Below are 55422 nucleotides of genomic sequence, written 5' to 3'. Positions count from 1 at the left end.
TGGCGGCGATGCGCCATGGCGTGCTCAACGGCGGCAAGCGGCTCCGACCTTTTCTGGTGATGGAAAGCGCGGCGCTGTTTTCGGCAGATGACGAGGCGGCGCTGCGCGTCGCCGCCGCGCTCGAATGCGTGCATTGCTATTCGCTGATCCATGACGATCTTCCTGCCATGGACGACGACGATCTGCGCCGCGGCCAGCCGACGGTGCACAAAGCTTTCGACGAGGCAACCGCGATCCTTGCCGGCGACGCGCTCTTGACTTTGGCCTTCGACATCATCGCCGACGAGGCGACCGCGTTGCCGGCCGAGCGACGGGCGGCGCTGGTGCTGGCACTCGCCCGCGCCGCCGGAGCCGGCGGCATGGTCGGCGGCCAGACGCTCGACCTCGAGGCCGAGCGCAAGCGGCCGGACGAGGCCGGCATCATCCGTCTGCAGGCGATGAAGACAGGCGCGCTGATCCGTTTCGCCTGCGAAGCAGGCGCCATCATCGCCGGCGCATCCGCCGTCGACCGTGAAAGGCTGGCGGAGTTCGGCTCGGCGATCGGTCTTGCCTTCCAGCTAGCCGACGACCTGCTCGATCTCACCGCCGACGCAAAGCAGATGGGCAAGGCGACCAAGAAGGACGCCGCCGCCGGCAAGGCGACACTTGCCGCGCTGCACGGAGCCGATTGGGCGCGCGAGCAACTGCACGGCCTCATCGAGCAGGCGCATGCGCTGCTGGAGCCCTATGGCGAGCAGGCGGATTTGCTGAAGGCGGCGGCAACGTTTGTCGCCACGCGGAGCAGCTGAGACCGCAGCTGACGCCGCGGACCTCAGGTCGCGGTTTTCACCCCCGCCCCGCGGCGTTCGCCACCACGAAAGCCGCGTAAAGCGACTGCCGCGCCGTGATGAACAAGCGATTGCGCTTGGGACCGCCGAAAGTCAGGTTGGCTACCGTCTCCGGGATGCGGATCTTGCCGATCAGCGTGCCGTCTGGATCGAAGCAATGGACGCCGTCGCCGGCCCCTGCCCAGACGCGGCCGGTCGTGTCCACCCTGAACCCGTCGAACAGACCGGCCGTGCAGGTGGTGAAAACGCCGAGTTCGCGCAGATTGTTGCCTTCGACAGCGAACTTGCGGATGTGCCTTGGCCCGTCCTTCTGATGCGTGACGCCTGTGTCGCCGACATAGAGGATCGTCTCGTCCGGGGAGAAGGCGAGGCCGTTGGGTTTTGCCATCGTGGAGACAACTCGCGTTACCTCACCGGTGCCAGGATCCGCGCGATAGACATGACATCCCTCGATCTCTTGCTCGCCGCGGTCGCCCTCGTAGTCGGTGGCGATGCCGTAGGGCGGGTCGGAAAACCACACCGTGCCATCCGAGCGCACCACCACATCGTTGGGCGAGTTCAAGCGCCTGGCTTCGAAGCGGTCGGCGATCACCGTGATCGAGCCGTCATGCTCGGTGCGGGTGACGCGCCGCGCGCGATGCTCGCAGGTGACCAGCCGCCCTTGGAAATCGACCGTGTTGCCGTTGGCGTTGTTGGACGGCGAGCGGAAGACCGAGACCGCGCCGCTGGTGTCGTCGTAGCGCATGATGCGGTCATTCGGGATGTCGGAGAAAAGGAGATACCGGCCGGCGGCAAACCACGCCGGGCCCTCGAGCCAGCGCCCGCCGGTCCACAGCCGCTCGACCGCAACGTGACCGACGAAACACCGCTCGAACCGCTCGTCGAGAACTTCGAACCCAGCGCCTTCAATGTCTCCGAACATGGTACTTCTCCGCGAAAACCGCCTCATCGATAGCCGGCGCGTTGATCCATTTTCAAGACTTGACCTGCATAAATGTTAGCGATAACATCGGTCGCAATTCAGTCATTTGCTTGGCTTGGGAGGAGGCCAAATAATGCGGCCCAGGCTCATCGAATTCATCGACATCTCCAAGCGCTTCGGCGGCACCCTGGCGCTCAAGTCGGTCTCGCTCGACATCCATGAGGGCGAGATCGTCGCGCTGCTCGGCGAGAACGGCGCCGGCAAATCCACGCTGATCAAGACGCTCGCCGGCATCCACAAGCGCGACCAGGGCACGATCCGCTTTCGCGGCGAGGATTATCACCATCGCCCGCCCCGCCCCAATCAGCCGCAGAAGGTCGCCTTTATCCATCAGGACCTCGGCTTGATCGAATGGATGACCGTGGCCGAGAATGTCGGCATGGCGCAGGGCTTTTCGCGCCGCATCAGCCTGATCGACTGGCAAGACACCGAGCGCCGCGCCGAGCGCGCGCTGGCGCTCGTCGGCTGTGCCTTCGATCCGGCGACGCGAGTGCAGGACCTCTCGCGCACCGAAAAGTCTCTGGTGGCGATTGCCCGGGCTTTGGCCACCGAGGCCGACGTCTTGGTTCTCGACGAGCCGACGGCGAGCCTGCCGGCGGACGAGGTCGAGCGCCTGTTCGAGGCGCTGCGGCCGCTGCGCGAGCGCGGCGTCGGCATGATCTATGTCTCGCACCGGCTGGACGAGGTGTTCCGCATCGCCGACCGCGTCGCCGTCATGCGCGACGGCCGCATGGTCGCCGTCAAGCCGGTGGCCGAGACCACGCCGCAGGAACTGGTCGATCTCATCGTCGGCCGGCCGGCGCACCAGATGTTTGCCAAGTCGCATTGGCAGGACGGGCCGGAGCGGCTCAGGGTGGAAAACCTCACCTGCGGCAGTGTCGGTCCGGTTCGCTTCGAGGCACGGTCCGGCGAGTTGCTTGGCCTGGTCGGCCTGCGGGGCGCCGGGCAGGAAGCTGTCGGCCGCGCGCTGTTTGGGGCCGAAGCTTTCGACGGCTTGGCCTGGCTCGACGGCAAGCGCCTCGACATGTCCTCGGTCGGCGCCGCTCTTGCCGCCGGCGTCGGACTGATTGCGCGCGACCGCACCGAGGAATCCGTGGCGCTGTCGCTCTCGGTGCGCGAGAACATGTATCTCAACCCCTCGGCCGTCGGCCGCGGGCTCTTCTCCTTTATGAAGCCGGCCCGGGAAAGCGAGCTGACGCGGGAGCTCGGCGCGCGGCTGGGGCTGCGGCCCAATGACCCGCACCTGCCGATCGAGGCGCTCTCTGGCGGCAACCAGCAGAAGGTGGTCGTCGGCCGCTGGCTGGCGACGGGCCGTAAGCTTCTGATCGCCGAGGATCCGACGGCGGGCGTCGATGTCGGCGCCAAGGCCGAGATCTATCGGCTGATCGCCGCCGCGGTCGAAGCCGGGCTGGCAGTGATCGTCGTCTCCACCGATTTCGAGGAAGTCGCCCACATCTGTCACCGCGCGCTCGTCTTCTCGCACAATCGCATCGTGCGCGAGCTCGCCGGCGATGCCTTGACGACGGCGGCGCTCATCAGCGCCGCTTCCGTGTCCGAAGCCGCCTGAGGAGGATCCATGAACTCGACCAAATCGACGGCGCTGGAGCCGACCCGTTCGGAGCTCGCCGGACTGAGCTACGGCCAGAAGGCGGCGCGCTATCTGCCGGTCTACGGCCTGCCGATCCTGACGCTGCTCCTGATCCTGCTCTTCTCGCTGCTCTTGCCGCGGACGTTCCCGACGCTGCTCAATTTGCGCTCGATCGTTTCCGACAAGGCGATCATCGCGCTCTTGTCGCTGGCGGCGATGATTCCGATGGCTTCGGGCCGCATCGACCTCACCGTCGGCTACGGCATCGTGCTCTGGCATATCCTTGCCATCAGCCTGCAAACCGCATTCGGCGTGCCCTGGCCGCTCGCGGTGCTCATCGTCATCCTGCTCGGCGTGCTCACCGGCTTCATCAACGGCCTGCTGGTCGAGGTGGCGCGCATCGATTCCTTCATCGCCACACTCGGCACCGGCACGGTGCTCTACGCTTTGGCAATGTGGTACACGGGCGGCCGCCAGGTCGTCGGCGTGCTTCCCGACGGTTTCCTTTCCCTCAACGGCACCATGCTGTTCGACCTGCCGATCACCGGCTACTACGTCGTCGTGCTGGCGCTGGTGATGTGGCTGGTGCTCGAATATATGCCGCTCGGCCGCTACCTCTACGCCATCGGCGCCAATCCGAAGGCGGCCGCGCTCAACGGCATTCCGGTGCAGAAATTCGTCATGGGGGCCTTCGTCGCCTCCGGCGCGCTCACCGCCTTGGGCGGCGTGCTGCTGGCCTCGAAGCTCAGGATCGGCCAGGCCAGTGTTGGCCTCGAATACCTGCTGCCGGCCCTGGTCGGCGCATTCCTCGGATCGACCACCATCAAGCCGGGCCGCGTCAACGTCTGGGGCACGATCGTCGGCGTCGTCATCCTCGCCGTAGGCATTTCCGGCATCCAGCAGTTCGGCGGGTCGTTCTGGGTAGAGCCGTTGTTCAACGGCGTCACCCTGCTCGTCGCGATCGGCATTGCCGGCTACGCGCAGCGGCGCCGCGGCGCGGTGGTGCCGGCATCCGCGCCCACCAGCCGACCAGCCACCAGCCAATCAACAAATACAACCGACAATGCTTAATGGGAGAAACGATATGCAGCGCAGAACAGTCCTACAGCTCGGAATTGCCTGCCTGGCGCTTGGCATCGCCTCGCCGACGCTGGCCGACCCGATGGCCGACGCCAAAGCGGTGGTGGATAAATATGCCAGCAAGGTCGAGAAGTGGGACGGACCGACCACGGGACCGAAAGGGGCTGCCGGCAAGACCATCGTCGTGCTTGGCGCCGACATGAAGAACGGCGGCATCCTCGGCGTCACCAAGGGTGTCGAGGAAGCCGCTGCCGCCCTGGGCTGGACGGTCAAGACGCTTGACGGCGCCGGCTCCATCGGCGGCCGCACCGCTGCCTTCGGCCAGGCGCTGGCGCTCAATCCCGATGGCATCATCATCAACGGCTTCGACGCCGTCGAGCAGAAGCCGGCGATGGAGCAGGCCAAGGCGGCCAAGATCCCGATGGCGGCATGGCATGCAGGGCCGACGGTCGGCCCGATCGACGATCTCGGCATCGTCGCCAACGTCTCGACCGACCCGATGGAAGTGTCGAAGGCGGCCGCCGACTGGGCCTTCGTCGATGCCAAGGGCAAGCCCGGCGTCATCATCTTCACCGATTCCACCTACCAGATCGCCATCGCCAAGGCGGACCGGATGAAGAAGGAGATCGAGGATCTCGGCGGCAAGGTGCTCGAATATGTCGACACGCCGATCGCCGAGACCTCGCAGCGCATGCCGCAGCTCACCACCTCGCTGCTGCAGAAATACGGCGACGCCTGGACCCATTCGCTGGCGATCAACGATCTCTATTTCGACTTCATGGGCCCGTCGCTGGCGGCGGCCGGTAAGTCCGGCACCGACGCGCCGATCAACGTCGCGGCGGGCGACGGTTCGGAATCGGCCTACCAGCGCATCCGCTCCGGCCAGTTCCAGAAGGTGACGGTGGCCGAGCCGCTGAACCTGCAGGGCTGGCAGCTTGTCGACGAGCTCAACCGCGCCATGGCCGGCGAGAAATGGTCGGGCTACATCTCGCCGCTGCATGTGGTGACTTCCGACAATGTCGAGTTCGACGGCGGCCCGGACAACCGTTTCGACCCGGGCAACGGCTACCGCGACCAATACAAGAAGATCTGGGGCAAATAGACGTCATCCAGAACGATCAGCGAGCGGTCGGCGATCATCCCGCCGGCCGTTCGTTTTTTCCGACGCTTCAGGCCGTGTGTCGCACAACAACCTTGGGCGTCATGCCGACTACGACGCGGTCATCGAGCGCTCGCCGCCCGTTGAGCAGGTCGAGCACCAGCTCGGCGACGCGGATGCCGATCTCATGCGCGCCGACGTCGATCGTGGTGATCGAAGGCACCGACTGCTCGGCGAGATCATAGGCGCCGAAGCCGGCAATCGCCACGTCGTCCGGCACGCGGATGCCGCGTCGAACGCATTCCATCAGGGCGCCGAAGGCGGAGAGGTCGGACACGCACATCACCGCTTGTGTATCCGGCCAGCGCGAGATCATCTCGACCATGGCGGTCGCGCCCTCGCGCATCGAGATCGGCGGCACGCCGGAGGCAATCACGCGCGAAGCGTCGAGGCCGCGGTCCTCCAGCGCCGCGACGAAGCCGCGCCGGCGGTCCAGGCCGCGGGTGTCCCGCGAGGTGTCGCCACCGATAAAGCCCAGCCTCGAATAGCCGCGCTGGACGAGATGATCGACCATCAGCCGCCCGGCATCGGCATTGGAAAAGCCGACGACGTGGCCGATGGGATCGGCTGGCAAATCCCAGGTCTCCACCACCGGAACGCCGGCATTTGCCAGCAGCTTGCGGCAGCGCGGCGTGTGCCGGCCGCCGGTGACGATGATCGCCTCCGGGCGACGCTGCAGCAATTGCCCGACCAGGCGTTCCTCCTCCTCGACATTATAGTCGGTGAAGCCGAGCAGGATCTCCAGCCCGCTGTCGCGCAGGCCCTCGGTCATGCCGCGCACCGTGTCGGCGAAGTTGGCGTTGTTGATCGAGGGGATCGTCGCGGCGACGAAGCCCGAGCGCCGCGACGACAGATTGGCGGCGATGCTGTCGAAGACATAGCCGAGCTCTTCAGCCGCCTTGAGGATGCGGTCGCGCGTATCGGCGCTGACCGAAGCGTCGCGCTTGAAAGCGCGCGACACGGTCATCGTCGAGACGTTGGCGCGATGCGCGACATCGGCCATGGTCGGCCTTTTGGGCGAAGATTGCATGGCAGTACGTTATCGATATCACGGCGGAATGCAACGCGCCGTTGCAGCTCACGCAAACGCGATCTGGACCTTCATCGCCTGGCTGCGGTCGTTGGCGAGCTCGAAGCCGGAAAGCGCCTCGTCGACCGGCACCGAGTGGGTGATCAGCGGCTTCACGTCGATCAGCCCCTTGCGCATCAGCTCGACGCCGACGGCGAATTCGGGATGGAAGCGGAACGAGCCGTTGATCGACAGTTCCTTGGCGGTCACCGTTGACATCGGCAGTGCCATCTCGGCGCCGCCGAGGCCGAGCTGGACGATGGTGCCGCGCGGACGCAGCGCCGCGATGCCTTGTGCCAGCGCCGACGCCGCGCCCGAACATTCGTAGAGGATGTCGAACGTTCCCTTGTCGGCAAGGTAGGGCGCAAATCCTTCCGGCTCGCTTCGGGTGTTGATAGTCTTGTCGGCGCCGGCGCGCATGGCCATCGACAGCGTGAAATCGGCGATGTCGACGGCGACGATCTCGGCGGCACCGGCGCGGCGCGCGCTGATGATCGACAGCAGGCCGATCGGCCCGCAGCCGGTTACCAGCACGCGCTTGCCCAGCACCTCTCCGGCCCGGCGCGTCGCGTGCAGACAGACCGCCAGCGGTTCGGCCATCGCCGCCTCGCCGGCGGTCAAGCCGTCGGCGGGGACGCACTGAATCGCGTCCGCCACCAGCATTTCACGAAACGCGCCCTGGATATGCGGGAACGGCATGGCGCTGCCGTAGAAGCGCATGTTGAGGCACTGGTTGTGCATGCCCTCGCGGCAATAGCGGCAGCTGTAGCAGGGCCGCGACGGAGACACGGCGACAAGCTGTCCTGTCAGCAGTCCACTCACTCCCGGCCCGAGGCTCTCGATCACGCCGGAGACTTCGTGGCCGAGGATCATCGGCTCCTTCAGGCGCACCGTTCCGAAGCCGCCGTGATTATAGTAGTGCAGGTCGCTGCCGCAGATGCCGCCGGCGGCGAGACGCAACAGCACCTGGCCCGGACCCGGCTCCTCGCCCGGACGGTCCTCGATGCGCAGGTCTTTGGCGGCGTGGATGACGATCGACTTCATGGCAGGCGAACTCCTCGGACTGTGCCGGCAGGCTTTGCGTAAAGCAATTTCACAGCACCGGCGTCAGCAACGGCTGGCCAGCAAAATGGGCGGCAAGGTTGTCGCGTACCAGCTTGCCCATCGCCTTGCGCGTCTCGATGGTGCCCGACGCATGGTGCGGCTGCAAAAGGACGTTATCGAGCGCCAGGAACCGCGGATTGAGCTTCGGCTCGCCCTCGAAAACGTCGAGTGCGGCAGACCCCAGCGCCTTCTTCTCGAGCGCATCGAGCAGCGCATCCTCGTCGATATTGGAGGCGCGCGAAATGTTGATCAGCATGCCGTCCTCGCCAAGCGCCGCGATCACCTCGCCATTGACGATGTGGCGCGTCGCGGCCGACGCCGCGAGCGTCACGAACAGGAAATCCGAACGGCCGGCCAGGGCGACGGGATCGGCGACGAACTCCCAGTCCGCGGCGAAATCCTTGGGCGCGACGTCGCTGTAGGCGATATCCATGCCGAAGCCGGCCAGACGCTTGGCCACCTCATAGCCGATGCGGCCGAGGCCGAGCACGCCGGCCCGCCGGCCCCAGACTCGGCGCTTCAGCGGGTAAAGGCCCTTAGAGGCCCAACTGCCATCGCGCACCCAGCGCTCGGCGCCGATCATGCCGCGCGACAGGCACAGCATCATGGCGATGCCGAGATCGGCGACGTCGTTGGTCAACACATCAGGCGTATTGGTGACCCGCACGGCGCGCTCTCGGCACGCCGACAGATCGACCGCGTCGAAGCCGACGCCGTAGACCGAGACGACCTCGAGTGCCGGGCACGCCTCGATCATGGCGCGGTTCGCGCCGAGTTCGCCGCGGGTGGCGATGGCGCGGACCTGCGGCCCGACCTCGGCGAGGAAGGACGGCTTGTCTTCGGCCGCGAAATAACGATGCACCACGAAGGCTTCGTTGAGCGGCACCTCGTCCCACGCGGGATAAGGTCCAACCTGAAGGATATGGGGCCGCTGCATCGGTTTTCGCTCCAGTTGACTTGACAGGTGATGTTATCGATAACATAAAACGGACAGCGACGAGAGGCAATCGAGAAAATGTCGTCCACCTTGTTCGATCTCACCGGGCGCACCGCGCTCGTCACCGGCTCCTCGCAAGGCATCGGCTTTGCCTTGGCAAAAGGGCTCGCCGGTGCCGGGGCCAAAGTGGTCCTCAACGGCCGCGACGAGGCAAAACTCGCCGTTGCGGCCGCGCAAATCCCCGGCGCTGTGACGCTGGCCTTCGATGCAACCGACCATGATGCGGTACGCGCCGCCATCGATGCGTTCGAGCAGACTCACGGAGCGATAGACATTCTGGTCAACAATGCCGGCATGCAGTTCCGTACGCCGCTCGAGGACTTTCCCGCCGACGCGTTCGAGCGCCTGCTGCAGACCAATGTCGCCAGCGTCTTCCATGTCGGCCAGGCTGTGGCGCGCCACATGATCCGGCGCGGCCGCGGCAAGATCATCAACATCGCCAGCGTGCAGACCGCGCTCGCCCGACCGGGGATCGCGCCCTACACGGCGACCAAGGGCGCGGTCGGCAATCTCACCAAGGGCATGGCGACCGACTGGGCCAGGCACGGCCTGCAATGCAACGCCATCGCGCCCGGTTATTTCGACACGCCGCTCAATGCGGCCCTTGTCGCCGACCCAGCCTTCAGCGCCTGGCTTGAAAAGCGCACGCCGGCTGGCCGCTGGGGCAAGGTCGAAGAACTGGTCGGCGCCTGCGTCTTCCTGGCGTCCGACGCCTCTTCCTTTGTCAACGGACATGTCCTCTATGTCGATGGCGGCATCACAGCTTCGATCTGACCTGCCGCCGCGCATGGTTGTCATGGGCGTCACCGGTTCGGGCAAGACGACGGTGGGCGAGGCGCTGGCCCGTGCGATCCAGGCGACGTATGTGGATGGCGACAAGCTGCACCCTGAAGCCAACATCGCCAAGATGAGCGCAGGCATTCCGCTTGACGACGCCGACAGGTGGCCATGGCTTGCGAAAGTCGGCGGAACGCTGAGGCTGCAGCCCGCACCGGTCATCGTAGGTTGTTCGGCGCTGAAGCGCGCCTATCGCGATTTCATCACCGAGCAGGCCCGCGCGCCGGTGCTGTTCATCTATCTCGATGGTTCGCGTGAACTGATTTCCCGGCGCATGAGCGAGCGCACCGGGCATTTCATGCCGACCAGCCTGCTCGACAGCCAGTTCGCGACGCTGGAAGTGCCGGCCAAAGACGAGAATGCCATCGCGGTGGCGATCGACGCACCGCTCGAAAAGATTGTCGCGGACATAACGTCCAGATTTGAGGAGCGACCGTCATGACCAACATAGTCGCGCTAATCGGTGCCGGCGCCATGGGCGGAGCGATCGGCGAACGCCTGCTCGCTACCGGCAACCGGCTCTTCGTGTTCGATCTCGACACGGTCAAGGTGGAAACGCTGGTTGCGAAGGGCGCCAGCGCCGCGGCCAGCGCGGCCGCCGCCGCCGCAGCGGCCGACTTCGTCATCCTCAGCCTCAATTCCGCTGCGATCGTGCGCCGCGCCGTGTTCGGCGATGGCGGCGTCGCCGCTGGCGCGAAGCCCGGCACGCTGATCATCGACATGTCGTCTATCGACCCCGACGCGACGCGCCAGCTGGCGGCGGACGCCGGCGAAAGGAGTCTGCGCTGGGTCGACTCTCCGCTCTCGGGCGGGGCGCCGAAAGCCCTCGTCGGCGAGCTGACGCTGATGGCCGGCGGCAAGGCGGAAGATGTGGCGGACGCGCACAAGGTGCTCCACCACGTCGCCAGCAACTATACGCATATGGGCTCGGCCGGTGCGGGGCAGACGACGAAGCTGATCAACCAGGTGCTCTGCGCCCTGAATTTCATGGCTGTGGCGGAAGCGACCCGGCTGGCGCTCGATGCCGGCGTCGACGCGCTCAAGATCCCGCAGGCGCTGAAAGGCGGCCGCGCCGACAGCGCCATTCTGCAGGAATACCTGCCGCGTTTTGCGACCCTCGACTACCGGCGCACCGGCCGCATCGACAACATGGTCAAGGACCTCAACGCTGCGCAGGACCTGGCGCGGCGCACGCACACCGCAATGCCGCTGACGGCCGTCTGCGCCGAAGTGCACCGGCTGTTGACGGCCGCCGGACTGGGTGGCGAGGACCAGGCTGCACTGATGGAATTTTTCCGACGCAAGGATGAGGAGCCCGCAGCATGATCACACGCTATGCGCTGTTTGAAGGCAAGGTGAAGGACGGCCAGACCGAAGCCTTCCGCGAGGATGTGATCAGAACCGTCCTGCCGAAGTGGAAGGCTTTCCCGGGCGCGCTAGACGTACGCGTCAGCTTTGCCGAGAAGCGCGACGACGGCGCGCCGGAATTCCCGATGATCCTGGCAATCAACTATCGCGACATGGCCGCGGTCGAGGCCGCGCTCGCGAGCCCCGCCCGCGCGGAATCTCGCGCCGCGACTGAGGCGGTGTTGGCCAAGTATTTCGAGGGACGCATTCACCACCACGTCACCATCGCAAACGAGTTTTCCCTGTCGACGGATTGACGTGCTTAAATCTGCCCTGAGCCCTAAATGCGCAGGCAAGACAGGCAGCCGCACCAACGAAATCTTAATGTAAATCAAGCGTAATCCCGACCGTTAAAATTGTGCGTTTGGGTTGGGGTTACGCATGCCGGAGTATTCCTCCTTCATCCGGTCGATCCGGGTCCGCTATATTTCGGGATTGCTCGTCTTTGCCCTGGCCTCGGCGGCCGTCATGTTCGCGCTCAACCGCGTGAACTCATACCGCCACGAAGTCGATGCCTTGAGCGCCAATTTCGTCATCTTCTCGCGCGACCTGCGCAACGCCACCAATTTCGCCGAGACGACCGGAACCGTGTGGCGGGCTGAGACCCGCGATGGGCTGACCGCAGCCGCGCGCGGCCATTCCGAACGGCTGATGGGCGAGATCGAAATCCTCAACGCGCAGCTCGCGGCGATCAGGCCGCGGCTGTCGAAGAATACGCTCAATGCGCTCGAATCCGCTTCGGTGAACGACGATCTGTTCTGGTCGGCGCGCGACATGGTGCGCAATTTCAACCTGATGTCGGTGGCCCAGACAGTCGACGAATGGAGCTACCGCGAGATCCGCAACCAGAACGATCTTTTCGCCCAGCCGATGCTGGTGCGCGTGCGCACCGCGCTCGATGACGAGCGGCGCCTCGCCGATGCCGCCAGCGACCGGCTGCTCTTATGGGCGAGCGGCCTGCTGATCGCCGTCATCGCCATCGCCGCGGTTCTGATCTTCCGGCCGATGGAGAACGCGATCCGCCGCGCCTTCGCCGAAACCGCCGCATCGTTGTTCAAGGCCGAGGCGGCCGACCGGGCCAAGTCGGAATTCCTCGCCAATATGAGCCATGAGATCCGCACGCCGATGAACGGCGTGCTCGGCATGGCCGAGCTTCTCGCCAAGACCGAGCTGACGCCGCGCCAGAAGACCTTCACCGACGTCATCGTCAAATCCGGCAACGCGCTGCTCACCATCATCAACGACATTCTCGATTTCTCGAAGATCAATGCCGGCCAGCTGACGCTCGACCCCGCCCCGTTCCGCCTGGCCGAAGCGGTCGAGGACGTGGCCACCCTGGTCTCGGCCCGCGTTGCCGAAAAGAACCTCGAGCTCATCGTGCGCGTCGACCCGCGCCTACCTGGCTTCGTCGTCGGCGACGCCGGCCGTTTCCGCCAGATCGTTACCAACCTGCTCGGCAATGCGGTGAAGTTCACCGAGAAGGGGCATGTGCTGATCGATGTCGGCGGCGATGTGATCGACGGAACCGTCCAGCTCAAGGTCCGCGTCGAGGACACCGGCATTGGAATCCCTGCCGAAAAGCTGCAGAGCGTGTTCGAGAAATTCGCCCAGGTCGACGGCTCGTCCACCCGTCGTCACGAAGGCACCGGGCTCGGCCTTGCCATCTCCGCCCGCCTCGTCGACCTGATGGGCGGCAAGATCGGCGTTGAAAGCGAGATCGGCCGCGGCTCGGTCTTCTGGTTCGCCGTACCGCTGCCGGCACACAATCAGCAAGCGCGCGATGAGATCGTGCCGGTCGACGTCACCGGCGCCCGCGTCCTGGTCATCGACGACAACCCGGTCAATCGCGAGATCCTGCTCGAGCAGCTGCGCAGCTGGAGCTTCGACTGCGCCGCGGCCGAAAGCGGCGCCGTCGGCCTCGCCTTTCTCGACCGCGCCTGCCAGCTCGGCGCTTCGGTCGACTGCATCATCCTTGACTACCAGATGCCCGGCATGAACGGCGCCGATGTCGCCAAGGCGATCGCCGCCGACAGCCGCCTGTCTTCCATTCCGGTCGTGCTGCTCACTTCGGTCGACCAGGTCGATTTCGGCCGACTGGTGATCGATTTCGGCATCGTCGCGCATCTCACCAAGCCGGCGCGTTCGGCGGTGCTGCTCGGCACCGTGATCTCCGCCATCCAGAAGGCGCGCACGCAAGGCGGCAAGGCGCATTTCGTGCGCGAGCCGGTCGTCGTCCAGTCGGCTCCGCCGCCCTTCACCGTCATCCGTGGTCCAGCCGTTCCGGTCCTCTCGCCCGAGCCGGCGGCGGCGCCGAGCGGTCCGATCGATATCCTGATCGCCGAGGACAATGACGTGAACCAATTGGTCTTCGGCCAGATCCTCAACGGCCTCGGCCTCAGCTATCGCATTGCCGGCAATGGCCGCACCGCGGTTGAGATGTACCGCTCGCTGCGCCCGAGGCTGGTGCTGATGGACGTCTCCATGCCTGAGATGAACGGTTACGAGGCGACGCGCGCCATCCGCGCCATCGAAGGGCAGAGCGGCAGCCATACGCCGATCATAGGCGTCACCGCGCATGCGCTGAAGGGCGACCGCGAAAAATGCATGGAAGCCGGCATGGACGACTACCTGCCGAAGCCGGTCTCTCCCGACCGCCTCGGCGCGAAGATCGGCACCTGGCTCAGCGAGACGGTGGCGGCGAAGACGGCTTGAGCTACCGGTTTCGCATAACCAGGCACGCCCCGCCGACGCTTTGCAGCTTATTGCAGATGCCGTTGGCCTCGGCGCGCGAGTCGGCACCGATCCTGACCGCATAGATGCCGCGCCGGCCGATCGGCGTGCGCACGCGGCTGACCACAGGATCATGGCTGCCAAGCAGGGAAGGGAATCGGCCGCGAACCCGCAACCACTGGCTGATTGCGGCGGAGCGGCGGAAATTGCCGGCCACCTGGACGCCCCACGGCTTGACGTTGATCGAGGCCATGGCGACGGTCCGCGACATGATCACCGGCAGCCTGCGGCAGGCGACCGCGAAGCTCATCTTCGGATCGAGCGGCCGGATCGTGCCGGCATAGGCGGTGTCCGAGAACTTGTCGACCGGCTCGCCCATGATGTCGAAGACATAGCTTTCGGTCTCCATCGGCAGGAAGCCGCCGGAGGAGAGCCAGCGCGACACGCGGTTCTCGCCCGCATTGTAGGCGGCCGCCGCGAGGCCGAGATTGCCGTAGCCCGCCTTCATCTCGGCAAGATACTTGGCCGAGGCGGGGATCGCCTGTCCGATGTCGAACGGATCGGCAAGCCCGCGCAGCTTGGCGGTGCCCGGCATGAACTGGGCGATGCCCTCGGCGCCCACGGGGCTCACCGCATTGGGATCGAAGCGGCTCTCCTTCCAGATCAGCCGGGCGAAGAAATCCTTGGGTAGGCCATTTTGCTCGGCCTGGGTCTCGATCAGGTCACAGACGCGATTGATCAGCCGTTTTGCGGCCGATCGCGACTGCGGCGGATCGGCGAATGCCTGACCGGCAGGGATCAGCGCGCAAATCAGGATCAGTGCCGTCCTGAGCAAGCGCTGCATGGCTCATTCCGCGGCGGCTTTGCCGTGTCCGTACCGCTGCTCGATATAGTCGGCGACCATCTTTTCGAAATCCTGCGCGATCGAGGGACCACGCAGCGTCGCCGCCTTCTTGCCGTCGATGAACACCGGCGCCGTCGGCGACTCGCCGGTTCCGGGCAAAGATATGCCGATATCGGCATGCTTGGATTCGCCGGGGCCGTTGACGATGCAGCCCATCACCGCGACCTTGAGGTTCTCGACGCCCGGATATTTCTCGCGCCACACCGGCATGTTCTTGCGGATGTCGGCCTGGATGCTTTGGGCCAGCTCCTGGAAGACGGTGGAGGTCGTGCGGCCGCAGCCGGGGCAGGCCGCGACGATCGGCACGAACTGCCGGAAGCCCATCGTCTGCAAAAGTTCCTGCGACACCTGCACCTCGCGCGTGCGGTCGCCGTTCGGCTCCGGCGTCAGCGAGATGCGGATCGTGTCGCCGATGCCCTGCTGCAGGAGGATACCCATGGCAGCCGAGGAAGCGACGATGCCCTTGGTGCCCATGCCGGCCTCGGTCAGCCCGAGATGCAGCGCATGGTTGGAGCGGGTCGCAAGCTCGGTATAGACGGCGATCAGATCCTGGACGCCGCTGACCTTGGCCGACAGGATGATCTTGTCGCGGCCGAGCCCGATCTCTTCCGCCATCTCCGCCGACAGGATCGCCGACTGCACGATCGCCTCGCGGGTGACTTCCTGGGCGGTGAGCGGCGAGCCCCGGCCCTGGTTGTCATCCATCAGCCGGGTCAAGAGCTCCTGGTCGAGCGAGCCCCAGTTGACGCCGATGCGCACCGGCTTGTCGTATCTGATCGCCATCTCGACGATCGCGGCGAACTGGCGGTCCTTCTTTTCCTTGAAGCCGACATTGCCGGGGTTGATGCGGTATTTCGCCAGCGCCTCGGCGCAGGCCGGGTGATCGGCGAGCAGCTTGTGACCGATATAGTGGAAGTCGCCGACCAGCGGCGCGTTGACGCCGAGCCGGGCCAGCCGATCACGGATGCGCGGCACGGCGGCGGCGCTTTCGTCGCGGTCGACGGTGATGCGCACGATCTCCGAGCCGGCGCGATGCAGCGCCGCCACCTGGGCAACGGTTTGATCGATGTCGGCGGTATCGGTGTTGGTCATCGACTGCACGACGACCGGCGCGCCGCCGCCGACCATCACGCCGCCGACATCGACGCCGACCGATGCGCGGCGCGGGAAAGGAGAAGAAAAATATCCGGTCATGCCGGCCGCCTTCATCTGGAAGTTCCGGGCATGAGGTGGCGGAGCAAAGATGGCTTGTCAATGGCCGGTGACAGCCACGGTCCGCAAATCGGCTGCGCTTGGTTGGCGGCCGTGCGGTTCAGCAGCCCACATCGGGCTGCGGTTGCATTCCAGGAAGAGTCAGGAAATTCAGCGTAAACTCGCCAGACCGGCGGCATTCTTGCCACCGGTTGGGTTGCACCCGACGGGTGCGGTTATGTTGCCTAGAGGAGTTTCAGTGTGCCGTCGGTTTCGCCTTCAGCTTTTCAATCTCGTCCTTGATTGCCAGCTTGCGCCGCTTGAGAGTGGCGATCTCGAGGTCGTCTACCGAAGGATGATTCATCGCGTCGATAAGCTCGCGCTCGATGTCGCCGTGCTTCCGCTGCAGCTCATCAAGATGGGATGCAAGAGACATGATTGGTTCTCCCTTTCATGGATTCCTCGATTGCAGCCGTCTCAGGCACGTCCACCGCAGGTCGCAACTGTGACGGCACGATGACAGTTTGCCACCAACCAATCTCGATGTCGAATGCCGCGTGGTAGCATTCCACGACAATGTGAAATGTGATATCAGCGGCGCGCCGGTCACAAACCCCACCGGCCCCGCCCAAAGGCCCATCCCTGGGCGACGCATACGCAGACGGTAGATAATGTCCGAACAGGAACAGGCTGAGATACGCCTCGAATATTCCCGGCTCAAACAGGAACACGCCGATTTCGACGCCGCCATCAATGCGATGATCGCCATGGGTTGCGACCCGCTGCAGATCCAGCGCATGAAGAAGAAGAAGCTGATGCTGAAGGACCGGCTGATGGCGCTGGAAGACCGCATCATCCCCGACATCATCGCCTGACCGGCAGCTTCTTACGCTCGACGGCTAAGAGATCGAAAGCCGCGCGGCGCGGTCACGCAGCAGCGCGACCAGCTCGCCTGTCCGATCTTCCGACGTGTCGATCGGAACCACCAGGCACATCGTCGCCTCGATCTTCCCGGGCGCTGAAAAGACCGGCGCCGCCAAGCATTTGGTATAGGCGTCGACAAGGCCCGACGTCACGCAATAGCCGCTGACGCGGGCTTTTGCGATGTCGTCGATGAAGTCGTCGAGCTCGATCTTGCGGCCATCCGGCAGCACGAGGTCGTCCTGGGAGATCATCGCCTCGATCCGGCTGCGTTCCAGGCCGGCGAGCAGCAGCCGGCCCGACGCGGTCCACGGCAGCGGGATCTGCAGGCCGGTCGCCGAGCTGATGCGGAACGGCCTGGTGCCCGGGCTCGAATGGACGATCGTGTAGCGGCCGCTCTGCAGCATGCACAGCTCCGAGGTCTCGCCCGTCTCGCGCGACAGCGTGTCGACCTCCTGCCGTCCGCGCCTGAGCAGGTCGTTGCCGCGCATATAGGCCATTCCGTAGAGGTAAAGCTTCTTGCCGAAATAGACGCGGTTGCCGTCGCCGGCCATCTCCAGGAGACCGGCACCGACCAGCTCGCGAACGAGCGTGTAAGTCGTCGAGCGGGGGGCGTTGAGCCCCTTGGCCAGTTCGCCGATGCCGATCGCGCGCTGCGTGGCATGCAGGAACTCCAGAATGTGCAGCGCGCGGTTGAGACCCTTTTCGCGAGAGTTCGCGGGCCTTTCTTCGTCCGAACTTCCGGACTGCCACTCGGTCAGTGTTTCGCCATCTTGCATTGTCGCTTCCCGGTGTTAGTATCTGTCTTGTACAGGATACATACGTCTCTTGTAAGAGACAATCGTATATCGATTGCTGACGCGTGTATTCATGGGGAACACACCACCAAAGGAGGTCGCCGTGAACGACACATCCGGAAGACGTGATTTTCTGAAATTGGGAATGGCCGGACTTGCCACCGCCGGCGCGCTCACCGCGGTCAGCGCCGAGAAGGCCGCCGCGCAAGCCGCGTCCGACAGCGTGCTGCGCACCGCGCTCGATCGCGGCAAGCTGATCGTCGGCACCGGCAGCACCAACGCGCCGTGGCATTTCGAGAACGATGCCGGCGAGCTGGTCGGCATGGACATCACCATGGGGCGCATCCTCGCCAAGGGCCTTTTCGATGACCCGACCAAGGTCGAATTCGTCATGCAGGATCCGGCGCAGCGCATTCCGAACGTGACCACCAACAAGGTCGACATCACCATCCAGTTCATGACCATGACGGCGCAGCGCTCGCAGCTGATCCACTTCTCGCGCCCCTACTATGTCGAAGGCGTCGCGCTGCTGACGCTGCCCGGCTCCGAGAACAAGACTTTCGACAAGCTGCTGGCGAACGGCTCCGCCACGCGCATCTCGATCCTGCAGAATGTCGATGCCGAAAACTCGGTGCACTTTGCCCTGCCGCAGGCGCAGGTGATGCAGATCGACACCCAGGCCAACGTGCTGCAGGCGCTGGAATCCAAGCGCGTCGACGCCGCCGCAGTCGACCTCTCCACCGTGCGCTGGCTCGCCTCGCGCAACCCGGACAAATATTTCGACGCCGGCAAGAGCTGGTATTCGATGCTTTACGGCGCGGCCATCAGGCAGGGCGACCTCGACTGGCTGACCTACGTCAACCAGACCTTCACCATCGCCATGTTCGGCCACGAGACGGCGCTCTACGACGCTGCCTTCAAGGAATATTTCGGCCAGGAACCGCCGCCGCGTCATCCGGGCTTCCCGGTCATCTGACGAGGCCTGTCTGACTTTAGCCGGCGGAGGGACTCAGCGAGCGCCCTTCCGCCTGTTCTCCTCGACACCGGCTCCTGCAGTGGCGAATTCTGGATCGTCACCACAGGCCATTGAGACGGACGCATGGGCTATACGCTCAATTTCAACCTGATCTGGCGCCATTTCGACAAGCTGTGGGGCGGACTGTTGCTCAGCCTCGAGCTTGCGGTGATCTCGATCGCCATCGGCATTGTCATCGGGCTGGTGCTGGCCGTCTGGTATGTCTCGGCCGGGCGCGTCGTGCGCGGCATTATCGCGTCTTACGTCGAATTCATCCGCAACGTGCCGCTGATCCTCTTGGTCTATCTGGTCTTCTACGGTCTGCCGACCGTCATCGACCTGGCCTACAGCGCGCAGACGTCCTTCGTCGCCACGCTTGCCGTCTACAGCGGCGCCTATCTGGTCGAAGTGTTCCGATCCGGCCTCGAAGCCGTGCCGCGCGGCCAGATCGATGCCGGCAAGGCGATCGGCCTTACGCCATGGCAGCGGCTTGTCCATGTGCGGCTGCCGACGATGATGCGCATCACCCTGCCGGCGCTTTCCAACACCTTCATCTCGCTGTTCAAGGACACGTCCGTCGCTTCCGTCATCTCGGTGCCCGAGCTGACCTATGGCGCGCAGTGGATCAACTTCAACACCTTCCGCATCGTCGAGGTCTATCTGGTGGTGACGGCGATGTATCTGGTGACGGGTTACGCCCTGCTCTTCGCGCTCCGGCTGGTCGAGCGCTGGTATAGGACGGCGCGCTGATGCTTGGCCAGATCGCTTACGCCCTGCCGTTCCTCGCCGAAGGCTTCGCGCTGACGCTTTGGGTGTCGCTGCTGGTCGTGGTGCTGTCGCTGATCGCCGGCGTGGTCTTCGGCGTCGGCCTCGTCTACGGGCCCGCACCCTTGCGCTGGGCGGTGCGGATCTTCAGCGACACCGTCCGCGGCATCCCGATCCTGGTGCTGATCTTCTTTGTCTATTACGGCCTGCCGGCCGTCGGCGTGCATCTCCAGTCCTTCTGGGCGGCGGTGCTGGCGCTGACCTTGTTCAAGACCGCGCAGGTCGTCGAATATCTGCGTGGCGCGGTCGCCTCGATCCCGAAAGGCCAGTCGGAAGCGGCGATGGCGATCGGCCTGACCTTTCGCCAGCGCCTTACCTACGTGATTTTCCCGCAGGCCTTCCGCCGCTTCCTGCCGCCTTGGATCAACGGCGTCACCGACGCGGTCAAGGGCAGCGCGTTGGTCTCGCTGCTCGGCATCACCGATCTGATGCAGGCCATCAACCAGGTCATCGGCCGCACCTATGAAGCGATGCCGCTCTATATCCTCGGCGCCCTTCTCTATTTCGGCGTCAACTACGCGCTTTCGCTTGCCAGCCGACGGCTGGAGCAGCGCTTTGCCTTCATCCGGGAATAGCACGATGGCCACCACTTCCGATAACAGCCCTGCGCTTCTCGATATCGCCGAGGTCTCGAAATCCTTTGGCTCGGTCGAGGTGCTGCGCTCGGTCAGCCTCAAGGTGGCGAAGGGCGAGGTGGTCGCCATCATCGGACCGTCCGGCAGCGGCAAGACCACGCTGCTGCGCTGCGTCAACTTCCTCGAAAGCTACGACAGCGGCTCGATCCGCATCGACGGCAAGGAGGTCGGTTTTCGCGACGGCGGTGCGCGCCAGCGCCGCAGCGAGCGCGACTTGGCCGCCATGCGCGCCGAGACGGGCATGGTGTTCCAGGGCTTCAACCTGTTCCCGCATCTGACGGCGGCCGGCAACATCATGCTCGGCCTCACCAAGGTACGCGGCAAGAGCAGCGGCGAGGCGCGCTCGATCGCCGACCACTGGCTGGGTCGTGTCGGTCTCGCCCACAAGGCCGACAGCCTGCCCGCCGAGCTTTCCGGCGGGCAGCAGCAGCGTGTCGGCATCGCCCGCGCCGTCGCCATGGAGCCGAAGATCCTGCTGCTCGACGAGATCACCTCGGCCCTCGATCCGGAACTCGTCGGCGAGGTTCTGGCCGTGGTGAAAAGCCTCGCCGAGGACGGCATGACCATGGTGATGGTGACGCATGAGATGGCCTTCGCCCGCGACGCCTCAAGCCGCATCGTCTTCATGGCCGACGGCGGCGTCAGTGCCGTCGGGCCGCCGAAGGAGGTGCTTGCCGCGGAGACTACGAACGAGCGCCTGCGGACTTTTTTGGCGCGCTTCCGCGCCTCGCAATTCTGACATCGGATGGCAAATGCCATCCAAGGAGCATTCTTCCATGACGCCTTACACCCGGCTCGCCGAACTCGGCCTGAGGCTGCCCGAGCCGCCGACGCCCATCGCCAACTTCGTCACCCATGCCGAGAGCGGCCGGCTGATCTTCCTTTCGGGCCAGGGGCCGCTGCGCGCCGACGGCACGCTTTGCACCGGCAAGGTCGGCGAGGACGTCACCGTCGAACAGGCCTATGAACATGCCCGGCTCACCGGCCTCAACCTGCTTGCCGTCATGCACGCGGCGGCGGGCGACCTCGGGCGCATCGTACGCGTCGTCAAGCTGCTCGGCTTCGTCAATGCGACGCCGACCTTCAGCGATCACCCGAAGGTGGTCAATGGCTGCTCCGATCTCTTCGCCGATGTCTTCGACAAGATCGGCGGCCACGCGCGTTCGGCGATCGGTGTCGGCTCGCTGCCTGGAAACATCACCGTCGAAATCGAAGCGGTCGTCGAGATCGCCGCCTGACACTGGGATCTGCTGCCATGAAAACCTATTCCGAGAACGGCTCCAACACCACGATCCGCGAGCGGCTGGGACTCCGTCCGATCATCAACGTCTCGGGCACGATGACGACGCTCGGCGCTTCCATCATCGTCCCGGAAGCGATCAGCGCCATGGCCGAGATCGCCTCGCAATGGGTGGAGATGGACGATTTGCAGCGCGCCGCGAGCGCAGTCGTCGCCCGTCTCACCGGCGGCGAGGCCGGCTTCATCACCGCCTGCTGCGCCTCAGGCATCACCATGGCGATCGCCGGCGCGATGACCGGCACGAACCTGCTGGCCATCGAACGGCTGCCCGACGACACCGAAGGGCTGAAATCGGAGGTCGTCATCCAGCTCGGCCATATCGTCCATTACGGCGCGCCGATCGATCAGTCGATCCGCGTGGCCGGCGCCAAGGTCATTCCGGCGGGCACCGTCAGCGTCACGCAGGATTACCACGTGCGCGAGGCGATCAACGAGCGCACCGCGGCCGCGCTTTACGTCGTCGCCCACCACACGGTGCAATACGGCATGCTTTCGCTGGAGGAGTTCTGCGAGATCTGCCACGCCAAGAATGTGCCGGTGATCGTCGATGCCGCTTCGGAATACGATCTGCGGACCTTCCTCGCGCAGGGCGCCGACATCGTCGTCTACAGCGGCCACAAATTCCTGAGTGGCCCGACCAGCGGCATCGTCACCGGCCGCAAGGACCTGGTGCGCGCCGCCTATCTGCAGAATCGCGGCGTCGCGCGGGCCATGAAGGTCGGCAAGGAAAGCATCGCCGGCACCATGGCGGCGCTCGACGCTTGGGAAAAGCGCGACCATACCGGCATTCGCCGGCGCGAAGAGGCGGCGCTCGATCTGTGGAAGGATGCGCTGCAAGGCATTCCGGGCATTGGCGCTGAGATCGTGCCCGACCCAACCGCCAACCCGCTCGACCGCCTGCAGGTCTTCGTCCGTCCGGAGAGCCGCTTCACCGCCGCGGGCCTAGCCTCGGCTTTGGCCGCCGGCTCACCGCCCGTCATCGTGCGCAACCATGAGGTCGAGCGCGGACACTTCTTCCTCGACCCCTGCAATCTCCATCCCGGCGAGGCCGAGATCGTCGCCGAGCGGCTGCGCGCGGTTCTGACCGCGAAGGAGCGTCCCGCGGATGCGATGAAAGCGGCGCGCAAGGATTCATCCGGGGCGCTGCGCTGGCCGGACTAGACCTCGCCACCGTCGGCCCACAGCCGCGACAATCCTTGCGGCTGTCGGCGAATTCCGCTAAGGCGCGCCTTTGCCGCCGGGAGCGAAAACCTTGACCGATCAGCGTGTCGACGTCGCCATCATCATGGGCAGCCAGTCCGACTGGGCGACGATGCGCCAGGCGGCGGAAACGCTGGATGCGCTGGGCATCCCGCACAAAAAGCTGATCGTCTCGGCACACCGCACGCCGGACCGCCTCTATGAATTCGCCAAGGGCGCCAAGGCGGCCGGCTACAAGGTGATTATCGCCGGCGCCGGCGGCGCGGCGCACCTGCCCGGCATGACGGCGGCGATGACGCCGCTGCCCGTCTTCGGCGTGCCGGTGGAATCCAAGGCGTTGTCCGGCCAGGATTCGCTGCTCTCGATCGTGCAGATGCCGGCCGGCATTCCGGTCGGCACGTTAGCGATCGGCAAGGCCGGTGCCGCCAACGCCGCCCTTCTGGCCGCGGCCGTCCTGGCGCTGAGCGATGAAAAACTCGCCGCCCGCCTCGATGCCTGGCGCACCGCACAGACCGCCAAGGTCGCCACCGAGCCGGCGGATACCCCGTGAGCCTGGCCCCGGGATCGACCATCGGCATCATCGGCGGCGGCCAGCTCGGCCGCATGCTGGCGATGGCCGCCGCCCGCCTCGGCTATCGCACCATTGTCCTGGAGCCACAGGCCGACAGCCCGGCGGCGCAGGTCGCCAACCGTCAGATCGTCGCCGCCTATGACGATCCGGCGGCCCTTGCCGAACTGGCCGGCGCCAGCGCTGTCGTCACTTACGAATTCGAGAACGTCCCGGTTCAAGCGGCGCAGACACTCGCGGCGCGCGTTCCCGTCTGTCCGCCGGCCCGCGCGCTGGAAATCGCGCAGGATCGCGTGACCGAAAAAAGCTTCCTGAACGGCATCGGCGTTCCCACAGCCGAATTCTGCCCAGTGGACAATGACGAGCAGCTGACGGCCGCGCTGAAGAAATTCAGCGGCAGCGGCGTGCTGAAGACGCGCCGCATGGGCTATGACGGCAAAGGCCAGCGCGTCTTCCGCAACATGGAGACCGGCGGCTTTGCCGGCACCTGCGAGGCGATGGGCAATGTGCCGCTGATCCTCGAATCGCTGGTCGCTTTCGAGCGCGAGATTTCGGTGATTGCCGCGCGCGGGCAGGACGGCTCGGTTGCCGCCTACGATCCGGCCGAGAATATCCATCGCGAAGGCATATTGCGAACGTCGACATTGCCGGCCGCCATCGCACCGGACACCGCATCGGCGGCGAAGCAAGCGGCAGCAAAAATCCTTGCGGCGCTCGACTATGTCGGCGTCATCGGCGTCGAGTTCTTCGTGCTTGCCGACGGTTCGCTTTTAGCCAATGAGCTGGCGCCGCGTGTCCACAATTCCGGCCACTGGACGGAAGCCGCCTGCATCGTTTCGCAGTTCGAACAGCATATCCGCGCCATCGCCGGCCTGCCGCTGGGCTCGCCTGCACGGCATTCCGACTGTGTCATGGAAAACCTGATCGGCGATGACATGCTGAAGGTTCCGGCGCTGCTCGCCGAGCCCGGCGTGATGCTGCATCTCTACGGCAAGGCCGAGTCGCGGCCCGGCCGCAAGATGGGCCATTTCACGCGCATTGAGCGTCGGCGCTAACGCCGACTACTGCACGTCTTCGTCCTCGTCCGGGCTGGCGCAGCTCGGATCGCCTTCCTGGCAGTTGGGGCCGGAGGTGAGTTGCTTGGTGCGCTCGGTGGTCAGTTCCGTCAGGCATTGCGAAACCTCCATCGGGTGGATGGAACCGCCCTCGCTGTCGGCGGTCGAATAGGCGCATTCGGCGTCGCGGAAGGTGATCCAGGCGCGCTGTGCGGTCTGCAGCAACTTGTTGGCCTTCTCGTCGTTGCGGCCGACAATATCCTTGTAGGCGGCGTTGAGCTTGGCATCGGCCGCCTGATAATCGGCATTGGCGCAGATATTCATCATCGACTGGCTTTCGTCGCTGCGGTCGCAGTCCTCGGCCCATGCAGCCGGAACCGTCGCGATGAGGACAAGGCATGCGGGCAGAAAGAGACGGCGCATGATAAGACTCCGTTTCGCTGAGAGCATCTGCAACCTAGAGGAATCGCTTGGCGTCGCAGAAATGCGGCTAAACAAATAGACATAACCGGAGGGGACCTATGTCCCGCTCTGGCGTGGCCCGCAACATTCCAGCCGCCTCTGAGTCGCGCAATGCCGCGCGTTCCCTATGGCGAATATTTGATCAGCGCACCATTTGCGGCATAAGAGCCGCCCGCTTGCGGTTGACACGGGCAAGGCTCCTCGTTTATGAGCCACGCAAGTTCAAGGCGCGCTTTTTTCGGGCGCGCCTTTAAAATTCGGCCCGGGACCGGGCCCCCGACCGAACAGGCAAGACCATGAAGATCAAGAACTCGCTCAAGGCGCTCAAGGCGCGTCACCGCGACAACCGGCTGGTTCGCCGCAAGGGACGCATCTACATCATCAACAAGACCGCTCCGCGCTACAAGGCGCGCCAGGGCTGAGACTTGCGCGCGGCGCTAAGCGCCGCGCCCGCTGATGTCGACTGCCGGTTCGCCGGCCCTCTCACGCTAAAATCATTTTGACGATCCGCCGTCCGGGACTAGATTCCGGACATGCGGATTCTTTTTGCATTCTTCATTGCCCTCGTCCTTTCCGGAACGACCTTGCCCGCTTCGGCGCAGCATGAGGCCACGCCGCCCGCCGCTTCGCCGCCGCCCGCCATCACGCCGCCGCCGGTCGCCTCGACCAGGCAGGGACGGCTCGACCAGCTCTTTGCCGATCTCAGACGCGAGCGCAACGAGAAGGCCGCCGAACGCATCGCCGGCCGCATCTGGAATGAGTGGAACCAGTCCGGCAGCGCCTCGATCGACCTGATGATGCGATGGGCGCAAAGGGCGGCGGAAGACCAGAAATTCGACGTCGCGCTCGATTTCCTCGATCAGGTGGTGACCTTGCAGCCCGATTATGCCGAAGGCTGGAACCGCCGCGCTACCGTGCATTTCCTGATGAAGAACTATGGAAAGTCGATGTCGGACATCGACCACACGCTGCGGCTCGAACCGCGCCATTTCGGCGCGCTGTCGGGTCTCGCGCAGATCATGGCCGAGACCGGCCACAAGCAGTCGGCGCTGGAAGCCTGGCAGAAGGTGCTCACCATCTATCCGATGATGCGCAGCGCCCAGGGCCAGGTCTCGACGCTGTCGGAAGACCTGGCCGGCGAGGGCATTTGAGGGGCAGCTCTTCGTCATCCTCGGGCTTGAGCCAACGACCCACGCCCTGACTTTCCGCGCCGCGACGGTGGTGCAGAACGCTGCAGCCTTCGCGCAAGGTGACGACGACCTTGACAAGCCCGGCCAAGCCGAACGTTTGCGATACTCCACCGAAGCGGGCAATAATTGGGGCTGGCAGCAGGCCGCCAGCTCGCCAAACTCACCGTGCTCCTAAACTAAATCCACTCGCCCTCGTACTTTCCGCATGTACCTCATCTGCCTCGCGCTCCTCCTCCTCGTTGCCTTCCTCATCGCCCTTGCCGGCATTACCCGCGCCGGCGTCTGGCTGATCGAGCGTCGCAATCCGCCGATCGGCGCATTCGCCGACATCGATGGTGCCCGCATCCATTATGTCCACGTCCCCGCCGCCGGCGCCGGTCTGCCGCCTGTCGTCTTCATCCATGGCGCCAGTGCCAATCTCAAGGACCAGATGCTGCCGCTGAGGCCTCTGCTCGAGGGCCGCGCCGAGCTGCTGTTCCTCGACCGACCGGGCTTCGGCTGGTCCGAGCGCGGCGACAACGAAACACTGGCGACGCAGGCCGACACTGTCGCCGCTCTGATGGATCGGCTCGGCATCGCAAGGGCGATCATCGTCGGCCATTCCTTCGGCGGCGCGGTCACCACCGCCTTCGCGCGCCAGCATCCGCAAAAGACGCTCGGCCTCGTCTTCCTGGCGCCCGTCAGCCATCCGTGGCCGGGCGGCGCGACCGCCTGGTATTACAAATTGACGGCTGTTCCGGTTGTCGGCTGGCTGTTTTCCGAGACCATTGCTTACGCGGCGGGCATGCTGCGGATCGGCAATGCCACGGCCTGCGTGTTTTCACCGAACAACGTGCCGAAGGGCTATATCGGCAAGGCTTCCATTCCGCTTGTGCTGAGGCCGCCCGCCTTCCGCGCCAACGCCCGCGATGTGGCCCGACTTTACGACTATGTGCGCGCGGCCTCGCCTGGGTACCGTGAGATCAAGGCGCCGACCTTGGTCATCTCCGGCGATCGCGACAAGGTGGTCTATGCCACGGTCCATTCCGTCGGCCTCGAACGCGACATTCCCGGCGCCGAGCTGGTCTGGGTCGCGAATCTCGGCCACAAGCCCGACTGGATCGCCCCGGACCTCGTCGTCGGCGCCATCGAAAGGGCGGCCGGCGCGCCGGTCGACCTGCAGTCGATGGCGAGCGTTGTGGAAAGCCGCATCGCCGGCGACGCGCAAGGCGCTGACAGGTACCCGGAACTGAAGGTGCCGGACGCCGAGCTGGCGCCGGGCTAAGCTCGGGACCGGAAGGGCATCGAGATTCAAATTAGGCCGAGCCGAGCAGAGCGGATTCCCAGAACCGGAGCGGAGCGAGTTAACCACATGGGCCCCGGAAGCGCAGGGAGGCGCGCTTCACAGGCCGGTCCCACCTGAATACGGGCATAGCTTAGTGCGTCTCTGATCCGACATAGGCGATGCGCAGCATGTTGGTCGAGCCGGGCGTCCTCAGCGGCACGCCCGCCGTGATGATGACGCGGTCGCCCGGCTTGCCGAAGCCTTCCTCGAGGGCAATGCGGCAGGCGCGGTCGACCATATCGTCGAGGTCGATAGCGTCCTCCGAGACCACGCAATGCGTACCCCACAGAAGCGAGAGCCGGCGCGCCGTGTTGACGATCGGCGACAGCGCCACGATCGGCACTTGCGGCCGTTCGCGCGCGGCGCGCAGACCAGTTGTTCCAGAGGCGGTGTAGGAAATGATCGCCGACAGTTTCAGCGTCTCCGCGATCTCGCGCGCAGCGAGCGAAATGGCGTCGGCCCCGGTCGCTTCCGGTTCCGAGCGCTGGGCGTTGATGATGCCGGCATAAGTCGGGTCGGCTTCGACCTTGGTGGCAATGCGGTTCATCATCGCGACCGCCTCGACCGGGTAGGCGCCGGCGGCGGATTCGGCCGAAAGCATGATCGCGTCCGCGCCTTCGAAGACGGCGATCGACACATCCGAGACCTCCGCGCGGGTCGGCACGGGTGCGGTGATCATCGATTCCAGCATCTGGGTCGCGATCACCACCGGCTTGCCGGCGCGGCGGGCGGCGCGCGTGATCTGCTTCTGAATGCCGGGCACCGCCTCGAGCGGCATCTCGACGCCGAGATCGCCGCGTGCGACCATCAGCGCGTCGGAGAGTTCGATGATCTCGGCCAGGCGCGCCACCGCCTGCGGCTTTTCGATCTTGGCCATGATCAGGGCCCGGCCGCGCGCGATCTTGCGCGCTTCGGCCAGATCCTCCGGCCGCTGCACGAAGGACAGCGCCACCCAATCGACGCTTGCCGCCAGCACCGCGTCGAGATCGGCGCGATCCTTTTCGGTCAGCGCGCCGACCGGCAGATCGGTGTCGGGCAGGCTGACGCCCTTCTTGTCGGAGATGCCGGTGCCGGCGACCACCGTGCAGGTGATCGACTTGCCGTCGCTCTTGACCGCCTTGAGCTCCAGCTTGCCGTCATCGATCAAAAGACGGTGACCGGCCTCGACCGAGTTCAGGATTTCCGGATGCGGCAGGTAGACGCGCTTCGACGTGCCGGGTTCCGGACTGTCATCCAGCGTGAAGGTCTGGCCGACGGTCAGCGCTTCCTTGCCATTGGCGAACTTGCCGACCCTGAGCTTTGGCCCCTGCAGATCGGCGAGAATGCCGATCGGCCGCCCAACTGCCGCCTCGACGGCCCGGATGCGGCCGACAAGCGTGCGCATTAGCTCGTGGTCGGTATGGCTCATATTGATGCGGAAGACGTCGGCGCCTGCCTCGAAGAGCTTTCGCAGCATCTCCTCGGAGGAGGAAGCCGGACCGATGGTGGCGAGGATCTTGACCTTGCGGTTACGTCTCATTGATTGTTCGTTCCCGGAGCGGGGGCCGCTGGCGCGCCGCCCGTTGCGGGCTCGTCAGTCAGCTGGACCATCCAGCTTGCCTGCTCGCCCGTGTCATATTCCTGAAATCCGGCGCGCTGAAAGCCCCGGGCGACGCAATCATTCACGCCGGCAATCTTGAACTCTTTTTCGGCGACGCACATGTTGATCGGGCCGTCCCAACGCCCGCCGCGCTCGGCGTCTTCTGCATAAAGATAGTAAAACCTTGATGACAGCGGCCCCTCGATCAGCGTCTTGCAGGTCGATCCCTCGATGTGCCACCAGCCCTCTGTGATCCAGCCGGCCTTCGCCCGATAGCCGATGCCGACGCCGACCAGGTTCTGCGTCGCGTTGCAGACGCGGAAGTCGGCGCGCGCCGGCGAGGTCGCGGCGAGCGCGCACAGGCCCGCGCCAAAGATCAGGAGCGGCAGGCTCAGGCGCTTGCGCAGCCTGCCGGCGCAACCCAATCCAAAACCCTTGGCGAACCACATCTGCATCGTCGAAGCACCTTTTCAGCAAACTCCGGGCGCATGTCAACGCGCCGTTTTATTCAATTCCAATCGATTTAGAAGGGGTCCGGTGGACGATTTGGCGTCCCATCCGGGATTCTTTGCAGAAACCGTGGCCAAACAACGGCATTGCGCCTCAGTCCTCTTCGTGGAATGACGATACCACCCCGCCCGGACGCCAGCGAACAGACCGTTTTCAGCCGATGACCCGATCCACAGCTTTCGCGCCCTTCGACATCGTCGAGGGCGACCGCAAGAAGGGCATCGTGCTTCTGGCCGATCACGCCCGCCGCGACCTGCCGGAAGAATATGGCAGCCTCGGCCTGCCGGCTGCCGAGTTCGAGCGCCACATCGCCTATGATATCGGCGTCGAGACGGTGACGCGCGAGTTGGCGGCGGTGCTCGATGCGCCGGCCGTGCTGGCCGGCTTCTCCCGCCTTCTGATCGACCCCAACCGGGGCGAGGACGACCCGACGCTGATCCGCCAGCTCTATGACGGCACCGTCGTGCCCGGAAACTATCCCATGGCCGCCGAGGAGCGGGAGAGACGGCTCGACCGCTTCTATCGCCCCTATCACGACGCCGTCGGGGCCATGATTTCCTCGGTGGCGCAGGCCTCCGGCAAAGCGCCGTTCATCTTCTCGGTGCACTCCTTCACCCCTCGCATGCAAGGCTTCATCCGCCCCTGGCATGTCGGCATCTTGTGGGACCGCGACGACCGCGTTGCGCGGCCGCTGATCGACATGCTGGCCGAAGACAAGGCGCTCATCGTCGGCGACAACGAGCCCTATGACGGCGCGCTGCGCGGCGACACCATGTTCCGCCATGCCATTGTCAACGGCTATGCCCATGCCCTGCTCGAGATCCGTCAGGACTTGATCGCCGACCGCGCTGGCGCTGTTCAATGGGCGGAGCGATTGGCTCCGATCGTTGACGCCGTCGACCGGCGTGCCGATATACACGAGGTGAAGATGTTCGGCTCGCGCACCGGGCCGGCCTAAAAAACGACCGAGAGGCCGGGGACCACGAAATGACCGAACTCAGCGAAGAACGGAAACGCGATTTCGAGGCCGCCGCCTTCCGCCGGCTGGTCGAGCATCTGCGCGCACGCGGCGACGTCCAGAACATCGACCTGATGAACCTGGCCGGCTTCTGCCGCAACTGCCTGTCGAACTGGTATCGCGAGGCGGCCGAGGCCGACGGCATTGCGCTGACAAAGGACGAATCGCGCGAGATCATCTACGGCATGCCCTATGCCGAATGGCAGGCGCTCAACCAGACCGAAGCCTCCGAGGCCAAGAAAGCTGAGTTCGAGGCCAGGCGGCCGAAGGATCATTGAACGGTCCTATTTGGCTCGCCCCTGCTGCTTTGTCATCCCAGGGTCTGCGCGCGTCGCTTCGCTCCTGCTTCGCCCATGGATGGCGAAGGAGGCGTTTCGGCCAAATCTCCAAAGTAGGGCCCATTCCTCACAGGTCCGCGCCTTTTGGTCCAACGCTTCTGCCAGAGCGCTTCTTGACTACAAATTGAATCGATCTAATTTGCCGCGCAAAGCATTCGGACTTCAAACCATGAGCGTGCAAACCACAAGGCAAGCCGCGACGCGCGGCCGCTGGGCCGTTGCCGGCATTTTCCTGGCCAATGGCTTTCTCACCGGCAGCTGGGCGCCGCAGATCCCGGTGTTTCTGACCCGGCTGGACATCTCGAAATTCACGCTCGGCCTGCTGATCCTGTTGTTTGGTGTCGGCGCGGTGATGGCGATGACCTGGTGCGGCCATCTCATTTCCAGGCACGGCTCGCGCCCCGTGCTGCGCTGGTTCGGCATCTGCGGCAGTTTCGGCCTGCTGGTCGTGGCACTTGCGCCCAACGTGCCGCTCGCGGCCCTCGCGATGCTCGTCTTCGGCGGCTCGATCGGCGGCATGGACGTCGCCATGAATTCCAACGCGGTGATCGTCGAACGACGGCTCTCCCGCGCCATCATGTCGTCCTCGCATGGCTTCTGGAGCCTCGGCGGCTTCGCCGGCGGCGCGCTTGGTGGCTACTCCATTCAGAACTACGGCTATCTCGCGCATGCGATTGCGGTGACGGCGCTCGCCTTTTTGGTCATCGCCTTTGCTGTTCGCTACCTCATCGCCGACGACAGGCCGCAGGCCGCCGGGCATCAGAAATTTACGCTGCCGCGGAACACAATTGTCTATCTGGTCGGGTTGATGGCGCTGCTCACCATGGTCTCAGAGGGCGCCGTACTTGACTGGGCCGCGCTCTACCTCCAGCAGGAGCTCGGCGCCGACCTTGCGATTGCCGGCCTCGCCTATGCTGCCTTCTCCGGCGTCATGGCGCTCATGCGCTTTCTCGGCGACGGCGTGCGCAACCGCTTCGGCGCGGTGGCGACGCTGCGCGGCTCGGCGCTTGTCGCTGCCGCCGGCATGCTCGTGGCCGGCCTCTCCCCCTCGCCTTATCTTGCCATTGCCGCTTTCGCCTTCTGCGGTTTCGGCATCGCCAATATGGTGCCGATCCTGTTTTCGGCCGGCGGCAACCAGGAAGGCTTGTCTTCCGGCACCGGCATGAGCGTCGTCACCACCATGGGCTATTCAGGAATCCTGGTGGCGCCGTCGGCGATCGGCTTCGTCGCCGAGCAATCGAGCTTCGGCCCGATCTTCGTCGCGCTTTCCGGCCTGCTGGTCATCGTGCTCTTGATGGCGAACCTCGCTCACCGCGCCGAATTCGCCGCCGAGCCTGCGCCGGCGGAGTAGCGCTTCAGCTCTTCATGCAGGAAATCCGCCACGCGGCGGATCCGCATGCTGGTGCGCACGTCACGGTGCATCGCAAGCCACACCGGCAGCACGGGCAAGGGAACCTCCGGCAACAGCTTCTCCAGTCGAGGATCGCGGCTAGCGAGCGGCTCCTGGCCGATGCCGATGCCATTGCCGGCCCGCACCGCTTCCCACAGCACGATCTGGTTGTCGGTCCTGAAGCGGAAGTTGCTGCGGCTGACCGGGATGCCAAACGCGGTAAGGCCGCGAACGATCTCATCGCTGCGGTCGAATCCGACCAAAGGATGGTCGACGAGATCGCTCGGCTTCTGCGGGCGTCCATGCCGGTCGAGATAGGATTTCGCAGCACATATGCAGAGCGCGATATCCGTGACCTTGCGCGCCATCAGCTCGTTCTGCGCCGGCCTGACCATGCGGATGGCGATGTCGGCGTCGCGCCGCAGCAGGTTCTCGACCTGGTTGGAAGCGACGATCTCGACCTCGATGCCCGGCTCTTCCTCGCCAAGGCGCGCCGTGATCTGCGGCAGCACGCAGGCCGCAACCACCTCCGAGGCAGCGATGCGCACCGTACCCTCGATCGCCTCGACCGAGCCCAGCGCAAGCAATGAGAATGCATTGGCCTGCTCGCTGACTGCCTTTCCGCGCTCGTAGAGTGCGCTGCCTGCCTCCGTCAGTTCGTAGCCGCGCCGCCCGCGCCGGAACAGCGTGACGCCGAGCGCCTGCTCCAAGTCGGCGATGTGGCGGCCGAGCGTGGGCTGGCTTGATGCGAGCTGGCGCGCGGCGGCCGAAAGGCTGCCGGTCTCGGCCACCGCGACGAAGCTCTTGATCAGATTCCAGTCGAATTCATTCATTCGTTTTTGAATAACAGAGTGCCAGCCTTAGTCAATTTCCATTCGGCTTTGAAGAGGTCAAATTAAGCGGGCAAACACAAAAAACGGAGACGAACAATGACCAAGATCGCAATTCTGGGCGCCAATGGCCGGCTCGGACGCGTGGTTGCCAAGGCCTTCATCGACGCCGGTTTTGACGTTCGCGCCGTCACCCGCACCGGCAAGGTGCCGGCCGAGCTTAAGGGCGCTATTGCCGTCGCCGGCGACGCGCTGGACCGCCAGTCGCTGATCCGCGCCACGCAAGGCGTCGACATCATCTTCAATGGCTTGAACCCGATCTATACCGACTGGGGCAAATGCCTGCCGATGGCCGAGAACGTCATGGCAGCCTGTCGGGCCAACGGCGCGCTGCATCTCTTCCCGGGCACTGTCTATAATTACGGCTCGCCGATGCCGCAGGTGATCACCGAGGAAACGCCTTTCCATCCTACCACCGACAAGGGCCGCATCCGCGTCGCCATGGAGGAGCTTTTCCGTCGCGAAGCCGATGCGGGCCGCGTGCGCACCATTCTGCTTAGGGCCGGCGACTTCTTCGGCGGCACCGGCAGCGGCGGCTGGTTCGATCTCGTCGTCGCCGCCAAGATGGAAAAGGGGGTCTACACCGCCGCCGGCCCGGCCAAGCTCGTGCACGAATGGGCCTATCTGCCCGACTTCGCGGTGGCTTTTGTCGCACTGGCGCGCAATCTCGATAAGCTCGGCTTTTACGAGGCCATCAATTTCCCCGGCCACGCCGTCACCGATCTCGACATCAAGGCCGCCGCCGAAAAGGCGCTCGGCCGCAAGCTGAAACTCACCTTCATGCCCTGGTGGGTGCTGCGCGCCGGCAGCCCGTTCGTAACCATGTGGCGCGAGATCGTCTCGATGTCCTACCTGCGCTTCGAGCCGCACCGGCTGGCGTCAGCGCGCCTGGAAAAGGTCATCGGCGAAATCCCGCACACCCCGCTCGCCCGAGCAGTGGCGGAAGCCATGCAAGACATCGGCATAGCCGTCGCGCCCATGCGTCAGGCCGCCTGAGCAAAGAACAACCTCAAGATGAAAACGGCCGGACTTCAAGGCCCGGCCGCAAATCGTCGTCGGTTCAGATCCTGCCCATCAAAAGCAGGATCAGCAACACTACCAGAATGACTCCCACAATCCCCGAAGGCCCATAGCCCCAAGACCGCGAGTGCGGCCATGCCGGCACGGCGCCGATCAGGATCAGGATCAGGATTATTACGAGAATTGTACCGATCGTCATTGAAAACCCTCGCCGTCTGGTTGAACTTCGAGGGAACAATGCAAAAAGCCGCCCGGTAGTTCCCGAGCGGCTTCCATGTACCTGAGTTGCGAAGTCGCCCTACTCGGCGGCTTTCGGGAAGGCGACCGCCGGCTCGGCATTGGCTTCCGCTACCGGCTCGCCTGTCGAGAGCTCGCCCTTGCCGCGGCGGAACAGGCGGCCGAACCAGCCACGCCGGGCGCCGGGCTTCACCTTGGCGCGGGTGAACACCATCAGCATCGAGGGCGTCACCACCAGCGTCAGCAAGGTGGCGAAGGACAGGCCGAAGACGATCGCCGACGACAGCGAAATCCACCATTGCGTCGATGGCGCGTTGATCGTCGTCTCGTGATGGAAGATTTCGAGACCGAGGCCGAAGGCGATCGGCAGCACGCCGAGGATCGCCGAGACCGCCGTCAACACCACGGGCCTGGCGCGTTCGCGGCAGGTCTGCAGCACGGCATCCATCTTGTCCCAGCCTTCCTCGCGCAGCCGGTCATAGGTGTCGATGAGCACGATGTTGTTGTTCACCACCACGCCGGCAAGCGCAATGACGCCGATGCCCGACATGACGATGCCGAAGGCCTCCCCTGTCAGAAGCAGCCCGAGGAACACGCCGATGGTCGCCATGACGACGCAGGAGAGAACAAGCCACACGCTGGTGAACTTGTTGAACTGCGCGAGCAGCACCAGGAAGATCAGGAAGATCGCGGCGCCGAAGGCCTTGCTAAGGAAGGCGCTGGCTTCCGCGCTGTCCTCGTTGGAGCCAGCGAGCTTCCAGCGTATGCCGCTGCCGAGATCCATGCCGGCCACGGCCTTGGTGACTTCCGCCTGCACCGCTGCCACTTGCGCGCCGGCGCTGACATTGGCTTGCACCACCACGGTGCGCGCGCCATCGATGCGGTTGAGGACGCCGACTGTCGGCTCGGGCTTCCTGACCACGAAGTTCGAGATCGGCACCGAGCCTTGCGAGGTCTGCACCCTGAGCTCGTCGAGCGTCGAGAGCGTGCGCCGGTCTTCCGGCAGACGCAGGCGAATGTCGACGGCGTCGTCGGCGCCGGCCGGCCGGTACTCCGACAGCTTGAGGCCGTTCGTCACCAGCTGCACCACCGTGCCCACCGAGGTCGGGCTGATGCCGTATTGCGCCGCCTTGGCGCGATCGACCTCAAGCGCCCAGTCGACGCCGGGCGGCGGCAGGCCGTCGGAAACATCGATCACGTTGGGGATCTTGGCGATGCGCGCGGCGGCGGCGCGCGCCTTGTCGTCGAGCCCGGCCGGGTCGGCGGCCGAAAGCCTAATCTGGATCGGCTTGCCGGTCGGCGGGCCGGCCTCCGGCACGCGCACTTCGACGTCGACCCCGGGAATCCCGGCCATGACGCCACGCAAATCGTCGAGGATTTGGTTGGCGGACTTGCGCTCGCGCCAATCGACGAATTCGTACTGGATCACCCCGACCACGTCTTCCGGGATGTCCTGGCCGCCGCCTTGCGTCTTGCCGACGCGCGTATAGACCGATTTCACGCCCGGCCAGCCGAGCAGGCGGCTTTCCGCCGTCTTGGTTGCGGCGTCCATTTCGGCCAGCGAAAGGTTGCCGCGGGCATGCACATAGAGCAGGCCGTAATCCGGCTCGACGCTCGGGAAGAACTCGACGCCGGCGCCGTATTTCGAATAGGCGAAACCGACGCCGACCAGCAGGCCGACGGTGAGCAGGATGACGGTGATCGGGAAACGCACCGCCTGTTTGACCAGAGCCATATACCAGCCGTCGCGATCGCTGTCCTCGTGATGCGCCGGCGCCTTGGCGAAGATGGCGCCGAGCGTCGGCGCGAAGACCAGCGCATAGAGCATCGAGGCCGACAGCGTCACGATCAGCGTGATCGGCATGTACTTCATGAAGTCGCCGATGATGCCGGGCCAGAAGAGCAGCGGCGAGAAGGCGGCGATGCGCGTCATCGTCGCTGCGATGACCGGGCCGGCCATGCGCTTGGCGGCTAGCGCGAAGGCATCGGCCTTCGGCATGCCCTCGCTCATGCGCCGCTCGGCGAATTCAGTGACGATGATGGCATCGTCGACCAGCATCCCGACCGCCAGGATGAGGCTGAACAGCACGATCATGTTGATCGTGTAGCCCATCATCGCAAGCAGCAGGATGCCGATCAGGAAGGACGACGGAATGGCAAGGCCGATGAGCAGCGAGGCGCGTCCCGACAGCGCGTAGAGGATGACGATGAACACCAGGATGACCGCGATCATCACATGGTTCTGCAGGTCGCCCAAAAGCTGGTTGACGAAGACCGACTTGTCCTGCGTGTAGGTGACGTGCATGCCTTCCGGCATCGTCTTGATGAAGGTGTCGGACACTTCCCGAACATGGTTCAGCGTGTCGATCAGGTTGGCGCCGATGCGCTTCTTCACCTCGATGGCGATCGCCGGCTTGCCGTCGAGGCGGGTCACCGTCTCGGCGTCCTTGAAGGTGGAGCGGATGGTGGCGACGTCCTTGGCCTGCACCACCGCATTGGGCGTGGCGACGACCGGCAGCTTGGCGACGTCCTCGGGCGTCTCGATGAGCGACGGCACCTTGACGGCGTACTTGCCCTCGGAGCCTTCGAGATTGCCGGCCGCGACCAGGCTGTTGGAGGCGCCGACGCCCTGGATCACTTGATCGAGCTGGAGTCCGTAGGAGGAGAGCTTCACCGGATCGATGACGACTTCAACCAGATCGTCGCGTGAGCCCTGCAGCGAGCCTTCGAGCACGCCCGGCACCTCCTCGATGCGGTCGCGCAATTCGCGCGCCGCCGACGTCAGCACGCGCTCCGGCACGTCGCCGGAAAGGGTGACGACGAGAACCGGGAACTCCGAGACGTTGACTTCAGTGACGGTCGGCTCCTCCGCCGCCTGCGGCAGGTCGGCCTTGGCGTCCTGCACCTTGCTGCGGGTGTCCTGCAGCGCGGTGGCCAGGTTGGTCTGCGGCTGGAACTCGACCAACACGTAGCCGCCGCCCTGGAAGGCGGCCGAGCGCATCTCCTTAAGCCCCTTCAGGCTCTTGAGCTTGCTTTCCATCGGCCTGAGCAGCAGCCGTTCTGAGTCCTCCGGCGAAATGCCCTGGTAGATCAGGCTGACATACATCATCGGAATTGGAACGTCCGGCTCCGCTTCCTTCGGCGTCGACTGATAGGCGACCCAGCCCGCGACGAGCAGGAACATCAGCGCCGATATTGTGAGGCGGGCGTTGTGAATGGCGAGTCTGACGATGTCCATGACTTATGCCTGCTGTTTCCCTGGAAGCCGCGACATTGGCCAGCGGCGCCGGCCGAGCCGGCGCGGCCGCGCTATTGCGTGCCGGCGGAGGCTTCGCTGATCAGCTTGTTGATGGTTGCCTGGTCGGCCTCGACCGGCTTCACCAGATCGCCTTCCTTCACCAGTTCCTGGCCGGCGACGATGATGCGCGCGTCCTGCGGTATGCCGCCGAGCACCAGTCCCTTCGGCGTGTCGTCGACGAGGTCGATCGGGAAGAACGCCACCTTGTCGTCCTTGCCGACGGCGCGGATGCCGAGGTCGCCCTTGTCGCCCAGCGTCACCACCGAGCGTGGCAGCATGACCGCATCGGTCGGCTGGGCGCTGAGCGTGATCTCGGCCGTCATGCCGGCGGGGATGGAGCCGTCGGCATTGGGGATGGCCACCTCGACACGGAAGGTGCGGGTCTGCGAGGAGGCGTCACGGCTGATGTAGCGCACCGTGCCGGTAACCTTCTGGTCGTTGACAAGGCGCACATTGGCCTGGTCGCCGATCTTGATGTAGCGCAGGTCGCGCTCGCTGATCTCGCCGCGCGCGATCACCGGGTCGAGCTTGAGGATGGTGGCCACCTCGCCGCCCTGCATCAACGAGCTGCCGAGCTCGACGGGCACGCGGTCGATGACGCCGTCGAAAGGCGCCTTCACTTCGTTGCGGTCGAGTTCGGCCTGCGCCGTCTCCAGCATGGACTGCGCCGCCGTCAGGTTCGACCGAGCGGTGTCGAGCTGCAGTTTGGGCAGATTGCCGGTCTTGGCCAGCCGTTCGGCTGCGTCGATCTCGGCCTTGCGCTGCGCCAGCAGCTGCCTGGCATTGTCGACATTCGAGAGCTTCTCCTCGGCGGCAAGCATCAGCACGAGGTCGCCGGTCTTGACGTGATCGCCCTGCTTGACCGGGAGCTTATCGATGACACCGGCGACGCGGACAGCAAGCACAGCGCGCTTGTCGGCTTCGGTCAGGCCCGAGATCCGTATCGCCCGCGCGAAGGTTTTGCGCGGCGGCGTCACCACCGCGACGGTGCGCAATGCTGCCTTCGGCTCGGCCTCCGCCGTCTTCGGCTTTTCGGCGCCGGACTGCGCGGCTTTGCCTGCTTCTCCCTGCTTCTGGTGGTCGGCGGCGCTGCCCACGGACGAGAACTCGCCCGTTGCCATCCAGGCAGCGGATCCGATGAGCACAGCAATGGCTGCAAGCTTGTGAAACCTGATTTTCGGCATCGTCATTTTTTCCGTTGCAGGCTTGGGCGAGGTCGACGGTTTCGATCCCCGGGCGCGCGGCCGATATGGGGGCGCGCAGAGCCATCTTCAATTTGCCGTGATCGGCGAAGCGCGCTTCTACCGCAAAGCCGTTGCGCAAAACAGTCAGAAACTTTGATGGATTATTGCGCCGCCGAGCTTGGGGGCGCTGGTTTTTTCCGCGTTTTACATGCTGGACTGCTTGGCTTTTCTCAATCGGGGCCGGTTTTTCAGCCGATCGGACACTCAATGGCAGCAGGCGTCAGTATGATGAAGAATTTTTTTGCGAAATGACATGTCGCATTGGCATGGGGCAATCAGAGGACGCGCCCAATCCGAAAATAAATCCGATCAGGTGATCAGGTTGAGCAAGCGGAACAGCCGCTCGAATGTGCGGCCATAAGGCGGCCTGAGCAGGGCCCCGGCACTCAGCCTGGATTGGACGAAGATCGGCTTTTCCTTGCTGAAGGTGCGGAAACCCCATTCGCCGTGATAGGCGCCCATGCCGCTCTCGCCGACGCCGCCGAATGGCTGCCGTTCCTGCACCAGATGCATCATGCTGTCGTTGATCGTCACGCCGCCGGCAACGGTTTCTCGCATGATCCTTTGGCGATTGGCGCTGTTCTTGCCGAACCAATAGAGGGCGAGCGGACGCTCGCCGCGGTTCACGTGATCGATTGCCTCATCTACCGCGCCGTATTCAACGATCGGCAGCACCGGCCCGAAGATTTCCTCGCGCATCAGCCGCAAAGTCTCGCCGGCGTTCCTGACCAGGACCGGCGCCATCTTGCGGTCGCTCACGCCAAGCCTTTCATTTGCCGGGTTGACCTCGGTGACATCGGCGCCGCTTTCGCGCGCCTCGGCGATCATGTCGCTCAGGCGCCGCTGGTGCCGTTCGCTGATGATCGCCGTGTAGTCGGGATTGTCGCCCAGGCGCGGATAGAGCTGCGTCATCGCGCCGGCAAGTTTTGCGGCGATCGCCGCGCCTTGCCCTTGCGGGACCATCAGATAGTCGGGTGCGATGCAGGTCTGGCCCGCATTCAAGAGCTTGCCGTAGGCGACGCTTGCGACCGCAGCGTCGAGATCGCAGGACGCATCGAAGATCGCCGGTGACTTGCCGCCAAGCTCGAGCGTCACCGGCGTCAGATTGGCGGCCGCGGCCAGCGCCACCTGCCGACCGACAGCGGTGGAGCCGGTGAACAGGAGATGATCGAAAGGCATGGACACGAATGTCTTGCCGACTTCGGCATCGCCGACCACAACGCTCATCTCGTCGGAGGAAAAATGCTCTTCGACCAACCGGGCAAGCAGGTCTGAAAAATTCGGCGTCAGCTCGGACGGCTTGAGCAGCACCCGGTTGCCGGCGGCTAGAGCGGCAGTCGCCGGCGCGATGGCAAGCTGGAACGGATAGTTCCAGGGCGAGACGATGCCGACGACCCCGAGCGGCTGCGGCAGAAGGCGGTTGCGCCCCGGCAGGAACGGCAGGCTGGTGGCGACGCGGCGCTCGCGCATCCAGCCGCGCAGATGCCGGACGGCGTGCTTGATGCCGGCGCGAACGACGAACAGTTCCGCAAGCCGCGTTTCCTGCGCCGCCCGTCCAGTGAAATCGCTGTCGATCGCCGTGCAGATCTCGGCTTCATGCTTTTCGGTCAGCGCCAGCAGCCGCTTCAGCCGGTCCTTGCGCACTGCGAGGCCAGGAAAGGGGTCCTTCTCGAAGGCCCTGCACTGCGCCTCAAACTTGACCCCGAGAGAGTTCTGTCTGGTCTGCAGCATCGCTACCTCCCGTTTACGTCGAGGTAAACTACTCGCGCGACGGGGGTGAATCCAGCATATCGCCGGTTCCGCAAGGGAAACTTCAGCGCCTGCTGAAACGTGCGACAGGGTTGGGCAACTAGGCTCGCCGGCGCGCTGACTCTGGCTTGATGCGCGCGGCGAGGAATTCCTTGACCCGCCGGCCCGGCGCCGGGCCGCGCATCGGCCTGAAGCCGTCGTCGAGCTCGCCCGAGAGGTCGAGCGTCGCTCGGCTGCCGACCGCGTCGTAGTTCTCCTCCAGCCAGTCGCTGGCCGCACTGCGGCCAAGGTCCCGCAGATAGGCGAGGAAGGCCCATTCGGCGTTGACCTTGGACGAGGCCGACAGATCCTTGAAAGCCTCGTCGGCATCGATGCGGTGCATGCGGATGTCGCGGTATTCGCCATGCGGCAGGCGTCCCGCCGCGATCAGTTCCTTGACGAAGGCGATCGAGCGGAATTCGCGCAGCAGCCCGGCATTGAAGGTGATCTCGTCGATGCGGTTCTGGATCTCGTTGGCGCTCTTCGGCGTGCCTTCGCGCACCACCGGGTTGATCTGCACGAGCAGCACGTCCTCGGTCGCCGCAGTCTTGAAGAACGGATAGAGCGCCGGATTGCCGCCATAGCCGCCATCCCAATAGGGCACGCCCTTGATCTCGACGGCGCGGAACAATTGCGGCAGGCAGGCCGACGCCATCACCGTGTCGAGGTCGATCTCGCCATCCGAGAAGACGCGCAGCTGCCCGGTCTCGACATTGGTCGCCGAAATGAAGAGCTCCATCGACTTGCAGGCGTGCACGTTGCCGAAGTCGATCTCCTTCTCGACCACATCGCGCAGCGGGTTGAGGCCGAGCGGATTGGCGACGTAAGGCGAGAAGACCCGCGACATGGTGTCGAAGAAGAAATAGCCGGGCGTGTTCTCGATCGACCAGTTCCCCCAGACGACGTCCCACGGCATGCGTTGCACCGGGCTGAACCGCCCCTTCGAGGCCACAGCACGCCAGAAATCATCGAGCTTTGTGCGCGCGCCCTCGACGCCGCCGCGCACGAAGCCGTCGGCCAGCGCCACCGCATTCATCGCGCCGGCGCTGGTGCCGGACACGGCAGCGATCTCAAGCCGCCCGTCTTCGAGCAAACGATCGAGCACGCCCCAGGAGAAGGCGCCGTGCGAACCGCCGCCCTGAAGCGCGATGTTGATCTTCTTCTTGTCCCCCGCCTTGCCGTTCTTCGCCATGGCGTTCCTTGTCTCGATGTGCCGGCCTGCCCCTGCGTCATTGGAGCGGGACCGCTGCCGTCAGCTTATGTTGCAGCGCAGCATATAAGGACGGACCAAGGCAAGAACACGAGCACACAAGCGTGATCGGGTGAAATTTCGCTCATGAAAAAACTGTCCGCTGCCGGACGCGGAGTATTGCATTAGGGTTTGCTCGCGGCGTCAGGCGACGAGATCGGGCACCGGCCCGACATAGCGCGACTGCGGCCGGATCAGGCGTCCGGTCGCCTGCTGCTCGCGCGCATGCGCAATCCAGCCGGCGACGCGGCCGGCGGCAAAGACGTTGGAGAACGCCTCCTTCGGGAAGCCCGCGGCTTCGAGCAGGAGCGCGGTATAGAATTCGACGTTGGTCTGGATCGAGCGTTGCGGCTTGGCGACCTTGAGCACGTCGAGTGCCGCCTGCTCCACCGTCTCGGCGAAGGCCAGCCGACGGCCGGACTCATTTCGTGTGCCCAGCCGCCGCACGACGGCTTTCAGCACGTCGGCACGCGGGTCGCGTACGCGGTAGATGCGATGGCCGAAGCCCATGATGCGCTCGCCGCGCGCTATCTCGTTTCGCAGCCAGGCGGCCGCGTCGCCGCTCGCCTCGATCGCGTCGAGCATCTCGATCACCGGCCCCGGCGCGCCGCCATGCAGCGGGCCTTTGAGCGCGCCGAGCCCGGCCAGGATCGCCGAGGTCAAGCCCGCCTGCGTCGACGCCACCACCCGCGTTGCGAAGGTCGAGGCATTGAGCCCATGGTCGCAGACTGTCACCAGATACGTATCGAGCGCCTTGGCAAGGGCCGGCGACGGCGTGCCGGAGAGCATTCGCAGCATGTCGTTGGCATGATCGGCGCGTGCGTCCGGAGTCAGAGGCTTCTCGCCGCGTCCGAGCCGCAGCAGGGCCGGAGTTAGCACCGCCGGCGCCGCGATCAGCCGGAGCGCGTCGGCGAGCGACTCGCCGTCGGGCAGAAGGGCGATGCCGGCGCGCATGCCGCTGTAGACGTCGAGCGCTGGAAGTTCAGCGAGCATCGGCTGCAGCCGTTCGAAAACCTCGACACGCGCATTGCCGATCGCCTTCTCCAGCTCGTCGTCGCCGGGAAGCTCGTCAAAGAACCCGTCGAACAAGAGGCGGACCACCTGGCCGTAGCGCCAGTGCCCGGCGAGTTCCGCCAACGAATGGCCTCGGATGGTGAGATGGCCGCCCGCGCCGTCGACATCGGAAAGCACCGTCTCCGCCGCCACAACATCATCGAGCCCATTTGCCATGACTGTCTCCTTGACCCTTTGTGCACTGCAGTTAATGCTCTACAATCAACGCATCAATCTTGATCAACTGAATCAATATGAGGCGGTGCGGACTTGTCCGAATGGCTGACGCGGGAGGAAGCGCTGGCGCGGCTCAAGGTCCGGCCACAGACGCTTTACGCCTATGTCAGCCGCGGCCGCATCGGCATGCGGCCCGACGGGGCCGATCCGCGCCGCAGCCAGTATCGCGCCGACGACATAGCCGCGCTCGCCACCCGCCGGGCGCGCGGGCGCAGCCCCCAGGCGATCGCCGAAAGCGCCATCGCCTGGGGCGAGCCAGCGATCACCACTGCCATCTCGACCGTGCTGCACGGCCGCCTCGTTTATCGCGGCAAGGATGCCGTTGCGCTTGCCGCGACAGCGACGCTGGAGCAGGCAGCAAGCCTGCTTTGGGCATCCGGCGCCGCGATATCCTTCGCATCGCTGACGCCTTCGATCGTTCGCGAGAGCGGCACCCCGACGGCCTTTGCAAGATTGTCGGCGCTTGCCGCGGCTGGCCGGCCTTCGCTCGGCCGCAGGCCGGGCATGCTGCAGCAGGATGGCGCCAGCGCCACCAGCGTGCTCGCGACGTCACTCGGTGCAAGCCCGGGGGCGGAGCCGGTGCATGAAAGGCTGGCGCGCGGCTGGTCGGTCGACGCTGCCGGTGCCGATCTCATCCGCAAGGCGCTGGTGCTTTTGGCCGATCACGAGCTCAACGCCTCGACCTTCGCCGCACGCGTCGCCGCTTCGACCGGCGCGCCGATCGCGGCCTGCCTGCTTGCCGGGCTTGCTGCCCTTACCGGCCCGCGTCATGGCGGCGCCGGCGCCGCGGCCATCGCGCTGGTCGAGGATGCCGAGCGGCTCGGGCCGGACGAGACGATCGCGCGCTGGCTGGCCCACGACCGGCCGCTGCCCGGCTTCGGCCATCAGCTTTACCCCGAAGGCGATCCGCGCGCCGAGGCTCTGCTGCCCGACCTCGACATCGCTGACGGTCTGCTGCATCTGCGCGACGCCGTCCTTGCCGCGACAGGCATGCGCCCGAATGTCGACTTCGCGCTGGCCGCGCTGACGCGCAGCCTCAAGCTTCCCGCCGACGCGCCCTTCCGCCTGTTTGCTCTCGGTCGCAGTATCGGCTGGACGGCGCATGCCATCGAGCAGGTGGCGAGCAACAGGCCGATCAGGCCGCGAGCCCGCTATGACGGCCCTGCAGGAACACCTGACGGCTAGCCGTCACGACATGGTGTCGAGCTTGCGCTGCATGGCGGCGATCTGCGCCTTCAATTCCTGCAGGTCGTCGGATTTCTCGTCCTTCTTCGGCGGCTCGGCGGGCGCAGCGGAATTGGGGCCGCCGGACGGGAACGGCGTGAACATGCGCATCGCGTTCTGAAACATCTCGACGTTGCGCCGCGTCTGTTCCTCCAGCGCCTTCATCGGCGTCTTCATCATGTCGATCGGCGCCTTGCCGAAGGCGCCCTTCAGCTGCTCGCGGAAACGCTCCTGCTCCTTGGAGAAGGCGATCATCGACTGTTCGAGGAAGCTCGGCACGATCATCTGCATCTGGTCGCCATAGAAGGAGATCAGCTGGCGCAGGAACGGGATCGGCAGCATGTTCTGCCCGTCCTTGTTCTCCAGCTCGAAGATGATCTGGGTCAGCACCGGATGCGTGATGTCGTCGCCGGTCTTGGCGTCCTGCACGGTGAATTCTTCGCCCTTCTTGACCATCTCGGCCAGATCTTCGAGCGTCACATAGGTGCTGGTGCCGGTGTTGTAGAGCCGGCGGTTGGCGTACTTCTTGATGACGATCGGGTCGTCTTTTGCGGCCATCCGTATCCTCCCCAGGATACCGGCGCGTTCACAGTAAGCGGCCGGTAACGATTGCGCCATTTGTCGAGGATATGCGCAAAAGCGTCACAATTCCAAGCGGTTTGTGCAGTGCGGCATCAATTAATGCCGAAAGGGCGGGCCAAATTGTGCTGCAGCGCGATGGCCACGCCGTCACGATAAGCGCTCGACTTGCTTGCCGCGCATGGCGGCCATGCCGATTTCCGGTTTGACTCAGGTGCTTGAACGGGCAAGAAAGTCTCCAAGGATAGCCTAACGACACCTCGAAGCCTGGAGAAGAAAATGTCCGCTTCCAATTCAATCGTCGTCGCCAGCGCAGCCCGCACAGCAGTCGGCTCCTTCAACGGCAGTTTCGCCGCCACGCCCGCGCACGAGCTCGGCGCGGTCGTCATCAAGGAATTGCTCGCGCGGGCCAAGGTCGACCCGGCGGAGGTGGACGAAGTCATCCTGGGTCAGGTGCTGACCGCCGCTCAGGGCCAGAACCCGGCCCGCCAGGCTTCCATCAATGCCGGTCTGCCCAAGGAGACGACTGCTTGGGGCCTCAACCAGGTTTGCGGCTCGGGCTTGAGGGCCATTGCGCTCGGCATGCAGCAGATCGCCACCGGCGACGCCAAGGTGATCGTCGCCGGCGGCCAGGAATCGATGTCGCTGTCGCCGCACGCCCAGCACCTGCGCGCCGGCGTCAAGATGGGCGACTACAAGATGATCGATACCATGATCAAGGACGGCCTATGGGATGCCTTCAACGGCTACCATATGGGCAACACCGCCGAGAACGTCGCTCGTCAGTTCCAGATCACCCGCGAAGTCCAGGACGAGTTCGCGCTGGCCTCGCAGAACAAGGCCGAGGCGGCGCAGAAGGCCGGTAAGTTCAAGGACGAGATCGTCGCCGTCACCATCAAGGGCAAGAAGGGCGACACCATCGTCGACCAGGACGAATACATCCGCCACGGCGCTACGCTGGATGCCATGACCAAGCTGAAGCCGGCCTTCGACAAGGACGGCACCGTCACCGCCGCCAATGCTTCGGGCATCAATGACGGCGCCGCCGGCGCGCTGCTGATGACCGAGGCCGAGGCTGCCAGGCGCGGCATCACCCCACTGGTCCGCATCGCCTCCTGGGCGACCGCCGGCGTCGATCCGGCGATCATGGGCACCGGCCCGATCCCGGCCTCGAAGCGGGCGCTGGAGAAGGCCGGCTGGTCGGCCAAGGACCTCGATCTCGTCGAGGCCAACGAGGCCTTCGCCGCGCAGGCCTGCGCCGTCAACAAGGGCATGGGCTGGGATCCCTCGATCGTCAACGTCAATGGCGGCGCCATCGCCATCGGCCATCCGATCGGCGCCTCGGGCGCCCGCGTGTTCAACACGCTGGTCTACGAGATGCGCCGCCGCGGCGCAAAGAAAGGCCTCGCGACGCTTTGCATCGGCGGCGGCATGGGCGTTGCGATGTGTGTGGAAGCCTTGAACTGAGCGAACGGCGAACTGAGCGAATAGCGAATGGGGAGTAGCCTATAGGGGGAAATGGTGTTGCGCGACGGGTTATCGGATTCCTACTCGCTATTCGCCGCTCCCTACTCGCTCTTCCGACCAAAGGGAGGAAATGCATGAGCAAGGTAGCAATCGTCACGGGCGGATCGCGCGGCATCGGTGCGGCGATATCGGTGGCCCTGAAGAATGCCGGCTATTCGGTCGCCGCGAACTATGCCGGCAATGACGAGGCGGCCCAGAAATTCAACGCCGAGACCGGCATCCCCGTCTACAAATGGTCGGTCGCCGATTATGACGCTTGCGCCGCCGGCATCGCCCAAGTCGAGGCCGATCTCGGTCCGGTCTCGGTGCTGGTCAACAATGCCGGCATCACCCGCGACACCATGTTCCACAAGATGACCCGCGAGCAGTGGAAGGAGGTCATCGACACCAACCTTTCCGGCGTCTTCAACATGACGCATCCGCTATGGAACGGCATGCGCGATAGGAAGTTCGGCCGCGTCATCACCATCTCCTCGATCAACGGCCAGAAAGGCCAGATGGGCCAGGTCAATTATTCGGCCTCGAAAGCCGGCGATATCGGCTTCACCAAGGCGCTTGCCCAGGAAGGCGCCCGCGCCGGCATCACCGTCAACGTTGTTTGCCCAGGCTACATCGCCACCGACATGGTCATGGCCGTGCCGGAAAAAGTGCGGGAATCGATCATCGCTCAGATCCCGGTCGGCCGTCTCGGCGAGCCGGAGGAGATTGCGCGCTGCGTCGTCTTCCTCGCCTCGGAAGACGCAGGCTTCATCACCGGCTCGACGATAAGCGCCAATGGCGGCCAGTATTTCGCCTGAGATCTTATTCGGCTGAACTCTTCTGACACCGATGGCAGGCGGCCCGCCGCAAACGGGCCGCCTGTTTTTGTCTGCGCTCCGGCGGCACCGGGTGGGCATGCCTCAATTTGGAACGCAATACTTAACGGCCTCCTCGCGCCCTGTGGAAACCCGGTTCACATGCTGTGAATTTTTCGGTGCACAAGCTGTGGACAACACCATATCTAGGGGTGAACAAACCGGGAATTTTTGCAGATCGCTGATTCGTCGCCGATTCGTTCCGGCTTTGGCCGAAAAGTTAACGGGCAACGCCGGAAACAGCGCGAAAAAGATTAACGACGATTAGGAAAGATCAACCATTTCATAATGTTCGCGGCCGCGCTCAAGTCCGTCGCGGTCGCTCTCCCACAAAGGTTAACGACGCTCCGGCACCAGCGCGAGCCAAGCACGAAACGGGCCAATTCACAGATTCAGCATGTGGTGAGACTCATGGCCAAAAAATCCACATGTAGCCGTGAACAAAACCTGAATCAGAGTGAGTCAGTGATTCGTCGCCGATTCGTTCCAGACTCGTTCCAACGGTTAATCAACCGCGGATTTTGACCTTGCCTGTCGTCGCGCCATCTCTTGATGGGAACATTCCGCTTTCCCTTGATGGGAACATTCCGCTTTCGCTTCGCGTCTGAAATCCCTATGTGTGCCCTGTCACACGCGACGGAACCGCCGCGTCCCCGACAACAAGCGGCAGAAAGCCTCATTTCCGAGCCGATGAATATCCAGCCGAAACCCTCCCAGCCGCTGATCCTTTCCGGCCGCGACGTGACGGCCGTGCTCGGCCCCACCAACACCGGCAAGACCCATCTCGCCATCGAGCGCATGGTAGCGCACGACACCGGCATCATCGGTCTGCCGCTGAGGCTCCTTGCCCGCGAAGTCTATACACGCGTCTGCGAGAAGGTCGGCGCCAGCAAGGTGGCGCTGATCACCGGCGAAGAGAAGATCGTGCCGGCGAGCGCGAGATATTCCGTCTGCACCGTGGAGGCGATGCCGCGAGAGACCGATGCCGCCTTCGTCGCCATCGACGAGGTGCAGCTCGCCGGCGACCTCGAACGCGGCCACATCTTCACCGACCGCATCCTGCATCTGCGCGGCCGCCAGGAGACGCTGCTTCTGGGCGCCGCCACCATGCACGGCATCCTGCAACGCCTGCTGAAGGGCGTCTCGGTGGTGACGCGGCCGCGGCTGTCGCATCTTGCCTATGCCGGCTCGAAGAAGCTCACCCGCCTGCCGCGGCGCACGGCGATCGTCGCCTTCTCCGCCGACGAGGTCTATGCCATCGCCGAATTGATCCGCCGCCAGCAGGGCGGTGCTGCCGTCGTTCTCGGCGCACTCAGTCCCCGCACCCGCAATGCCCAGGTGGAGATCTTCCAGTCGGGCGACGTCGACTATCTGGTCGCCACCGATGCCATCGGCATGGGCCTGAACCTCGACCTCGAGCACGTCGCCTTCGCCCAGAACCGCAAGTTCGACGGCTACCAATACCGCAACCTGACCGCCGCCGAGCTAGGCCAGATCGCGGGGCGTGCCGGCCGACACCTGCGCGACGGCACCTTCGGCGTTACCGGCCAGGTCGATCCGTTCGACGAGGATCTGGTCAAGAAGATCGAGGCGCACGATTTCGACCCGGTGAAGGTGCTGCAGTGGCGCACCGCCGATTTCGATTTTGCCAGCCTCGATGCCCTGAAACGCTCGATCGAGACCAACGCGCCGGTCGAAGGGCTGACCCGGGCACTGCCGGCGGTCGACGCTCAGGCGCTGGAACATTTGTCGCGCGACGCCGACATCAGGACGCTTGCCACCGGCAGGGAGCGCGTGGCGCTGCTGTGGGAAGCCTGCGCGCTGCCGGACTACCGCAAGATCGCGCCCGCCCAGCATGCCGACCTCATCGCCTCGATCTACATGGACCTTGCACGCCATGGCCATGTCGATGAGAATTACATGGCCGAGCAGGTGCGGCGAGCCGACACCACGGATGGTGATATCGACACGCTGTCGCACCGGATCGCCCAGATCCGCACCTGGACCTTCGTCTCCAACCGACCGGGCTGGCTGGCCGATCAGCTACACTGGCAGGAAAAGACGCGCGAAATCGAAGACAGATTGTCGGATGCACTGCATGAGCGGTTGACGAAACGCTTCGTAGACCGCAGGACTTCCGTCCTCATGCGGCGCCTTAGAGAAAATACCATGCCTGAAGCTGAAATCAGCCCAACCGGAACCGTGCTCGTCGAAGGCCATCACGTCGGCGAGCTGCAGGGATTCCGCTTCACCGCCGACCAGAGCGCCGGCGGCGAGGACGCCAAGGCGGTGCGCACCGCTGCCCAGAAGGCGCTCGCGGCTGAGTTCGAGGCGCGCGCCGAGCGCTTCGCCGCCTGCGCCAACGGCGATCTGGCATTGGGCTCGGACGGTGTCCTGCGCTGGATCGGCGCGCCGATCGGCACCCTGGTTGCCGGCGACGAGGCTTTGAAGCCGCGCCTTGTGCTGCTTGCCGACGAGCAGCTCACCGGCCCTGCCCGCGACAAGGTCGCGGCGCGCGCCGAGCGTTTCGTCAATTTTCAGATCGAGTCGCTCTTGAAGCCGCTGGTCGATTTGAAGAACGCCGAGCAGCTCACCGGCATCGCGCGCGGCATCGCCTTCCAGCTCGTCGAGCATTTCGGCCTCATCAACCGCCGCGACATCGCCGAGGAAATGAAGTCGCTCGACCAGGAAGGCCGCGCGGCGCTGCGGCGTCTTGGCGTGCGCTTCGGTGCCTACCACGTCTTCGTGCCGGCGCTGATCAAGCCGGCGCCGGCCGGGCTGGTGACGCTGCTCTGGGCGCTTAATAGCGACGGCAAGGACAAGCCAGGCTTCGGCGACGTGGTGCATGCGCTGGCATCGGGCCGCACCTCGGTGGTCATCGATCCTGCTTTCGACAAGACGTTCTACAAGCTCGCCGGGTATCGCAATCTCGGTCGCCGCGCCGTGCGCGTCGATATCCTAGAGCGGCTGGCCGATCTCATCCGCCCCGCGACCAACTGGAAGCCCGGCCTCGGCCAGCGACCCGACGGCGCTTATGACGGCCACGCCTTCATGGTGACGCCGCCGATGATGTCGATCCTCGGCGCCACCGCCGACGACATGGAAGAGATCCTCAAAGGCCTTGGCTATCGCGCCGAACCGAAGCCGGCGGCGGAGGTGAAGGCCAAGCTCGACGCGCTGGACAATGCCGCCCGCGAGGCCGCGGCTGCGAAGCTTGCGGCGGAAGAGGCTGCGCGTGCTGCACAGGCGGCAGAGGCGCACGCCGTGGCAACAGACACGGTTGCAGAGACAACGATCGAGGGATCCGAGCCGGCTGCCGCTGTAGTTCCTGCCGAAGCCATCGCGGAAGCCGCGACGGAGCCTGACGCGAAAGATCCGGCGGAAGCGTCGGATGTGGTCGCGGAAGAGACTCCGCCTGTGGAGACCGCTGCAGCGGTCGACGCTGCAGCAGTGCTTGGGTCGGCTGAAAGCGCCGACGCTTCCACCTCGATGGGGGAGGTTGCGGCGGGAAGCGACGCGGGTGGGGCTGACGGCGCCGACGATGCAGACGGCACCAACACCGCCGACGCCGGCGCTCTCCACGAGGGTGAAAGCGGTGAAGGCGCAGAGCCCCCCGCCGAGCCGGAAGAGCCGAAGCCGATCCTGCTGTGGCGGCAGGCGCGCTTCGACCATTCGCGCCCGCGCCACCGCCATGACAATCGCCGCGACAATCGTCCGCGCAACGGCCAGGCGGCAGGCGATGGCCAGGCGGGTGCCACGGGTGGCCAGGCCGGCGATCGGCCAGCCCGTGAGGGCCGCCGCGACCAGCGCGACGGGGCCGGCAAGCCGCGCTTCGACCGGTCGAAGTTCAAGCCGAGACCGGAACGCGAAGGCGGCGAACGGCGCGAAGGCAGGCAGCAGGGCGAGCGTGCCGATCGCCACGAGGGGGGACGCCGCGAGGGCCGGCCGGACTGGAAAGGCAACAGGCAGGACGGCAAGGGCAATGCCGCAGGCGGCAACAAGCCGGCCTTCCAGGGCAAGCCGCGCGAGGAGCGTCCGCAGCGCTTCGATCCGGATTCACCCTTTGCCAAGCTCGCCGCCTTGCGCGACCAGCTGAAGAAATAGCCTCGGCCGGTCACGATGGTTGGAGAAGGCCGCCAGCGCATCGACAAATGGTTGTTCTTCTCGCGTGCGGTGAAATCCCGGTCGTTGGCGGCGAAGCTCGTCATTGCCGGGCGCGTCCGCATCAATCGCGACAAAGCAGCGCAGGCCTCCGATCTGGTCAAGGCCGGCGATGTCCTGACCATCACGCTCGACCGCCGAATCCTTGTCTGGAAGGTGCTTGGGCCTGGCGCCCGGCGTGGTCCTGCCGACGAGGCGCGGCTGCTTTACGAGGATATGTCGCCGCCGCCGACGGCCAAGGGCGAGGCGGTTCCTGACGCCATTCCGGCGCTGCGCGAGGCCGGCACCGGCCGTCCGACCAAGCGGCAGCGGCGGCAGACGGACCGGCTGCTCGGCGAGGACTAGAAGATACGACGGAACCTCGTCGCGGCAGGCGCGCGGAATTCCTTTCCGCGATGCCGGCTCAGGCGGGAAGTCCTGCCCTTGCAAGCGGCGGGCAAAGGCGTTACCTCACCAAAAAAGCCCAGCAAATACGGGACGTCCCGGAGCCTGCGATGACCTATGTCGTGACCGACAATTGCATAAAATGCAAATACATGGACTGCATCGAGGTCTGTCCGGTCGACTGTTTCTACGAAGGCGAGAACATGCTCGTCATCCATCCTGACGAGTGCATCGACTGCGGCGTGTGCGAGCCGGAATGCCCGGCCGACGCGATCAAGCCGGACACCGAGTCCGGGCTCGACAAATGGTTGCAGGTCAATTCCGAATACGCGGAGAAATGGCCCAACATCACTGCCAAGAAAGAGCCGCCGGCCGACGCCAAGAACTTCGACGGCGAGGCCGGGAAGTTCGAGAAGTATTTCTCGCCGGAGCCCGGCGAAGGCGACTGAAGGCCGGGCCGGGCAAGCCGGCATGACGCCACGTAAGCGAGCCGATACAATTGCTGTCTTGACAGCCAGCGATGGCGCATGGCGTTAGCGAATGCAGCAAAACCTTGATTCTTCCGACTTTTTGTGTTATATCCGCGAAACATGCCGGTGACACAACGTCGATTTATGGCGCTAACGCCCCAAATCACTGAAAGGTGAACTTTTCAAATCCGGACCAGAGCGATCTGGGGCAGGCAATCGCATTCGTGCGGTTTGTCGGTCCCGGCTTATTCCGGTGAGTTCACTTGTTGTGCGGCTAAAGATCGGCTTCCGCCGATTGTCTGAGTTCAGCCGGCGCCGCCATGCCGGCGCTACAACTAAGGAGTTCAGGGCGTAATGGCAACGATCACCCCGCAGAAGAAGTCCACCGCGGCCCGTCACGGGTTCAAGACCGGTGAGTTTATCGTTTATCCGGCGCATGGCGTCGGCCAGATCGTGGCCATCGACGAGCAGGAAGTCGCGGGTCACAAGCTGGAGCTGTTCGTCATCGATTTCCAGAAGGACAAGATGCGGCTTAAGGTGCCGGTCGCCAAGGCGACCTCTATCGGCATGCGCAAGCTCTCGGAAGAGGATTATGTCGATCGCGCGCTGAAGGTCGTGCAGGGCCGCGCCCGCATCAAGCGCACGATGTGGTCGCGTCGCGCGCAGGAGTATGATGCCAAGATCAATTCCGGCGACCTGATCTCGATCTCGGAAGTGGTGCGCGACCTCTATCGCGCCGACAACCAGCCGGAGCAGTCCTATTCCGAGCGCCAGCTTTACGAAGCCGCGCTCGACCGCATGGCTCGCGAGATCGCCGCCGTCAACCGCATGTCGGAGACCGAGGCGGTTCGCCTCATCGAGGTCAACCTCAACAAGGGTCCGAAGCGCGGCGCCAAGGCCGACAACGAGGAAGCCGAGCAGGAAGAAGCTGCCTGAGCTTTCGCCTGCCGAAGAACGAAGAACCCGGCCTGGCGCCGGGTTTTTTGTTGCGCGCAATATCGGAAGGTCGACGCTGCCCTCATCCGCCTGCCGGCACCTTCTCCCCGTAGTGAACGGGGAGAAGGAAGATGACGGCGTCGTTGGCGCCCATTCTTGAAACGTTGGCGATTGGCGAATGATGAAAGCGTCCTTTCTTCCCCACCACTATACGGGGAGAAATGCCCGGCAGGGCAACGAGGGGCAGCGCCAACTTATGAAGAAATCGTACCTGATCCCCCGTCGCCGGCTTCCTTCCGCGCTTCCTCCTGCCGCAGCGAGGCGATGAAGCGCTTAGTCCGCTCGCGCTCGGGATTGTCGAACACGATCGAAGCCGGGCCCTTCTCGACGATCGAGCCGGCATCGAGGAACACGACCTCCTGCGCGATCTTGGAGGCAAGTCTCAGATCATGCGTGGCCATCACCATGGTGGTGCCCTCGCGGGCCAGCTGACCCAGCACGTCGACCACTTCCTGCGCCAGCTCCGGATCGAGCGCCGAGGTCGGTTCGTCGCAAAGCAGCACGCGCGGCGACGGCGCCAGCGCCCGGGCGATCGCAACGCGCTGCTGCTGGCCACCTGACAGAGTCGCCGGCCAGGCATCGGCCTTATGCGCCATGCCGACCTTCTCGAGCAGCGCCATCGCCCGCTCGCGCGCCCGCGCCTGCGGCCATTTCAGCACCGTCACCAGCCCTTCCATGACATTCTCGATCGCGGTGCGATGCGGAAAGAGCTGAAAGTTCTGAAACACCATGCCGGTCTGCAGCCGCACGCGCTGGATGTCCGCTGTCGGTACCTTGGCGCCCGGCCGAAATTCCAGCGTCTCGTCGCCGATGCGCAAAGTGCCCGAGGTCGGAATTTCCAAGAGGTTGATGCAGCGCAAGAGCGTGCTTTTTCCCCCGCCCGAAGGCCCGACCAGCGCCGTGACACTGCCTTCGTCGATGCTGACGGTGACACCTTTCAGGACAAGATTGTCGCCGAAGCGCTTCTCGATGTTGGTAAGGCCGATCATGCATTGGCCTCCAGGAAGCCGCCATAGCGGTTGAGCCGCACCTCCAGCCGCGCCTGCAGCGCCGACAGCACCGAGCTCATCGCCAGATAGAGCGCCGCCGCCTCGACATAGAGGATCAGCGGCTCGTAGGTGGTGGCGACGATGCGCTGCGCAGCCTGGAACATTTCGGGCACCGTTATTGCCGCCGCGAGCGAGGTGTCCTTGACCAGCGATATGAACGTATTGGAGAGCGGCGGCACCGCGACGCGGCCCGCTTGCGGAAGGATCGTGCGCCGCATCGCCTGGCTCCAGGTCATGCCGATCGAATAGGAGGCCTCCCACTGCCCTTTCGGCACCGAGCCGATGACGGCGCGGATGATCTCCGACGTGTAGGCGCCGATATTGAGCGTGAAGCCGATCAACGCTGCGGGAAAGGCATCGAGCAGGATGCCCACCGACGGCAGGCCGTAGAAGATCAGGAAGAGCTGCACCAGGAGCGGCGTGCCGCGAAAGATCCAGACATAGAAGCGCACAAGCGCGACCAGCGGTTTCGGGCCGAACAGCCTGATCAGCGCCGTCACCAATCCGGCCATAAGCCCCAAGGCGAAGGACAGCAGCGTCAGCGGCACGGTGAAGATCAGTGCCGCCCATAGCAGCGTCGGCAGCGACTCCAGCATCAATTGCAACCAGTGCGGCACGGAGCCCTTCTCCTTTCCGGACGCTGCGACCCTCTGGCCGCATGCCGAGCGACTATCAGGTAAAAATCGGCGGGCCGTCAAAGACGGCCCGCCGGAACTCAAGCAAAAGGGATGATTGGGCTTACTGCGAGACGTCCTGGCCGAAATATGTGTCGGCAATCTTCTTGTAGGTGCCGTCGGCCTTGATGTCGGCCAGCGCCTTGTTGATCGCCGCCACCAGTTCCGGATCGCCCTTGCGCACGATGACACCGGAATAATCGGCATTCTCTTCCTGCGCGGCGATCTTCACATTGGCGTCGGGCTTGTGCTTCTTGAAATCGAGGAAGGACAGGCTGTCGTTGATGGTGGCGTCGGCGCGACCGGTGAGCAGCAGCTGGATCGACTGGTCGAAGCCGTCGGTGCCGACCAATTCGGCGCCGTTCTTCTCGGCGAGCTTGCCGAAATTCGAGGTCAGCGACTGCGCCGCCTTCTTGCCCTTGAGATCCGCGAATGTCTTGATGTCGCTGTTGTCGCCGCGCACGATCAGCACCGCCTTGGAGGCGA

55 protein-coding genes (2 of these 55 only partly in view) are annotated in these 55422 nt (G+C 64.8%); 33 read left to right on the top strand and 22 right to left on the bottom strand.

Going from position 1 to position 55422, the window contains the following annotated elements:
- Positions 1–788: the 3' portion of a polyprenyl synthetase family protein gene (locus tag CK218_RS17395; RefSeq protein ID WP_095828382.1), read on the top strand. 130 nt of this gene lie to the left of the window's left edge; the window shows 788 of its 918 coding nt (coding positions 131–918); the start codon falls outside the window, past its left edge; it ends in the stop codon at positions 786–788.
- Positions 789–825: 37 nt separating this feature from the next.
- Here CK218_RS17395 and CK218_RS17390 read toward each other — a convergent pair whose 3' ends face one another.
- On the bottom strand, positions 826–1749 hold the full coding sequence (locus CK218_RS17390; RefSeq protein ID WP_095828381.1) for an SMP-30/gluconolactonase/LRE family protein: 924 nt from the start codon (positions 1747–1749) through the stop codon (positions 826–828).
- 130 nt (positions 1750–1879) lie between these two features.
- On the opposite strand from CK218_RS17390, the gene CK218_RS17385 reads away from it, so the two are divergent.
- The 3 genes from CK218_RS17385 to CK218_RS17375 are packed head-to-tail and all read left to right on the top strand — an operon-like array spanning position 1880 to position 5579.
- Complete coding sequence (locus tag CK218_RS17385) at positions 1880–3376, top strand: sugar ABC transporter ATP-binding protein (RefSeq protein WP_095828485.1); 1497 nt, start codon at positions 1880–1882, stop codon at positions 3374–3376.
- Positions 3377–3385: 9 nt separating this feature from the next.
- On the top strand, positions 3386–4468 hold the full coding sequence (locus tag CK218_RS17380; protein WP_095828380.1) for an ABC transporter permease: 1083 nt from the start codon (positions 3386–3388) through the stop codon (positions 4466–4468).
- A gap of 13 nt (positions 4469–4481) precedes the next feature.
- Positions 4482–5579 (top strand): substrate-binding domain-containing protein, encoded by a 1098-nt coding sequence (locus CK218_RS17375; protein WP_067001993.1) that lies wholly within the window; start codon positions 4482–4484, stop codon positions 5577–5579.
- A gap of 67 nt (positions 5580–5646) precedes the next feature.
- Here CK218_RS17375 and CK218_RS17370 read toward each other — a convergent pair whose 3' ends face one another.
- Genes CK218_RS17370 through CK218_RS17360 form a run of 3 tightly spaced genes read right to left on the bottom strand, consistent with a single transcriptional unit; the run spans position 5647 to position 8746 of the window.
- The gene (locus CK218_RS17370) at positions 5647–6666 is read right to left on the bottom strand and encodes a LacI family DNA-binding transcriptional regulator (protein WP_179294530.1); all 1020 of its coding nucleotides are present in this window, start codon (positions 6664–6666) and stop codon (positions 5647–5649) included.
- A 48-nt stretch (positions 6667–6714) separates the two neighbouring features.
- Positions 6715–7749, bottom strand: coding sequence for an L-idonate 5-dehydrogenase (locus CK218_RS17365; RefSeq protein ID WP_095828379.1), 1035 nt, complete (start codon positions 7747–7749; stop codon positions 6715–6717).
- A gap of 49 nt (positions 7750–7798) precedes the next feature.
- On the bottom strand, positions 7799–8746 hold the full coding sequence (locus CK218_RS17360) for a 2-hydroxyacid dehydrogenase (RefSeq protein WP_095828378.1): 948 nt from the start codon (positions 8744–8746) through the stop codon (positions 7799–7801).
- Positions 8747–8824: 78 nt separating this feature from the next.
- Between CK218_RS17360 and CK218_RS17355 the strand changes: the two genes are divergently transcribed.
- From CK218_RS17355 to CK218_RS17335, 5 genes are all read left to right on the top strand, one after another.
- Positions 8825–9580 carry an SDR family oxidoreductase gene (locus CK218_RS17355; protein ID WP_095828377.1) on the top strand — a complete coding sequence of 252 codons (756 nt, stop codon included), beginning with the start codon at positions 8825–8827 and terminating at the stop codon, positions 9578–9580.
- Positions 9549–10085 carry a gluconokinase gene (locus CK218_RS17350; RefSeq protein WP_095828376.1) on the top strand — a complete coding sequence of 179 codons (537 nt, stop codon included), beginning with the start codon at positions 9549–9551 and terminating at the stop codon, positions 10083–10085. The genes CK218_RS17355 and CK218_RS17350 overlap by 32 nt, the downstream gene beginning before the upstream one ends.
- Positions 10082–10969, top strand: a complete 888-nt coding sequence (locus tag CK218_RS17345; protein WP_095828375.1) for an NAD(P)-dependent oxidoreductase — start codon at positions 10082–10084, stop codon at positions 10967–10969. Before CK218_RS17350 ends, CK218_RS17345 begins: the two co-directional genes overlap by 4 nt.
- Positions 10966–11307, top strand: coding sequence for a hypothetical protein (locus CK218_RS17340; RefSeq protein ID WP_095828374.1), 342 nt, complete (start codon positions 10966–10968; stop codon positions 11305–11307). Before CK218_RS17345 ends, CK218_RS17340 begins: the two co-directional genes overlap by 4 nt.
- A 124-nt stretch (positions 11308–11431) precedes the next feature.
- Complete coding sequence (locus CK218_RS17335) at positions 11432–13762, top strand: response regulator (RefSeq protein ID WP_095828373.1); 2331 nt, start codon at positions 11432–11434, stop codon at positions 13760–13762.
- A gap of 1 nt (position 13763) precedes the next feature.
- Here the strand turns inward: CK218_RS17335 and CK218_RS17330 are convergent, their stop codons facing one another.
- The 3 genes from CK218_RS17330 to CK218_RS17320 form a co-directional block, all read right to left on the bottom strand.
- Positions 13764–14624: a lytic transglycosylase domain-containing protein gene (locus CK218_RS17330; RefSeq protein ID WP_095799807.1), complete on the bottom strand. Its 861-nt coding sequence runs from the start codon at positions 14622–14624 to the stop codon at positions 13764–13766.
- Between the two features lie 3 nt (positions 14625–14627).
- Positions 14628–15878 carry a flavodoxin-dependent (E)-4-hydroxy-3-methylbut-2-enyl-diphosphate synthase gene (ispG, locus tag CK218_RS17325; protein ID WP_095828483.1) on the bottom strand — a complete coding sequence of 417 codons (1251 nt, stop codon included), beginning with the start codon at positions 15876–15878 and terminating at the stop codon, positions 14628–14630.
- A gap of 253 nt (positions 15879–16131) precedes the next feature.
- Positions 16132–16311: a YdcH family protein gene (locus tag CK218_RS17320; RefSeq protein ID WP_040998838.1), complete on the bottom strand. Its 180-nt coding sequence runs from the start codon at positions 16309–16311 to the stop codon at positions 16132–16134.
- 235 nt (positions 16312–16546) lie between these two features.
- Between CK218_RS17320 and CK218_RS17315 the strand changes: the two genes are divergently transcribed.
- Complete coding sequence (locus CK218_RS17315; RefSeq protein ID WP_067001951.1) at positions 16547–16750, top strand: DUF465 domain-containing protein; 204 nt, start codon at positions 16547–16549, stop codon at positions 16748–16750.
- 24 nt (positions 16751–16774) lie between these two features.
- Here the strand turns inward: CK218_RS17315 and CK218_RS17310 are convergent, their stop codons facing one another.
- Positions 16775–17575 carry an IclR family transcriptional regulator gene (locus CK218_RS17310; RefSeq protein WP_095828372.1) on the bottom strand — a complete coding sequence of 267 codons (801 nt, stop codon included), beginning with the start codon at positions 17573–17575 and terminating at the stop codon, positions 16775–16777.
- 163 nt (positions 17576–17738) lie between these two features.
- Here CK218_RS17310 and CK218_RS17305 point away from each other — a divergent pair, with 163 nt between their 5' ends.
- The 8 genes from CK218_RS17305 (at position 17739) to CK218_RS17270 (ending at position 24191) form a co-directional block, all read left to right on the top strand.
- The gene (locus CK218_RS17305) at positions 17739–18569 is read left to right on the top strand and encodes a transporter substrate-binding domain-containing protein (RefSeq protein ID WP_197504271.1); all 831 of its coding nucleotides are present in this window, start codon (positions 17739–17741) and stop codon (positions 18567–18569) included.
- 123 nt (positions 18570–18692) lie between these two features.
- On the top strand, positions 18693–19358 hold the full coding sequence (locus tag CK218_RS17300; protein WP_067319366.1) for an amino acid ABC transporter permease: 666 nt from the start codon (positions 18693–18695) through the stop codon (positions 19356–19358).
- Positions 19358–20008 carry an amino acid ABC transporter permease gene (locus CK218_RS17295; RefSeq protein ID WP_095778133.1) on the top strand — a complete coding sequence of 217 codons (651 nt, stop codon included), beginning with the start codon at positions 19358–19360 and terminating at the stop codon, positions 20006–20008. The genes CK218_RS17300 and CK218_RS17295 overlap by 1 nt, the downstream gene beginning before the upstream one ends.
- A 4-nt stretch (positions 20009–20012) precedes the next feature.
- Complete coding sequence (locus CK218_RS17290) at positions 20013–20807, top strand: amino acid ABC transporter ATP-binding protein (RefSeq protein WP_095778132.1); 795 nt, start codon at positions 20013–20015, stop codon at positions 20805–20807.
- 37 nt (positions 20808–20844) lie between these two features.
- A complete protein-coding gene (locus CK218_RS17285) occupies positions 20845–21306 on the top strand; it encodes a RidA family protein (protein WP_095828371.1) in 462 nt (153 codons plus the stop codon).
- 17 nt (positions 21307–21323) lie between these two features.
- Positions 21324–22529 carry an aminotransferase class V-fold PLP-dependent enzyme gene (locus tag CK218_RS17280; RefSeq protein WP_095828370.1) on the top strand — a complete coding sequence of 402 codons (1206 nt, stop codon included), beginning with the start codon at positions 21324–21326 and terminating at the stop codon, positions 22527–22529.
- 91 nt (positions 22530–22620) lie between these two features.
- A complete protein-coding gene (purE, locus tag CK218_RS17275; protein ID WP_095782534.1) occupies positions 22621–23118 on the top strand; it encodes a 5-(carboxyamino)imidazole ribonucleotide mutase in 498 nt (165 codons plus the stop codon).
- Positions 23115–24191 carry a 5-(carboxyamino)imidazole ribonucleotide synthase gene (locus CK218_RS17270; protein ID WP_095828369.1) on the top strand — a complete coding sequence of 359 codons (1077 nt, stop codon included), beginning with the start codon at positions 23115–23117 and terminating at the stop codon, positions 24189–24191. Before purE ends, CK218_RS17270 begins: the two co-directional genes overlap by 4 nt.
- A 6-nt stretch (positions 24192–24197) precedes the next feature.
- Here CK218_RS17270 and CK218_RS17265 read toward each other — a convergent pair whose 3' ends face one another.
- A complete protein-coding gene (locus tag CK218_RS17265; RefSeq protein ID WP_095828482.1) occupies positions 24198–24614 on the bottom strand; it encodes a lysozyme inhibitor LprI family protein in 417 nt (138 codons plus the stop codon).
- A 335-nt stretch (positions 24615–24949) separates the two neighbouring features.
- On the opposite strand from CK218_RS17265, the gene ykgO reads away from it, so the two are divergent.
- From ykgO to CK218_RS17250, 3 genes are all read left to right on the top strand, one after another.
- The gene (gene ykgO, locus CK218_RS17260; protein ID WP_040974291.1) at positions 24950–25075 is read left to right on the top strand and encodes a type B 50S ribosomal protein L36; all 126 of its coding nucleotides are present in this window, start codon (positions 24950–24952) and stop codon (positions 25073–25075) included.
- Positions 25076–25186: 111 nt separating this feature from the next.
- The gene (locus CK218_RS17255; RefSeq protein ID WP_095828368.1) at positions 25187–25804 is read left to right on the top strand and encodes a hypothetical protein; all 618 of its coding nucleotides are present in this window, start codon (positions 25187–25189) and stop codon (positions 25802–25804) included.
- 244 nt (positions 25805–26048) lie between these two features.
- Positions 26049–27107, top strand: coding sequence for an alpha/beta hydrolase (locus CK218_RS17250; RefSeq protein ID WP_095828367.1), 1059 nt, complete (start codon positions 26049–26051; stop codon positions 27105–27107).
- Between the two features lie 151 nt (positions 27108–27258).
- Here CK218_RS17250 and pyk read toward each other — a convergent pair whose 3' ends face one another.
- Complete coding sequence (pyk, locus tag CK218_RS17245) at positions 27259–28686, bottom strand: pyruvate kinase (RefSeq protein WP_095828366.1); 1428 nt, start codon at positions 28684–28686, stop codon at positions 27259–27261.
- Positions 28683–29201: a DUF1036 domain-containing protein gene (locus tag CK218_RS17240; protein WP_170950279.1), complete on the bottom strand. Its 519-nt coding sequence runs from the start codon at positions 29199–29201 to the stop codon at positions 28683–28685. Before CK218_RS17240 ends, pyk begins: the two co-directional genes overlap by 4 nt.
- 215 nt (positions 29202–29416) lie before the next feature.
- On the opposite strand from CK218_RS17240, the gene CK218_RS17235 reads away from it, so the two are divergent.
- From CK218_RS17235 to CK218_RS17225, 3 genes are all read left to right on the top strand, one after another.
- On the top strand, positions 29417–30214 hold the full coding sequence (locus tag CK218_RS17235) for an N-formylglutamate amidohydrolase (protein ID WP_095828365.1): 798 nt from the start codon (positions 29417–29419) through the stop codon (positions 30212–30214).
- Between the two features lie 29 nt (positions 30215–30243).
- Entirely contained in the window at positions 30244–30552 is a 309-nt protein-coding gene (locus tag CK218_RS17230) for a DUF1244 domain-containing protein (protein ID WP_067319384.1), read from the top strand.
- A gap of 229 nt (positions 30553–30781) precedes the next feature.
- Positions 30782–31963 (top strand): MFS transporter, encoded by a 1182-nt coding sequence (locus CK218_RS17225; RefSeq protein ID WP_095778125.1) that lies wholly within the window; start codon positions 30782–30784, stop codon positions 31961–31963.
- On the opposite strand, the gene CK218_RS17220 is transcribed toward CK218_RS17225, so the two are convergent.
- Positions 31921–32835, bottom strand: coding sequence for a LysR family transcriptional regulator (locus CK218_RS17220; protein WP_095778124.1), 915 nt, complete (start codon positions 32833–32835; stop codon positions 31921–31923). The two genes, CK218_RS17225 and CK218_RS17220, sit on opposite strands and share 43 nt — an antisense overlap.
- 96 nt (positions 32836–32931) lie before the next feature.
- Between CK218_RS17220 and CK218_RS17215 the strand changes: the two genes are divergently transcribed.
- On the top strand, positions 32932–33888 hold the full coding sequence (locus CK218_RS17215; RefSeq protein ID WP_095828364.1) for an SDR family oxidoreductase: 957 nt from the start codon (positions 32932–32934) through the stop codon (positions 33886–33888).
- 64 nt (positions 33889–33952) lie between these two features.
- Here CK218_RS17215 and CK218_RS17210 read toward each other — a convergent pair whose 3' ends face one another.
- The 3 genes from CK218_RS17210 to CK218_RS17200 all read right to left on the bottom strand — a co-directional run bounded on the left by CK218_RS17210 (position 33953) and on the right by CK218_RS17200 (position 38631).
- A complete protein-coding gene (locus tag CK218_RS17210) occupies positions 33953–34111 on the bottom strand; it encodes a DUF3309 family protein (protein WP_040991775.1) in 159 nt (52 codons plus the stop codon).
- A 99-nt stretch (positions 34112–34210) separates the two neighbouring features.
- Positions 34211–37387 (bottom strand): efflux RND transporter permease subunit, encoded by a 3177-nt coding sequence (locus tag CK218_RS17205; RefSeq protein WP_095828363.1) that lies wholly within the window; start codon positions 37385–37387, stop codon positions 34211–34213.
- A gap of 71 nt (positions 37388–37458) precedes the next feature.
- Complete coding sequence (locus CK218_RS17200; protein ID WP_095828481.1) at positions 37459–38631, bottom strand: efflux RND transporter periplasmic adaptor subunit; 1173 nt, start codon at positions 38629–38631, stop codon at positions 37459–37461.
- Positions 38632–38787: 156 nt separating this feature from the next.
- Between CK218_RS17200 and CK218_RS30660 the strand changes: the two genes are divergently transcribed.
- Entirely contained in the window at positions 38788–38943 is a 156-nt protein-coding gene (locus CK218_RS30660; RefSeq protein ID WP_179294529.1) for a hypothetical protein, read from the top strand.
- A 57-nt stretch (positions 38944–39000) separates the two neighbouring features.
- Here the strand turns inward: CK218_RS30660 and CK218_RS17195 are convergent, their stop codons facing one another.
- From CK218_RS17195 to CK218_RS17185, 3 genes are all read right to left on the bottom strand, one after another.
- Complete coding sequence (locus tag CK218_RS17195; protein ID WP_095828362.1) at positions 39001–40422, bottom strand: coniferyl aldehyde dehydrogenase; 1422 nt, start codon at positions 40420–40422, stop codon at positions 39001–39003.
- A 118-nt stretch (positions 40423–40540) separates the two neighbouring features.
- Entirely contained in the window at positions 40541–41671 is a 1131-nt protein-coding gene (locus CK218_RS17190; protein ID WP_095782546.1) for a patatin-like phospholipase family protein, read from the bottom strand.
- Between the two features lie 201 nt (positions 41672–41872).
- A complete protein-coding gene (locus tag CK218_RS17185) occupies positions 41873–42958 on the bottom strand; it encodes a citrate synthase/methylcitrate synthase (protein WP_095828361.1) in 1086 nt (361 codons plus the stop codon).
- Positions 42959–43051: 93 nt separating this feature from the next.
- On the opposite strand from CK218_RS17185, the gene CK218_RS17180 reads away from it, so the two are divergent.
- Complete coding sequence (locus tag CK218_RS17180; protein WP_095828360.1) at positions 43052–44203, top strand: citrate/2-methylcitrate synthase; 1152 nt, start codon at positions 43052–43054, stop codon at positions 44201–44203.
- A gap of 3 nt (positions 44204–44206) precedes the next feature.
- Here the strand turns inward: CK218_RS17180 and phaR are convergent, their stop codons facing one another.
- Positions 44207–44800, bottom strand: a complete 594-nt coding sequence (phaR, locus tag CK218_RS17175) for a polyhydroxyalkanoate synthesis repressor PhaR (protein WP_095799787.1) — start codon at positions 44798–44800, stop codon at positions 44207–44209.
- 300 nt (positions 44801–45100) lie between these two features.
- On the opposite strand from phaR, the gene CK218_RS17170 reads away from it, so the two are divergent.
- The 6 genes from CK218_RS17170 (at position 45101) to CK218_RS17145 (ending at position 53153) form a co-directional block, all read left to right on the top strand.
- Positions 45101–46288, top strand: coding sequence for an acetyl-CoA C-acetyltransferase (locus CK218_RS17170; protein ID WP_067001890.1), 1188 nt, complete (start codon positions 45101–45103; stop codon positions 46286–46288).
- Positions 46289–46422: 134 nt separating this feature from the next.
- Positions 46423–47145, top strand: a complete 723-nt coding sequence (locus tag CK218_RS17165) for a beta-ketoacyl-ACP reductase (protein WP_067001887.1) — start codon at positions 46423–46425, stop codon at positions 47143–47145.
- Between the two features lie 747 nt (positions 47146–47892).
- Positions 47893–51306, top strand: a complete 3414-nt coding sequence (locus CK218_RS17160) for a helicase-related protein (protein ID WP_095828359.1) — start codon at positions 47893–47895, stop codon at positions 51304–51306.
- 15 nt (positions 51307–51321) lie between these two features.
- The gene (locus CK218_RS17155; RefSeq protein WP_095782551.1) at positions 51322–51708 is read left to right on the top strand and encodes an RNA-binding S4 domain-containing protein; all 387 of its coding nucleotides are present in this window, start codon (positions 51322–51324) and stop codon (positions 51706–51708) included.
- A gap of 149 nt (positions 51709–51857) precedes the next feature.
- Positions 51858–52196 (top strand): ferredoxin FdxA, encoded by a 339-nt coding sequence (gene fdxA, locus CK218_RS17150; RefSeq protein WP_067001876.1) that lies wholly within the window; start codon positions 51858–51860, stop codon positions 52194–52196.
- A gap of 375 nt (positions 52197–52571) precedes the next feature.
- Positions 52572–53153: a CarD family transcriptional regulator gene (locus tag CK218_RS17145; protein ID WP_040974338.1), complete on the top strand. Its 582-nt coding sequence runs from the start codon at positions 52572–52574 to the stop codon at positions 53151–53153.
- 254 nt (positions 53154–53407) lie between these two features.
- Here CK218_RS17145 and CK218_RS17140 read toward each other — a convergent pair whose 3' ends face one another.
- The 3 genes from CK218_RS17140 to CK218_RS17130 form a co-directional block, all read right to left on the bottom strand.
- Positions 53408–54202, bottom strand: coding sequence for an amino acid ABC transporter ATP-binding protein (locus CK218_RS17140; protein ID WP_095828358.1), 795 nt, complete (start codon positions 54200–54202; stop codon positions 53408–53410).
- Positions 54199–54879, bottom strand: coding sequence for an ABC transporter permease subunit (locus CK218_RS17135; protein WP_067001871.1), 681 nt, complete (start codon positions 54877–54879; stop codon positions 54199–54201). The genes CK218_RS17140 and CK218_RS17135 overlap by 4 nt, the downstream gene beginning before the upstream one ends.
- 121 nt (positions 54880–55000) lie before the next feature.
- Positions 55001–55422, bottom strand: partial view of an amino acid ABC transporter substrate-binding protein gene (locus CK218_RS17130; protein WP_095778113.1) — the 3' portion only. The gene runs 352 nt beyond the window's last position; 422 of the gene's 774 nt are visible here — the last part of the coding sequence; the start codon falls outside the window, past its right edge; it ends in the stop codon at positions 55001–55003.

The organism is Mesorhizobium sp. WSM3879, from assembly GCF_002294915.1.
Lineage (GTDB): Bacteria > Pseudomonadota > Alphaproteobacteria > Rhizobiales > Rhizobiaceae > Mesorhizobium.
Note: the sequence above shows the minus strand (reverse complement) of the source record. Positions and strands in the feature narration are given on the sequence as shown.

Excerpts from the sequence above, each read along its gene's own strand:
- CK218_RS17305 (WP_197504271.1), top strand. The coding sequence starts at position 17,739 with ATGGCCGGACTTGCCACCGCCGGCGCGCTCACCGCGGTCAGCGCCGAG.
- CK218_RS17155 (WP_095782551.1), top strand. The coding sequence starts at position 51,322 with ATGGTTGGAGAAGGCCGCCAGCGCATCGACAAATGGTTGTTCTTCTCG.
- CK218_RS17230 (WP_067319384.1), top strand. The coding sequence starts at position 30,244 with ATGACCGAACTCAGCGAAGAACGGAAACGCGATTTCGAGGCCGCCGCC.
- CK218_RS17300 (WP_067319366.1), top strand. The coding sequence starts at position 18,693 with ATGGGCTATACGCTCAATTTCAACCTGATCTGGCGCCATTTCGACAAG.
- CK218_RS17240 (WP_170950279.1), bottom strand. The coding sequence starts at position 29,201 with ATGCAGATGTGGTTCGCCAAGGGTTTTGGATTGGGTTGCGCCGGCAGG.
- CK218_RS17350 (WP_095828376.1), top strand. The coding sequence starts at position 9,549 with ATGTCGATGGCGGCATCACAGCTTCGATCTGACCTGCCGCCGCGCATG.
- CK218_RS17370 (WP_179294530.1), bottom strand. The coding sequence starts at position 6,666 with ATGCAATCTTCGCCCAAAAGGCCGACCATGGCCGATGTCGCGCATCGC.
- CK218_RS17170 (WP_067001890.1), top strand. The coding sequence starts at position 45,101 with ATGTCCGCTTCCAATTCAATCGTCGTCGCCAGCGCAGCCCGCACAGCA.
- pyk (WP_095828366.1), bottom strand. The coding sequence starts at position 28,686 with ATGAGACGTAACCGCAAGGTCAAGATCCTCGCCACCATCGGTCCGGCT.
- CK218_RS17145 (WP_040974338.1), top strand. The coding sequence starts at position 52,572 with ATGGCAACGATCACCCCGCAGAAGAAGTCCACCGCGGCCCGTCACGGG.
- fdxA (WP_067001876.1), top strand. The coding sequence starts at position 51,858 with ATGACCTATGTCGTGACCGACAATTGCATAAAATGCAAATACATGGAC.
- CK218_RS17140 (WP_095828358.1), bottom strand. The coding sequence starts at position 54,202 with ATGATCGGCCTTACCAACATCGAGAAGCGCTTCGGCGACAATCTTGTC.
- CK218_RS17255 (WP_095828368.1), top strand. The coding sequence starts at position 25,187 with ATGCGGATTCTTTTTGCATTCTTCATTGCCCTCGTCCTTTCCGGAACG.
- CK218_RS17340 (WP_095828374.1), top strand. The coding sequence starts at position 10,966 with ATGATCACACGCTATGCGCTGTTTGAAGGCAAGGTGAAGGACGGCCAG.
- CK218_RS17225 (WP_095778125.1), top strand. The coding sequence starts at position 30,782 with ATGAGCGTGCAAACCACAAGGCAAGCCGCGACGCGCGGCCGCTGGGCC.
- CK218_RS17365 (WP_095828379.1), bottom strand. The coding sequence starts at position 7,749 with ATGAAGTCGATCGTCATCCACGCCGCCAAAGACCTGCGCATCGAGGAC.
- CK218_RS17290 (WP_095778132.1), top strand. The coding sequence starts at position 20,013 with ATGGCCACCACTTCCGATAACAGCCCTGCGCTTCTCGATATCGCCGAG.
- CK218_RS17390 (WP_095828381.1), bottom strand. The coding sequence starts at position 1,749 with ATGTTCGGAGACATTGAAGGCGCTGGGTTCGAAGTTCTCGACGAGCGG.
- CK218_RS30660 (WP_179294529.1), top strand. The coding sequence starts at position 38,788 with ATGGATTATTGCGCCGCCGAGCTTGGGGGCGCTGGTTTTTTCCGCGTT.
- CK218_RS17335 (WP_095828373.1), top strand. The coding sequence starts at position 11,432 with ATGCCGGAGTATTCCTCCTTCATCCGGTCGATCCGGGTCCGCTATATT.
- ykgO (WP_040974291.1), top strand. The coding sequence starts at position 24,950 with ATGAAGATCAAGAACTCGCTCAAGGCGCTCAAGGCGCGTCACCGCGAC.
- phaR (WP_095799787.1), bottom strand. The coding sequence starts at position 44,800 with ATGGCCGCAAAAGACGACCCGATCGTCATCAAGAAGTACGCCAACCGC.
- CK218_RS17215 (WP_095828364.1), top strand. The coding sequence starts at position 32,932 with ATGACCAAGATCGCAATTCTGGGCGCCAATGGCCGGCTCGGACGCGTG.
- CK218_RS17310 (WP_095828372.1), bottom strand. The coding sequence starts at position 17,575 with ATGCAAGATGGCGAAACACTGACCGAGTGGCAGTCCGGAAGTTCGGAC.
- CK218_RS17195 (WP_095828362.1), bottom strand. The coding sequence starts at position 40,422 with ATGCTGCAGACCAGACAGAACTCTCTCGGGGTCAAGTTTGAGGCGCAG.
- CK218_RS17160 (WP_095828359.1), top strand. The coding sequence starts at position 47,893 with ATGAATATCCAGCCGAAACCCTCCCAGCCGCTGATCCTTTCCGGCCGC.
- CK218_RS17210 (WP_040991775.1), bottom strand. The coding sequence starts at position 34,111 with ATGACGATCGGTACAATTCTCGTAATAATCCTGATCCTGATCCTGATC.
- CK218_RS17265 (WP_095828482.1), bottom strand. The coding sequence starts at position 24,614 with ATGCGCCGTCTCTTTCTGCCCGCATGCCTTGTCCTCATCGCGACGGTT.
- CK218_RS17250 (WP_095828367.1), top strand. The coding sequence starts at position 26,049 with ATGTACCTCATCTGCCTCGCGCTCCTCCTCCTCGTTGCCTTCCTCATC.
- CK218_RS17320 (WP_040998838.1), bottom strand. The coding sequence starts at position 16,311 with ATGTCTCTTGCATCCCATCTTGATGAGCTGCAGCGGAAGCACGGCGAC.
- CK218_RS17190 (WP_095782546.1), bottom strand. The coding sequence starts at position 41,671 with ATGGCGAAGAACGGCAAGGCGGGGGACAAGAAGAAGATCAACATCGCG.
- CK218_RS17355 (WP_095828377.1), top strand. The coding sequence starts at position 8,825 with ATGTCGTCCACCTTGTTCGATCTCACCGGGCGCACCGCGCTCGTCACC.
- CK218_RS17185 (WP_095828361.1), bottom strand. The coding sequence starts at position 42,958 with ATGGCAAATGGGCTCGATGATGTTGTGGCGGCGGAGACGGTGCTTTCC.
- CK218_RS17205 (WP_095828363.1), bottom strand. The coding sequence starts at position 37,387 with ATGGACATCGTCAGACTCGCCATTCACAACGCCCGCCTCACAATATCG.
- CK218_RS17200 (WP_095828481.1), bottom strand. The coding sequence starts at position 38,631 with ATGCCGAAAATCAGGTTTCACAAGCTTGCAGCCATTGCTGTGCTCATC.
- CK218_RS17315 (WP_067001951.1), top strand. The coding sequence starts at position 16,547 with ATGTCCGAACAGGAACAGGCTGAGATACGCCTCGAATATTCCCGGCTC.
- CK218_RS17345 (WP_095828375.1), top strand. The coding sequence starts at position 10,082 with ATGACCAACATAGTCGCGCTAATCGGTGCCGGCGCCATGGGCGGAGCG.
- CK218_RS17360 (WP_095828378.1), bottom strand. The coding sequence starts at position 8,746 with ATGCAGCGGCCCCATATCCTTCAGGTTGGACCTTATCCCGCGTGGGAC.
- CK218_RS17380 (WP_095828380.1), top strand. The coding sequence starts at position 3,386 with ATGAACTCGACCAAATCGACGGCGCTGGAGCCGACCCGTTCGGAGCTC.
- CK218_RS17280 (WP_095828370.1), top strand. The coding sequence starts at position 21,324 with ATGAAAACCTATTCCGAGAACGGCTCCAACACCACGATCCGCGAGCGG.
- ispG (WP_095828483.1), bottom strand. The coding sequence starts at position 15,878 with ATGACCGGATATTTTTCTTCTCCTTTCCCGCGCCGCGCATCGGTCGGC.
- CK218_RS17165 (WP_067001887.1), top strand. The coding sequence starts at position 46,423 with ATGAGCAAGGTAGCAATCGTCACGGGCGGATCGCGCGGCATCGGTGCG.
- CK218_RS17285 (WP_095828371.1), top strand. The coding sequence starts at position 20,845 with ATGACGCCTTACACCCGGCTCGCCGAACTCGGCCTGAGGCTGCCCGAG.
- CK218_RS17295 (WP_095778133.1), top strand. The coding sequence starts at position 19,358 with ATGCTTGGCCAGATCGCTTACGCCCTGCCGTTCCTCGCCGAAGGCTTC.
- CK218_RS17375 (WP_067001993.1), top strand. The coding sequence starts at position 4,482 with ATGCAGCGCAGAACAGTCCTACAGCTCGGAATTGCCTGCCTGGCGCTT.
- CK218_RS17330 (WP_095799807.1), bottom strand. The coding sequence starts at position 14,624 with ATGCAGCGCTTGCTCAGGACGGCACTGATCCTGATTTGCGCGCTGATC.
- CK218_RS17235 (WP_095828365.1), top strand. The coding sequence starts at position 29,417 with ATGACCCGATCCACAGCTTTCGCGCCCTTCGACATCGTCGAGGGCGAC.
- CK218_RS17220 (WP_095778124.1), bottom strand. The coding sequence starts at position 32,835 with ATGAATGAATTCGACTGGAATCTGATCAAGAGCTTCGTCGCGGTGGCC.